Consider the following 55,541-nt stretch of genomic DNA (forward strand, 5'->3'; position numbering starts at 1 on the left):
CTTTTTACACTTTTTTTGAAAATTTTTATCAAGCTTTTAGGTCGATTAACTTAGTGACCTTTCCGTCAACTTTTTATATCTTATCATAGTTTATCTATTCTGTCTACTCCTTTGGCTAGTTTTTTGAGGTTTTTTCTATGTTAAACGGCACTTATCCTCAATCAACATGTCTCCATAGTCTATGACAAAGATTTTTGATATAATAAAGACTAATGGTTATATACTATAAGAAAGGATTTTCCCATGAAGTTAATTTCTTGGAACATTGACTCCCTCAATGCAGCCCTGACCAGTGACTCAGCTCGTGCTCTACTTTCGCGCACTGTTCTTGATACCTTGGTTAATCAGGAAGCAGACGTTATTGCCATTCAGGAGACAAAGCTTTCTGCTAAGGGGCCAACAAAAAAACACCTTGAACTCCTAGCTGGTTATTTCCCCGACCACCATATTGTCTGGCGGTCTTCTCAAGAACCTGCTCGTAAAGGCTATGCGGGTACTATGTTCCTCTATCGTAAAACACTTAACCCAATCATCACTTATCCCAAAATTGATGCTCCCTCAACCATGGATGATGAGGGCCGAATCATCACTCTTGAATTTGAAGACTTTTTCATCACTCAAGTTTACACACCAAATGCTGGCGATGGTCTAAAACGTCTCGCAGAGCGACAGGTTTGGGATGCCAAATACGCAGAATACCTTGCTGACCTAGACCGGCAAAAGCCTGTCTTAGCAACTGGTGATTTTAATGTTGCCCATCATGAAATTGACCTTGCTAACCCAAGTAGTAACCGTCGTTCCCCTGGCTTTACTGACGAAGAACGACTGGGTTTTACCAATCTTTTGGCCAAAGGCTTCACTGATACTTTCCGCCACCTACACGGGAATATTCCTGACCAATACACTTGGTGGGCTCAACGAAGCAAGACTAGTAAGATTAACAACACAGGGTGGAGAATTGATTACTGGCTTGTCAGCAATCGAATTGCAGAACAAGTTACCCAGTCAAACATGATCTCATCCGGAGACCGGCAAGATCACACTCCCATTCTTTTAGAAATTACTCTTGATTAAAAACCTAGGTTAAACCTAGGTTTTATTTTAATGTCAAATTGCTATAAGGTGTACGATAGCCAACTTGGAGAATCTGATCACCATCGGCTAATATCGGACGTTTAATCAACATGCCGTCCTCAGCTAAATGAGCTAACAACTCTTCCTGTGACAAAGAGTCAAATCTATCTTTCAAACCTAATTGACGGTAAGAATTACCACTCGTATTAAATAGTTTTTTTACTGGAAAATCTTGATTGGCCAACCAGGCTTGTAATTGACTGACTTGCGGTGGATTAGCTTTAATATCAATGGCTACAAATGCCACCCCCAGTTCTTCTAATTCTTTTTTAGCCGACCGACAGGTCGAACATTTAGGATATTCATAAAATGTTAACATTTCACCGTCTACCTCTTTTTGATTTTTTAACTTTTTTACCATCAGCAAGTGGGGCCAACTGGTAGCCTGAAGCATAATACTCTAATGTCGTCAACTGATCAACCACTAGATAGGATTGGGAAAATAGGCCTAGCCCCTGTTTTTGCTTGGTAAAACGTTCCTTAAGTTGATTGGCATAAGATCGTTTGGTCGCCCTATCCAAGTTCTGTCCTAGCTTAGGCAGACCTGAGAGCTTAAAATTCCCTCCCACATCTCGAATAGGTACCATTGAACAGGCAGTTTTGAAATATTCTACCCTCGTTTGTCGATCTACCAATACCGATAAGGAAGAAAATAAACGAAATTCAACAAAACGTTCAGTCATCAATCAACCTCACTATCTAAACCATGGTAACTATGATACAATTCCTGTCGGTTAAGACCATAGGTTTTGGCAATTTTTTTGATGGCATGATTGGTTTTTTCACCTTGAGCAATCAGTTCTTCTACCAACTCTAGAGGATCAATCACCTCAGTTGACGGTCGAGAGGATTGAGCGCCCGCAACGAGAAGGAGACATTCTCCTTTAACTGGGTTAGATTCTAGATGGGCGATAATCTCTTCACAATAACCGCGTTGGTATTCCTCATAAAGTTTTGTCAATTCCCTAACTAAAACTACCTGCCGATTTCCATAGACTTCCTTGATATTGGTTAACGTATCCACAAGCCTATAAGGGGACTCGTAATAAATTTGTGTTTCCGGATAGTCTTTCTTGCTTTCAAAAAAAGCACGCTGCTGACCTTTTTTACGAGGTAAAAAACCATAAAAAACATGAGGTTGCGGCAACAGTCCACTCGCAATCAAACCAGTCAAACCTGCCGATGGTCCCGGCAAAGCAATAACGGGAATGTCCTTCTCGATAGCTGCCAATACCAAATCATGTCCTGGATCAGAAATGCTCGGCATTCCCGCATCGGATACTTGAGCGATTGATTGACCAGCTTCCAGAAGAGCCAACAGACCTGGGATTTTTTCACGAGCATTATGTTCATGGAAGCTCACTTGGCGACCTGGAATAGAAAAATGTTTTAATAGTTGGCCCGTATTACGCGTATCCTCCGCGCAGATAACATCAACTGCTTTCAACACCTCAAGAGCCCGCAGGCTGATATCTTGGAGATTACCAATGGGAGTTGGAACCAGGTAGAGCTTACCCGATTTTTCTTCTCCCTTAAAACTCTTTTGAATTTTCACTATGCTTTTCTTTCTATTTGTTCATCACAGAAGAGGCATTCTCCTAGATCACGGCGTTGACCGTAAAGGTCGATACAAACATGAAAACCATCTTCATAGGTTTTTCGTAGGGTATTTTGCACCTCTTCACTGGTCTGATGACGCCCCTTAGCAAGCTGGTTTAAACGCTCACGTAATTTACTATTTTCTAAATGGAGGCGAGCATTTTCCTCTGCTAAAGCCTGAGCTTGCTTTTTCATGGCCTCTACATCAGCTAATGTTAACATCAGATTTTGGGAAACCCCATCAAAAATACCGAATAATTCTTTTTTTACCATATTTTCCTCAACTGATTATCATATATTCCAAGGCACTTTGGAAACTAACATGGCTACGCCACATGCCATAAGCGACATGCAACTTGGTCAAATAATCTCTGGCCTGCTTTTCTTTTTTTCTTTTGGCTAACAAAACGGTCAAAAGGGCTAACCCCTGTTCCTGCTCTGTTTTTTCTAAGCAAAGGTTAGCCAGACGGGCAGATTCTAGAAAGGCCTGTTCTGGCTGGGTCATTAGCTTATCAACGAAATTTTCCCATCCGCGAATTTGGTCCAATAATCTCGTATTCTTGGCCATGCTCATCGCCTCATCTATCGTTTTTGCCAAATGAGACACCGCCTCGGCCTGATTCTTTAATAAGCCCTGACCAAGTAGTAACTCCATCAAATAGGTCTCATTCTTCATGAAAGAAACCAGTTGACAACGACTCCTGATTGTAGGCAAAACCTTGCTGCTATCACTGGTTAGGAGGAAAATCGTCAAATCTGCCGGCGGCTCTTCAATGACCTTCAAGAGACGGTTACTCGCATTAGGGTGCATCTTTTCAGCATCACAAATGATAAAGACTTGACGATTACTTTCAAAACCTGACTGGGAAGATTCACGTAAAGCATCACGAATCAGTTCCGTTTTCAAAACCTGACCTGTCGGGCGAATCACATGGACATCAGAAAAGTCCCCGGCCTGAATCAGACGACAGGAGCGACAATCTCCACAAGGAAGCCCCTGCTCCAGCTTTAAGCAAAAGCGACTTTGGGCTAAAAAGAGAGCCAATTCAAAACTACCAAAATAACCATCAAAAAGATAAGCGTGACTCAAACGTCCTGACGACAACACCTGACAAAAATCACTGTATATCTTTGCTTGTACCTGTTCCAAATCCATCATGATAGGTCCTGTAAAAGTTGTTTAAGCTGACTTTCCGCCTCGGCCACTACCTGACTTAAGTCTTGATTGGCATCAATCACAACAATCCGATCAGTATGTTGCTGGGCCAAAGCCTGATAACCCTGACGGACACGCTGGTGAAGTTCTAATGTTTCTAAATCCAGACGATTGACCTCACGCTGACCGCTTTCCTGAATACGAGCTAGACCAATTTCCGACGGGACGTCAAAATACAAGGTTTTATCCGGCTGATAGCCATCGGTCGCATAATCATTGAGCCAGCCAATTTCAGCAATATCTAAACCTCGGCCATAACCTTGATAAGCAACCGAACTGTCAATAAAACGATCCAACAAGACTAACTGGCCTTTTTCTAAAGCCGGCAGTATTTTTTCAACCATGTGTTGGCGACGAGCGGCGATATAAAGCAACAACTCAGTTTTAGCATCCATTGACGTATGATTGACATCCAGGATAATCTCTCGAATTTTTTCAGAAATCGCAATCCCGCCAGGCTCACGCGTCACTAAAACACCCTCTTCTCCTAATTGCTCCTTCAATTTCGGCAACAATGCCTCTAAAACCGAGGTTTTCCCTGCACCATCTGGCCCCTCTACAGATACCAACCTTCCCTTTACCATAGCCTCTCCTTGCTTTATCTAATACATCTATTTTATCAAATTTTTTCGAAAAAAACACTGATTTACCAATCAACAAAAAAGTCGGCAGTTTAAAACTGCCAACTTCTAGATTTGCTTCTTATAAGACTTTAACTTGGGTTTGGCTGATGCTGTCAACATGAACACCTTGCTCTTGCAAATGAGCTTGTAAATCATCGATATTCAGACCTCCCTCTAGCTGAACCTCAACCACAACCTTGTCATCATTTTCCTTATTAACAACGACACTACGAATGTTAACCTGATCATCGGCAAAAATTTTGACCACTTTTTCAAAAGCACCTGCCTCATCTTTCAAGAACAACCGAACGCGGATCCCTTCTTCGCCATAGCCTGAAACCTTTAGGAAAGTTCTGAAAACATCGCGGTCAGTGATAATACCTGACATAACTCCATTTTCTGCTACCGGAAGAACACCAATCTTGTTGGTCATCATCACATAAATAGCATCTTCTAGATTGGCATAAGGCGAAATCGTAATAACATCCTTTATCATAACTTCCCTAACCTTGGTCTTATTGAGTAAATAATTCATCTCATAAATGGATAGACTGGTTGCCTTAGAAGGAGTCGCTTCTGCCATGGTTCCTGCCGTTACCAAGCCAATCAAGCGGTCATTTTCAATGACCGGCAAGCGGCGTAACCCTTGTTCTTTCATCAAATCAGCAGCATGGGCAACACTTGTATCTGGTGAAATATACACTACTTTTTTTGTCATAAAATCTTTAACTGCCATCAGCAAACCTCCATCTCTTCTTTTCTAATCTTATTATACCATAAATGGAAAGCGATTTCCTTGTTTTTAAAAAATCTCCGACTATTTAGTCAGAGATTCTAGGATTAGCCACCAAGATAGGCCTTACGGACCTCATCAGAAGCCAAAAGCTCTTGACCAGTTCCTGATAATACCACCTTACCTGTTTCCAATACATAACCGCGGTTAGCAATGGACAGAGCTTTATTGGCATTCTGCTCAATCAAAAGAACTGTCGTTCCTTGACGTTGAATATCCTGAATAATGTCAAAGATTTCCTGGATGAAAATCGGCGCCAAACCCATAGATGGCTCGTCCAAGAGGAGTAACTTAGGTTGGCTCATGAGGGCACGCCCCATGGCCAACATCTGCTGCTCACCACCAGAAAGGGTTGCTGCATCTTGATTTTTCCGCTCTTCCAAGCGTGGGAAACGCGCAAAAATCTTTTTCAGATTGGCCTGGTTTTCTTCGCGGTTATTTTTCAAGAAGGCACCCATCTCCAGATTTTCCAAAACGGTCAAGCCTGAAAAGACATGGCGACCTTCTGGAACCTGTGACAAGCCATCAGCCACGATTTTACGAGCAGGAACTTTTTGGATTTCATTGCCCAAGAAAGTAATTGTCCCGCTAGTTGGACGAACCAGACCTGAAATGGTCCGCAGGATAGAGGTTTTACCCGCTCCATTGGCACCAATCAGGGTCACCACTTCCCCCTCGTTAACTTCAAAACTCACATTTTTGACAGCCTCGATAACACCGTAGCTGACTGACAAGTTATCAACTTTTAACATAGACATTAGGCGTCACCTCCTAGGTAGGCTTCAATTACTCGTTTATTGTTTTTGATTTCTTCTGGTGTGCCATGGGCAATCAAACGACCATACTCCAACACATAAATCCGCTCAGTAACTTCCATGACCAGACTCATATCATGTTCAATCAAGATAATGGTAATACCGAATTCTTCCTTAATCTTACGAATCAAGCCTGTCAATTCAGCCGTTTCCTGTGGGTTCATTCCAGCAGCCGGCTCATCAAGGAAAAGAATCTTTGGATTTGTTGCCAAGGCACGGACAATCTCCAAACGACGTTGTTGACCGTAAGGCAGGTTTTTAGCCAAAGTATCCGCATCCTTATCTAATTCAAAGATGGCTAATAGCTCCAAGGCCTTAGCCTTCAATTCTTCTTCGTTGGTATAAAATTTTGGTAAGCGTAGAAAGGAAGCTAATAGATTTGATTTACGCGTATTGCCCATGCCCACCAAAACATTTTCTAAAACCGTCATATTCTTAAAAAGACGGATATTTTGGAAGGTCCGCGACAACCCTAGCGAAGCAATGGCATAAGGTGTCTTCCCATTAAGAACTGTTCCTGCCAGGCTAACCGTTCCTTCACTTGGCTCATAAACCCCTGTTAGCAGATTAAATAGGGTCGTTTTCCCTGCACCGTTTGGCCCAATCAAACCAACCAGTTCCCCTTGGTTCAATTCCATGGTGACATCACCAACAGCAGTCAAGCCACCGAAATTTTTTGTCAGATTTTTTACTTCAAGAAGTGCCATTAGTTTTTGCCCTCCTTACCTTTTGCGAAAAATTTAGATAGCATGAGTTCTTTTGTTCCCAAGAGCCCTCCTGGACGGAAGACCATCACTAAAATCAAGGCTAGCGAATAAATAATCATGCGTAGGTCTGAGAAATTTTGTAGAAACATGTTCAAAACACCCAAGACTACCGCAGCAACAACTGTACCAGTTACCGAACCAAGACCACCTAAAACCGCAACGATGAGATAATCAATCGAACGCAGAATCGTAAAGTCTTTTGGGACAGCAGTTCCGAGATAACCAACGTAGAGTGAGCCAGCCACACTAGCCATAATGGCTGCAATCACAAAGGTTAAAACCTTAGCTTTGGTGGTGTTAACTCCCATGGATTCTGCAGCAATTTCATCCTCACGTACAGCAATAACTTCACGTCCCATTGGGCTACGCAGGTAGTTTAACACCAAAATAACAATCAAAACAACAAAGAAGAAAACAATTGGCCAAGTAGTGTATTGTAAAATCCCTGTCAAACCTGCGGCTCCATTGGTCAAGTTACCGCCATTGATGATTACCATACGGATGACCTCAGATACACCCAAAGTAGCAATGGCCAAGTAGTCCCCTTTCAAGCGTAGGGTGGGAATGCCGACAACTAAGGCAACCAAAGCTGCAATTACGGCACCGACCAACATTGAAAGGTAGAAGCCGGCATAAGTTGGCAAGCTTTTTGTCATGATGGCTGTCGCATAAGCACCAACCGCCATAAATCCTGCCTGTCCCAAAGGAAATTGACCTGAGAAACCAAGAATCAAGTTGGTTCCCAAAGCCATAATCATGCTAATGCCAATTCCCATCAAAATTTGGACGTAATAAATGCCTAATAAACCTGATGAAATCAACAGAGATAGGACAACAAAGATTGACGCGATAAAGGCAAACCAGATAGCATTTACTTTTAGATTTTTCATGCTTACACCTTCTCCTTCACGTTTTTACCGAGAATTCCTGCTGGTCTAACCAGAAGAATAACAATCAAGATGATATAGACAACCGCGTCACGGAAACTTGAGAGACCGATTGAGACAGAGAATGTTTCCAAAAGACCAATGATGAAACCTCCGAGAGCGGCACCTGGGATGATACCAATACCACCCAAAACGGCTGCGACAAAGGCCTTAATCCCTGGTGTCATCCCCATCAAAGGATCAATCGAATTGTAGTACAAACCGATTAGCACACCCGCTGCACCTGCCAGGGCAGAACCCAGTGCAAACGTGAAACTAATGGTTGAGTTCACGTTGATTCCCATCAGCTGAGCCGCATCGCTATCAACTGAAACCGCGCGCATGGCTTTCCCCATCTTGGTTTTCTTAACGATAAATTGTAGGGCCACCATCAAGGTTACCGATACAGCCAAAATGGTCAATTGAACATTAGTAATGCTAATTGGACCCAAAGTATACTTGACCGTCTCTAGAGCTTGCGGAAAGGCACGCGTGTTGGCACCAACCAAATAGACCATGCCATATTCCAACAGGAAGGACACACCGATAGCCGTAATCAAGGCTGCAATCCGTGTCGAATTGCGGAGCGGACGATAGGCTAAAAATTCAATCAAGACACCTAAGGCAGCTGTCAAAACCATTGTCAACAAAAGGGCGACAAAGAAATTCATCTGAAATGTAGAGATCAAATAATAGCCAATAAAGGCACCCATCATGTAAAGGTCACCGTGGGCAAAGTTGATCAACTTGATGATACCATAAACCATGGTATAGCCTAGGGCGATGAGGGCATAGACACTCCCCAAAATCAACCCATTGACAAGTTGCTGAAGCATAAAGTCACCAAACTTTCTATCAATAATAATGAATAAGTGGAAGAAAGATTTCTTCCACTTATGATATTTTAATTCAGACTAACTAAATAGTCAAGCCAATTATTTCACTTCAACTGGAGTTGCTGAATCTTCCTTACCATCTTTCAAGCTAACAACAAGAGCTGATTTCTCTGGGTTATGGTTAGCATCAACAGTAAATTTACCAGTCACACCTTCGAAGTCCTTCAAGCTAGCAAGGTTAGTTGCTACATCTTTAGATGTTTTTGCTCCCTTAGCAGCTTCTGCAACCATGTAAACTGAGTCATAAGCAAGGGCTGCAAACATGTTTGGCTCTTCACCGTATTTAGCCTTGTACGCCTTAACGAAGTCTGCAGACTTAGATGTCAAGCTAGTTGATGTTGAATAACCTGATACGTAGTAAACATTGTTAGTGTTTGCTGCACCTGCCGTTTCAACGAATTGTGGGTCGTTGAATCCGTCAGGACCAAGGATTGGTTTATCAATCCCCATTTCACGCGCTTGTTTTGTCAGCAAACCAGTTTCAGTATAGTAACCTGGCACTACAAGAGCATCAAAGTCCTTATCTTTTACCTTAGTCAGAGCTGCTTGGAAGTCTTTGTCCCCAGAAGCAAAGGTTTCTTCCGCAACAACTTCACCCTTGTAAGTTTTCTTGAATTGCTCTGCTACTGCCTTAGCATAGTCGCTAGCATTATCGTAGAAAAGAACAACTTTCTTAGCTTTCAAATTATCTGTCGCATACTGTGACAAGATTGCTCCTTGGAAGCTATCAACAAAGGTTGCACGGAAAACGTAGTCTTGAACCTTACCAGAGTTGTCTAAGGTCAAGCTATCCAAAGTACCAGAAGGCGTTACCAATGGTACTGCTGCTTGTTGAGCCATATTGACCACAGCTGCCGTATTCGATGATGTTGCCGGTCCGATTGTTGCCACAACCTTATCTTGGGTTGTCAAACTAGTTGCCACGTTGGCTGCCTCAGTCGTATCTGATTTATTGTCTTTTGATACCACTTCCAATTTTTTACCATCAACACCGCCAGCAGCGTTAATAGTTTCAACAGCCAAATCAGCACCATTTTTCTCAGCGTTACCATAGGCAGCAACTGCTCCTGATAGCTCAAAGTTATAACCGATTTTTACCGTTTCGCCAACTTCATTACCCGTTGAGCCAGCTGAACCGCCTGGAGCTGCTCCACAAGCTGCCAAGACAGCTGTACTAACAAAAGCAAGAGTTGCTAACGCAAACTTTTTCTTCATATTTTTCTCCTTAGGAATTTTCTTAATTGCTATGTTTTATATAATACTGAATTGTCTAATAATTGTCAACCCTTTTTTCAAATTTTTTAGAATTTTTAGCAAAAACGCTTTCAATTGCTTAAATTGCCTACAAAATTGCTATCAATTTCCTCTAAATATGACTCTTGGACGTGTTTGACAAATTTAAGTTGTTGAAGCTGCTGCCCAATATCAGACACGCGCTCCTGATTCAGATAAAGGAGGACATATTTCATTTTTTTAGAATGATAAATTAAATCTCCATAGGTTTCCAATTTTTTCGCATCCCTATTGTAGTAAAGGTAAATAATAAGCCCTTGTCGTTTTTGCTTTTGGAACATTTTTTTCTCCTATTCAATAAAATAAGGATGAAAAGACCGGCCACTAGCGGACTACCCTTTTCATCCCTTACCTCTATTTTATTGTAGCACATTATTGGCCATAATTTCATCAATGAAACCATATTCTAAGGTTTCTTGAGCAGATAGCCAACGGTCACGCTCGGCATCTTGATGAATTTTTTCAACGGGTTGGCCTGAGTTTTCTGCCAAGATACGTTCAAGGTTTTCCCGTGTTTTCAAGAGATGCTCTGCTGCAATGGCCATATCAGTCTGCTGGGTTCCGCCACCTGTACCACCCATTGGCTGGTGAATCATGTATTCGGCATTTGGCAACATGAAACGTTTACCCTTGGTACCACTAGATGCGATAATAGTTCCCATAGAGGCTGCCATCCCCATGACAATGGTTTGAACATCTGACTTGATAAAGTTCATCGTATCAACAATAGCAAGACCTGCTGAAACAGATCCTCCTGGCGTATTAACATACAAATAAATGTCCTTGGTATTATCCTGGGCATCTAAAAATAGCAGCTGGGCAATAACTGAGTTGGCCATATTGTCCTCAACAGGACCGGTCAACATGATAATGCGGTCTTTCAACAGACGTGAATAAATATCATAAGAACGTTCGCCACGACTGGTTTGTTCAATAACTACTGGAATCATTCTGGAATTCTCCTTTTCTTAGCTTAAATGATAATCCTATTATAGCCTTTTAGTCAAAAAAGGTCAAAGATTTACTAGCAAGTGACAAAAAGGAAAGACTGAAACCACCGTTTCAGCTCTCCTTTATCTTTATTTAGTGCCAAATAGGCGGTCACCGGCATCGCCTAAACCTGGGACAATGTAGCCTTGATCATTAAGTTTCTCATCAAGTGCAGCGGTATAAATGTCAATATCTGGATGAGCTGCTTGTAGTTTTTCAACCCCTTCTGGTGCTGCCACCAAGCAGACAAATTTAATATTGGTTGCGCCGCGTTTTTTCAAAGAATCCACAGCTAAAATCGCTGACCCTCCCGTTGCTAACATGGGGTCAACCAGGAAAATTTGACGTTGGTCAATATCTTCTGGCAACTTAACCAAATATTCAACTGGCTCAAAGGTTTCCTCGTCACGGTACATACCGATATGACCAACCTTGGCTGCTGGCACTAGGCTAAGTAAACCATCAACCATACCGATACCAGCCCGCAAGATGGGAACGATAGCCAGTTTTTTCCCAGCTAGCTGCTTTTGCACGGTCTTGGTAATTGGTGTCTCAATTTCCACATCTTCCAGTGGTAAATCACGAGAGACCTCGTAGCCCATCAACATGGCAATTTCATTGACTAGTTCACGAAAATCCTTAGTTGATGTTGTTGTCCGACGAAGAATCGACAATTTATGCTGAATCAATGGATGTGAAATCACTTGAAAGTTTCCCATAATAACCACCTTTTTTATTTTTTTCTATTATAGCAGATTCTGATTAAAAAATCCCCTCCCAGGTCATGCTTTTGTCAAATAAAAAACTGACCAACCCAATGAGGTTGACCAGCCATTTTCATTAATTAATTTTCATTTTTTGTCGAAGATTCTCAGCTTTTTTGCCAATCATCTTATCCAAAAGACGGGTCTTCAAGGCCAAATAACCATAAACTGCCACTCCCAAACTACCCACCAAAACAACATAAAGGAGACTTGACCAGCGACTTGCCGGTGGGAAAAATAGGTACAGAGCAATGGTAACTGGGGCAATGACCAGGAACATCCCCAAGGTTAATAACTGAATCAAGCTAATCTGTTTCATGACCAATTGACGATTAAAAGAGGTGACGTTTTGGATACGGTAGTAACTCAGTACAATCGGCACCAATAAACCTACCGCCGTTGACCAGATGGGGCCATAGGCATGGAATAGGTAAATAAAAGGCAACTGTAAAGCGATTTTGACCAGTAAACCATAAACAAAATACATGATAGACCGACGCGTTTCAAAAAAGGCTTGCAAGATAGGAGACAGCACTGTATAAAGGGATAAAATGACCGTTTGTAACAGGGAAGCAACAAACAGACCCAAGGACAGTGCATCTGATTGCCCGTAAAAAACAGTATAGAGAGGTTCTGCCAAAACAATCGCCCCAATGATGGCCGGGAAAATAAATAACATAAGAATCACGATGTTATTGATAACCAACCCGGCTGTCTCTTTGCGATTTTTCTTAATAAAACTTTCCGTCAGAAGGGGAATGGAGGTGGCGCTGATAGAACTAGCCACGGCAACAATAATCATGGTTAATTTCCCAGGATTTGAAGCAAAGTAGGCAAATTGGACCTTCAAGTCCTCGTTCGAATAATCTGTAAAATAGGACATGGCATTGATATAGGTTACCTGATCAATCAATCGAAAGATTTGAATGGCTGATCCCATCACAATAAATGGAATGGCTTCCTTTATCGTTTCCCAAAGCAAGTCCTTTGTTGAAACAGTCAGATGAGTCGGCTGAGCTGTAAACAGAGGAGTCAGCAAGTGCTCCCGCCAGAGGAAATAAAAGAGAACAGCAAAACTGGCCAACATGCCGATAAAGGCTGCAAAAGTAGATTGGGTTACCGCTTCAACATAATCCCCTGAGCCCATTTTCATGATAAAAAAAGCAGTTAATAGCATCCAAATAACCCGAATCAGCTGCTCGGCTACTTGGCTGACCGCACTAGGATACAATTTATTAAAGCCTTGAAAAAACCCTCGTAAGACGCTCATGGCAGGGAAGACCAAAACTGCTAAGGTGAGACTCCGCATTACCGGAATCAATTCCTGACCACTACCGCTCATCTCCGAAAATAAAGGAGCCAGACCGTACATCAAGGTCGCAAAGATTAACCCCAAAATCAGCATGAACTGTAACACCTTACGCACCAGATAAAAACTCAAATCCATTTGGTCTAAGGTGTTATACTTGGCAATCTGCTTAGCAACCGCAATCGGTATTCCGACCGTAGAAATCAGTAAAAAGAGAGCGTAAATTTCATAGCCCATTCCAAAAAGGGCATTGGCTTGAGGAGCATACTGGCCCATCCAAGCATACCAAGGAATGATATAAAGCGCTCCCAATAAGCGACTAATAAAATTGCCGGCCGTTAGCCAGGCTGTCCCTTGCACCAGCTGTTCTTGCTGCGTTAATGGTTGTTTTTCCTTGCTCATAACTCATTCTTTCAAAGTGTTCTAGAATTTTATTATAAACTTTTCCTTGTGACTTGTAAAATAAGAACTTTAAGTTTAAAATAGACTGTATGATAACTTTAAAACGATTATTAGATATCCTTAAAGAAGACAATAATTTCCGTGAAATCATGTCCGACGATGGCTACTTTTGGGATTGGAAGCAAGATTTTAGTTTCCAGCGTCTCAGCTATGATAGTCGACAGGTTGACGAGCAAACCCTCTTTTTTATCAAAGGTTTAAATTTTAAAAAAGAATTTCTGGAACAAGCTGTGCTAGCTGGCCTACCCTTTTACGTGGCCGAACAAGACTATGAGGTGGGGATTCCGGCAATCCTGGTCAATGATGTCAAACGGGCTCTCAGCTTGATTGCCATGGCCTTTTACCATCACCCACAAAAAAAACTAAAACTGCTAGCCTTTACAGGAACCAAGGGAAAAACAACAGCTGCCTATCTGGCTTTCTCTATCCTATCTCAACAACATCAAGTGGCTATGCTTTCAACCATGAACACCACACTAGATGGGAAGACTTTTTTTAAATCCAGTCTCAGCACCCCTGAAAGCTTGGACCTATTCGCCATGATGGCCCAGGCCGTAGACAATGGCATGACTCATCTCATCATGGAAGTCTCTAGTCAAGCCTATCTGGTCAATCGGGTCTACGGTCTCACCTTTGATGTTGGTGTTTTTCTCAATATCAGTCCTGACCATATCGGGCCAATTGAACATCCAACGTTTGAAGACTATTTCTACCACAAACGCCTCCTCCTTGACCATAGTAAGGCCGTCATTATCAATAGTCAAATGAATCATTTCGACCTATTAAAGGAACAGGTAAAAGATATTCCCCATGATTTCTACGGTAACAATAGCGATAACCGTATCCAAAATAGCCAGGCCTTCTCCTTTGACGTCACAGGAAAACTAGCTGGAACATATGACTGTCAACTGCTAGGGGATTTCAACCAGGAAAATGCTCTAGCTGCCGGTCTTGCTTGTTTACGTCTTGGGGCTTCACTGGCCGATATCCAAACAGGGATTGCCAAAACAAGGGTCCCAGGTCGAATGGAAGTTCTAACTCAAAAAAATGGGGCTAAAGTCTTTGTGGATTATGCCCATAACCAAGATAGTTTGGAGAAACTAATTGGTGTTGTTCAAAAGCACCAAACAGGGCAACTAATCCTCGTTTTAGGGGCACCAGGTAATAAGGGGGAAAGTCGACGAGCTGATTTTGGCCAGGTGATCAATGCCTATCCCGATCTCAAAGTTATCTTGACAGAGGACGATCCTAATTTTGAAGATCCCGCAGCTATCTGTCAGGAAATCGCCAACCACATCAACCGACAAGTGACGATCATGATCAAGCGCGAAGAAGCTATCCAAACCGCTTTAAGCCTAACAAAACAAGCTGAGGATGCCGTGATTATCGCCGGCAAGGGGGCTGACGCCTTTCAAATTGTCCAAGGGCAACGAACTGACTATGCTGGCGATGTCCTAATTGCTCAAAAATACCTTTAACCCCCCCGAGTGAGAAAGCCTACCTCTATAGGTTTTTCTCGCTCTTTTTTGATGAAGAAAATCCAAACTTCCTCAACAAGCCAATCTTGTCAAGTCTAATAATCAATAATGATTCCAATATGTTTCAAAATGCCAGTCTTGGCTTTTTTTAAGTTAAATTTATGCTATAATGAGAACAAAAGGAGGTTGGAAACGATGTCACAGATTGAGGCGAAACAGATCCGCCTGGCTTATCACGGCAAGACAATCCTTAACAATCTGTCAACCAGCATACCAGATCAAAAAATCACTTGCCTGATCGGCCCTAATGGTTGCGGTAAATCAACCTTACTTAAGTCACTTGCCCGAATCATCCCCATTGACTCTGGTGACATTTTTCTTGACGGACAGCCTATTTCAGCTCTCCCGACTAAGACTATCGCCCAGCACCTAACCCTTTTACCACAAATTTTAGAGGCAGTTCCGGGCACTTCTGTCTATGAGCTAGTATCTTATGGGCGTTTCCCTCATCAAAGATATTTGGGGGGCTTGAGCAAACAGGATCGCGATAAAATTCACTGGGCTATGGAAATGACCGAAGTCACCTCGCTCGCCAATTCCCCTCTAGAACGCCTGTCCGGAGGGCAACGTCAACGTGTTTGGTTAGCTATGGCCCTCGCTCAAGATACTCAAACCATTTTTCTTGATGAGCCGACCACTTACTTGGACCTTAATCACCAATTGGAAATTCTAGAACTGCTTCAACAATTGAACAAAGAGCAGCAAAAAACCATTGTCATGGTCCTACATGATCTCAATCAGGTGTCACGGTTCGCTGATCATGTTATCAGCATGAAAGAAGGCCAAATCTACCAAGAAGGAAGTAGCCAGCAGGTGCTATCTCATCCTGTCTTACAACATGTCTTTAACATAGATGCTCATTTGGTTCCAGACCCTGTGACACAAAAACCTCTTATTTTAGGCTATCAATTATTAAAATCATAAGGAGACACCCATGAAAAAAAGATTTTTCATCCTATTCCTATGCTTGGCTAGTATTTTCTTAGTTGCTTGTGGAAAGAGCAAGTCGACAAGCTCGACTCAAAGCCGTCAACTGCCTCAAATTGAGGGATTTAGCTATTATGGCGATATTCCCCAAGCTCCTAAACGAGTGGCTAGTATGAGTGCCAGCTATACTGGCTATCTACTCCAACTAGGCTTAACTATCGTTGCTGCAACTTCCTACGACAAGGATAATCCTATTTTAGAAAAAGAACTAATCCAAGCCAAACAAGTAATGCCAACTGACTTGGAAGCCCTAGCAGCAACCAAACCAGACCTCATCATCGCTGGTTCTACTGAAGAAAACCTAGAACAATTGGCAACAATTGCCCCTGTTATTGCTGTTGAATATGGCAAACATGATTATCTCCAAGTTTTGACCGATTTTGGTAAAGTCTTTAAAAAAGAAAAAGAAGCAAAAAACTGGCTAGATGCTTGGCAGGATAAGGTACAAGCTAGCAAAGCAAAGCTAGAGCAAGCCTTGGGTTCCGACAAAACCTTTACAGTTATGGGCTTAACAGAAAAAGAAATCTATTTATTTGGCAATAACTGGGGCCGTGGTGGAGAAATTATTTACCAAGCTCTTGGGTTCCAAGCCCCTAAAAAAGTTCAAGATGAGGTCTTTCCAAAGGGTTACCTATCTATTTCAAAAGAAGTTCTCCCTGATTATGTTGGTGACTACGCCATTGTCGCAACAGATAAGAAGACAACTACCTCATCCCTCTACGAGAGTGATATTTGGCAAAGTTTGCCAGCTGTCCAAAACAAGCGTGTGCTCAATGTCCAAGCAGAGGCTTTCTACTTTAATGATCCTAAAGCCTTAGATTATCAGTTAAAGATTTTAGAAGATGCTCTACTTGCAACCACTAAATAGGAAATTTTCTATGTCTAAAACAGAACCTTACCTTCAAACAAAGCCGAAATATTTTTGGCTTGTTTTTTTCATCAGCCTTATCGGCCTACTAGCTGGGACCTATGCTAGTTTACGCTTTGGCGCCATCACTTATTCCCATCACGATCTATTAAGCACCCTAGCCAGACCTGAGCTTGAAAGTGACCTACAGAATGTCATCATCGACACTCGATTACCCCGTTTACTCGCAGCAGGTCTTGTGGGCGCTGGGCTCTCTTGTGCTGGAGCCATGATGCAAGGCATTACTAAAAATAATATTGCCGACCCCGGGCTATTGGGCATCAATGCCGGGGCCAGCCTGGCTCTGGTAATCGGCTACAGTTTCGCCAAAGAACTACACTACCTTCTCATCTTGTTCCTCTGCCTTGTGGGGGCTAGTTTTGCCGCCAGCTTAGTCTTTGCCTTTACTTACCACAACAAGACCAGTAACCCCCAGTTGGCCCTTATCCTTTCCGGAGCAATGGTCACCACCCTTTTTTCTGCCATAGGTCAAGCCATTACCATCACCAACAAGTTATCGACCACCATCATCGGGTGGCAATCTGGAGGCCTCATTGGAACCAACTGGACAATGCTACACGTTATCGCACCTTTCATTTTAATTGGTTTGGCTATCGCCCAACTCATGAGTCATCAATTAACCATCCTCAGTCTGGATAGCACCATCAGCATTGCTTTAGGTCAAAATACCCAAAAAACACGATTGTTATTGCTAGGAATCGTCCTCATTTTGTCTGCTTCAAGCATTGCCTTGGTAGGAAACCTAGCCTTTATTGGCCTATTAATCCCACATCTCGTCAGGTTGGTGGTTGCCAATAATTACCGCTACCTTCTCCCTCTGAGCATGCTTCTCGGAGCTGGTTTCATGGTTTGGATTGACCTAGGTGGGCGACTCATTAATTCTCCTTATGAAACCTCCCTCAATGCAATGGTCAGCCTCCTCGGCCTACCTTGTTTCTTATTTTTAGTGAGGAGGGGACAGACCTATGACCAACACTAAAAAATTCCTTTACCTCATCATCAGTCTCTTACTAGGAGCTCTTCTGTCTTTCGTTTTAGGTAGTTATCAGGCCAACATTTTTGAACTTTTGACTCATTTTGATCAGGCACAACTTATCTTACTGACCATCCGACTTCCTCGCTTATTAGCCTGTTTGTTGGGTGGTGGCTCATTGGCTTTGTCTGGCCTACTCTTACAAACCCTTACCCAAAATCCCCTGGCTGATTCCGGAATTTTAGGCATTAATACGGGAGCCGGATTCGTTCTATCCTTCTTTTTGGCAACAGGTTACCTTAGCCAAGGTATCCACACTGGTCTACTCCCTTTAGTGGCTATGTTAGGGGGATTTCTGACCGTTTTAATCGTCTATCTCCTAGCCTATAAGAAAAATCATAGCATTAATCCCAATCGTTTGATTATCTCAGGAGTCGGACTTTCTACCATGATGGCTAGTCTAACCGTGACTCTGGTTGGCCATATTGACCGCTATAAGGTTGACTACATCAGTCGCTGGCTCAGTGGACAAATCAATGGGGATAATTGGGCTATTTTGACCATTACCAGCCCACTGCTTATCCTCCTCTGGCTCCTGGCCTACAGTCAATACACCTCACTCAATATTATGACCCTCAACGAACACACTGCTACTGCCTTGGGACTCAATCTAAAAAAAGAACGACTCATCATTCTTTTTTTAGCAACAGCTCTTTCTGCCATTAGTGTTATTCTAGTGGGTAATATTACCTTTGTCGGCCTTATTGCTGGACATAGTGTGCGAAAACTGTTTGGCAATAATCACCTCATCAGTATCCCCGCTGCCCTCATCATGGGCATGCTCATTCTCCTCTTGTCTGATAGCATCGGACGAATTTTTCTGGTTGGCTTGGGCATTCCAACAGGGCTTCTCGTGGCCATGATTGGCGCTCCCTATTTCCTCAGCTTGATGCTGAAAATAAAATAAAAAATGAGTAGGGCCACTACTCATTTTTTGATGATTAAGCATTAAAACTTTCGGTTAATTGTGGCACAACCTGTTTCTTACGAGAAACAGCCCCTGCTAGGAAGGCGTGATTGTTTTCCAGTTTGAAGTTGAAGGCCGCTTCAACCTTGTCCATATTGCTACCGAGAGCTAGGATTTCTGAGTTTGAGTTAACAATATCAGTAATCATGAGGACAAAATCTGAATAGCCATTGGCTTGGTTGGCTGCTAAGATAGCTGTTTCAATTTCTGCTTGGCGTTCCAAGACCTCAGCAATATCAACGGTATTGACCTGAGCAACACGGACTGGATGACCATTAAGCTCAAAGGTCTTAGCGTCAATGTCAATCAACTCTGCTGCTGACTTGCTGGCCAAATTGGTTCCTGCCTTCAACATGGCCAAACCATAGGTTTCCAAATCAACTTCTGCCAATTCTGCCAAGTCCTTAGCAACCTGATGGTCACTGTCGGCTGTTGTTGGAGATTTCAGCAGGAGCGTGTCAGAGATCAAACCAGACAAGAGTAGGCCGGCGATTTCTTTTGGCAGAGCGACAGCATTTTCCTTAAAGAGGCGATAAACAATCGAACTTGCTGACCCTACCGGCTCTAAACGCATGTAGAGGGGATTTGCTGTTTCAAAATTAGCCACACGGTGGTGGTCAATCACGTTGATAACTTCAACTTCCTTGATATCAGCAATGGATTGTTGGGACTCATTGTGGTCCGTCAAGATAACTTGCTCGGCACCTTCTGCCTTGGCTGATGTGATCAGACGTGGTGCCTTCACACCAAAATAGTCTAAGACAAAGGCGGTTTCTTCATTCGGTGTCCCTAGAGCAACCACTTCTGTATCCAAACCTAATTGTTGGTACAAGTAAGCTGCTGCATAAGACGATGCGATGGCATCTGTGTCAGGATTTTGATGACCAAAGACTAAAATTGACATCGATAATTACCTCATTATTTTCTAAATAGTTGCCCTTATTATACCAAAAATCCTAGCAAGTCGCAAAAGACTAGCCATGAACTCGTTTCATATAGTCTGTGTAGCTTTCCGTCCGCATCAATTCCTTGGCATTTTGTACCCGCTCAGCTGTCGGTGGCTTGACACCTGCCAAGGGATAAGGAATGCCCAGCTCCCGCCACTTGAATTCCCCCATGGTATGGTAGGGGAGGATTTCAAAACGGTCAACATTTTTCAAGGTCTTGACAAAGTCGCCTAGCTCAATCAAATCCTCATCAATATCTGTCAAGCCTGGCACCAAGACATGACGAATCCAGACTGGAACATTTTTCTTAGATAGGTAATTGGCACAAGCAATGATATTTTTATTGCTCTGACTGGTGACAAATTTATGCCGTTCATCATTGATTTCCTTAATGTCCAGCAAGACCAAATCGGTCACGGCCAGCAACTTGTCAAAAATCTCGTGGTAGGCTGGGGTGTCACGAAATGGCAAGGCACAAGTATCCAGAGTGCAGTGGATACCTAATTTTTTAGCCTCGGTAAAGAGGGCGGTGACAAAATCAATCTGCAAGAGAGCCTCGCCGCCAGATACCGTAATGCCACCTTCCTTGCCCCAAAAATGACGGTAACCCAAGGCCTCCTTGAGCACATCTTCAACGGTGCGTTCGCGTGACTGATTGGTCTCCATTTCCCATGTGTCCGGGTTATGGCAATATTGGCAACGCATCTTACAGCCCTGCATGAACACAATAAACCGGATGCCCGGCCCATCTACCGTTCCAAAACTTTCTGTGGAATGGACCATCCCAGTCACTTGTTTATAATCAATCTCAGCCATCTGACCACCTCTGTTGAAAACGCTTTATAGTTTTATTATACTCCTTTTCGCCCTAAAAAACCAGTAAAATAAAAGAAAAACCCATGAGCTAGTCATGAATTTTTCTCTTTTTAATTGACTTGGTCTACAACTTCCAGTGGCGTCACCGTCACTTTCAACTTGACCACACGGCCATTTTTGACCTTGTCATTGATAAAATCAAAACGTTTGTTCTGGCTCTCCACCTGATAACTTTCCTTATCGGTTTGAGTAGGAATGGTGCCAATCCCTGCCAGATAGTAGCCAGCAATTGTGTCAACATCATCATTTTCCAAATCAGTTGTAAAATAATCATTAAATTCATTTAGGGTCATGGTGCCTAAGACAATATAGGTTCCATCTGCAATTTCTCTGACAGATTCTGCCACCTTGTCAGTTTCATCATCAATCTCGCCGACAATTTCTTCCAACAAATCTTCCAAGGTGACTAAACCAGCCACCCCACCATATTCATCCAGCAAAATGGCCATTTGATTTTGCGTATTCCGCAAGGAGGTTAGCAAATCATCAACAAAGATCGTTTCGGGCACAAAAAGGGGCTCTTGCAAAATACGACGAAGATTAAGCTGGTCAAAACCATCCGTAAAAGCTGCACTGAGAATCTTCTTGGTATGGATTAAACCAATGACCTTGTCCTTATCCCCATCATAGACAGGAATCCGCGAAAAATTTTCCTTCATGATGGCCTTCATCACTTCAGCCTTATCATCATTGATATCAATCATGAAAGCATCGGTCCGTGGCACCATCACTTCACGCGCCATCATCTCATCTAGCGAAAAAATCCCCTGCAACATGCCAATCTCTTCCGCATCCAAGGTAGCCTCGCTATTGGTCAAGAGGTATTCAATTTCATCTCGGGTCATTTGCTCATTAGCATCATCAAAAGTCATGGGGGTTAAACGACTCAAGAGATTGGTCGATGCGGATAACAACCAGACGAAGGGACTGACCAACTTGCCCAAGAGAATAATGACAGGGGCCGAGTAAATGGCAAGATTTTCCTTGAGGTTCATCGCAATCCGTTTGGGATAAAGCTCCCCAATCACGATGGAAATATAGGTCAAAAAGACCAGAGAAATCAAGTCGCCTACAGTCTTGGCCGTTGCAGACTGACCAAACCAGCTGGCAATCTCCGTTCCCAAAGAATCCGCAAAACTCGCCCCCGACAGGAGGGTAATGACAGTAATGCCAACCTGAATCGTTGACAGGAAATTATTGGGATTTTCCAATACCTTTAACAGGCGAACATATCTTTTATCGCCCTCTGCTGCTTTTTGCTCTACCCGCGAACGGTTGAGTGATACCATGGCCATCTCGCTAGCCGAGAAAAAGGCATTGAACAAGGTCAATAGCAACAAGAGTAAAAACTGTAACAACAAGGACTGACTACTAGGGTCTTCCATAACATTTCTCCATTTTCATTCAATAATAGTCTATTATAGCATAATATCAGCCAAGTACTCAAGGGTTTCTTCTGCTCCTTGTTAGACTAGTCGCTGCCTTTAGCTAGTTTTTCCACCATAACCAAAAAAGGAGGGCAATTAATTTGATTAAGGGCCTGGTAACTCATAACTGAAAAATCCTCCTGAGGCAACTGACTCAGGAAATCCAGTACCCTATTCTTTTCCTCCAAACCACCTTCGTGACCATAATAAACCATCACGGACAGACGACCTCCGGCTACCAACCGGAGTAAAATCTGTTCTAGGGCTGCAAGCGTTGTTTCAGGTCTGGTGATGACAGATTTATCTGCCCTTGGTAAATAGCCAAGATTAAAAATAGCTGCATTAATCGGCTCTTTAACATAATCAGCAACCCTTTCATGGCTATCATGAATCAACTTAACTTGAGTAAATTGTTGCCCCAAACGCTTTTGCGTCATGGCCAGGGCCTGTTCCTGTATATCAAAAGCATACACTCGCCCTGCTCTCTGGGCTAAAAATAAGGTATCAAATCCCTGCCCCATGGTCGCATCAACAGCGACACTCTTGGGGGTCAAAATTTCAGCCAAAAAATCATGGGCCTGTTCCAAGGGTTTTCTCATCGCATGTCCTTCCTAACCGAAGTACCATAAAAAGCTAGAACTGGTCTAGCTTAGCTTTGTTTACCAGTAAATCTTAACTGAAAACGAATGTAGTCATAATAGGGAAAGGTGATATTTAAGAGGGCATAGCCGACCAAAAAACCAGCCAAGACATCACTAGGATAGTGAACGCCCAAATAGATTCGTGATAAACCAAGAAGGAGAATCACTAAAGCCAACAGCAACAACAAAGCTTTTTTCTTACCTGATTCTGGCATACGTTGGCAAACAATAATGATGGCTGTCCCAATAATCAACATGGGCCCCAAAGAATGCCCACTAGGAAAAGAATAGCCCGCTGCTTCCACCAAGTGATTTAAGCTAGGACGAGGACGTTGATAGACCGCCTTTAAGCCTAAAATGGCAAGGCTAGCCAAAGCACCATTGGTAAGTAATAAACCCGCCTCAGACTTCCACCCTTTCAACCACAGACAAAGGGCACCAAGCAAAACTAGGGCAAGCTGACTACTAGTATTGCCGAGGAGGGTTATGGTTTTGAAAAAATGCGTCATCCCTTGTGGTAAACTGCCACGGATAGTAGCCTGTAGCCCGCGATCAAAGGGGGCAAGGGTCTCCGGATAAAATTTCACCAGATAGCCTAAGCAGACAAAGATGACCAGGGCAAAACTCCCCCTAAGCCAATAAATTGTTCTATTTTTCATACTTATACCTTACTAAGACTGGTTTTAATAAGCCATACATCAGCCCAAACACAAGGGAAAAAATGATTCCTTGTAGCAGGTTGAAAGGCAAGACCATCTGGAAAAGATAAATGTCTCTGCCAATGTATTGATTGATATCAAAATTTGCAAATTTTGCATACAAAGGAATGGCGTAGACTAGATTTAAGCCTAACATGGCCATCGTCAGCAAGCCCGTTCCCAGTAAGCTGGCCCACACATAGGCCAACCGACTGCCACGCCCTTTCCAGACCAGGGCAAAAACCGTGACAAACAAGGCCAAAGCCAAAACGTTCATGGGTAAACCAATTAAATCGTTGACCCCACGATTGTTAAGCACGAATTTCAATAAGGTTCTCAGCAATAAAATCACGTAGGCGACCTTCAAATCCAAAAGATACATGCCAAGCAAAATTGGCAAGATACTCAATTCTATTTTCAGAAAATCTGCCCCGGGAATCAAAGGGAACGAAAAGAGCATTAAACAAAACGATAAGGCTGACAAAATAGCCACTAAAACGATTTTCCTCGTCTTAACCATATAAAAATCCTCCAATTTTTTCAAATTGGAGAAGCATCAAAGAGCATACAAAAAACCCTTTGTCTTCTCCCATCCAGACTTTACTGTCGGTTGTGGAATCTCACCACATCAGCTTACGCTCACGGACTTCTAAGTCATGCTTAGTCACCGCCGGTCGGGAATCTCACCCTGCCCTGAAGACTCTTTTAGTATATCATAAACTCTTTATTTTCACAAAAAGACTGACTCCAACCCTACTTGAGTTTGTCACTCTCATAGGTATGGCTTAATTCTAATTGAGGGAAATCTTGTTGACGCAAGGCCTCATAGACAATCATACAAACTGCATTTGACACATTTAAACTACGAACATGCTGATCATTCATGGGAATCCGCAGAGCTTTGTCCTCGTGCAGGCGCATGAAATCTTCTGGCAGGCCGGTGTCTTCACGACCAAAGATAAAAAAGTGTTCCTGCCCATCATGATAAGCTGCCTCAGAATAAATACGCTCAGCAAACTTGGTAATCACGTGTAGCTGACCTGAGCATTGCTCAAGAAAGTCTTCTAAGCTATCATAGAAATAAATGGTTAATTTATCCCAGTAATCCAGACCTGCCCGCTTCATCTTTTTATCATCAATTGGAAAGCCCATGGGACGAATAATGTGAAGCGGGCTATTTGTCGCCGCACAAGTCCGGGCGATATTTCCCGTATTAGCAGGAATCTGTGGTTGGAACAAGACAATGTGATTTAAACCACGGACCTGATCTGCTTGAGCATGGCTAAGTTCTTCCAGATTCATCATTTCTCCTAACTGCTAAAAAAATAACCATGCCACCCGGAATAAATCAGCAGGCAACATGGTTGATGGGCTCATTAACTTAAATCATAACAGGCTTGAGTTAAATCAATGAGGAAGTAAACCTATTATAACATTCTAAAACAAGATGTCAATAGCTTTGGGAAAAATAATTGCTCCTGGCCAGGCCACCCTTGAAAACGTTTTTCAATGATAAAAAAGTGCATTTTCACGGAAAAAAGAGTATGATATATAATGATAAAAAGGAGAATATCTCATGAAAATTATTGTCGTCGGAGGTGGCAAGGTCGGCTCTGCCCTCTGCCAATCCTTAGTGGAAGAAAGCCACGATGTCATTCTAATTGAAGAAAAAGAAACAGTCCTACAACAACTGACTAAATTTCTTGATATCATGGGCATTGTTGGGAACGGGGCTAATTATAAAATTTTAGAAGAAGCGGGTGTCTCCAGCTGCGACATCTTTATCGCCCTAACTGAAAAAGATGAAGTCAACATGATTGCTGCAGTTCTGGCCAAAAAAATGGGGGCTAAAGAGACCATTGTTCGTATGCGCAATCCTGAATACTCAAACTCCTACTTCAAGGATAAAAATTTCCTCGGTTTTTCTGCTGTCATCAATCCTGAATTGCTGGCCGCCCAGTACATTGCCAATAGCGTGGAGTTTCCTAATGCCCAGTCAGTAGAACACTTCGCCAATGGGCGAGTGATGCTGATGGAGTTTCACATTACCCTCCAAAGCCAGCTCTGCCATATGACCCTCAGCCAGTTTCGAAAGAAATTTAACCGTCTAGTCATTTGCGCCATCAAGCGTGGGGACGAAGTCATTATTCCTCATGGTGAAGCCACCATTCAAGTAGATGATCACATCTTTGTCACTGGTAACCGAGTGGAGATGATTCTCTTCCATAACTATGTTAAAAATAAATACATCAAAAATCTCATGCTAATTGGGGCAGGGAAGATTACCTACTATCTCCTCCACATCTTGAAAAATACCAATATCAAGGTCAAGGTACTTGAGATTAGCGAAGCGCGTGCCAGCTGGTTGAGCCAGGAATTCCCTGACCTCCACATCGTCCACGGAGACGGAACAACCAAGGAAATCCTTCTAGAAGAAAATGTCCAAAACTATGACGCTGTGGCTACCCTAACTGGTGTTGATGAAGAAAACATCATCACCTCCATGTTCTTGGAAACCCTAGGCGTGGAAAAAAATATTACCAAGGTCAATCGCACCACTCTCCTAGAAATCATTGAAAACCAACTGTCTTCCAGTATCGTGGTGCCTAAGCGAATTGCCGTTGATAGCATCATGCACTTTATTCGGGGTCGGGTCAACGCCGAAGGGTCAAAACTAGACGCCATGCATCACCTAGCCAACGAACGCATTGAAACCCTCCAGTTTGAAATCAAGGAAGGAAGTATGCTAGCCGGTGAACAACTGGCGCAGATTGGCCTCAAAGACAAGGTACTGATTGCTGCTATCATTCGTCGAGGGCAGACAATCTTCCCAACTGGGGATGATGCCTTAGAAATTGGTGACAAGGTCGTGGTGATTACCTTGCTCAAAAATATCTACAGCATCAAAGATTTATTAGAGAGGTAGGGCAAACTTATGAATCGTCGTATGGTCGGCTACCTAATGGCCAAGCTCTTCTTTATTGAAGCGGGACTATTAACCGTTCCACTGATTACCGCTCTAATTTACCAAGAACCACTCAAAAATACCTCAGCCATCCTCCTCACCATGGGGCTTCTTCTGCTCCTAGGAGGACTTGGTCTAGTCTTGAAACCTAACAACCATCGAATCTACACCAAAGAAGGACTCATCATTGTCTCACTCTGTTGGCTCCTTTGGTCTTTTTTCGGAGGTCTTCCCTTTTTCTTTTCAGGGCAAATCCCCAACCTCATTGATGCCTTTTTCGAAACCACCTCAGGTTTCACTTCAACGGGTGCGACAATCTTAGATACTACCAAAGTCCTATCCCCCTCTCTTCTTCTCTGGCGTAGCTTTACCCAGCTCATTGGTGGAATGGGAGTTTTGGTTTTTGCACTCGCCATCATGGATAATCCACAAAATAACCATTTGGAAGTGATGCGTGCGGAAATGGCCGGACCAGTTTTTGGCAAAGTCGTTTCCAAACTAAAAAATACTGCTCAGATTCTCTACCTCATCTACCTGGCCATGTTTATTATCTTGGCCTTAATTCTGTGGCTAGCAGGCTTGTCCTTCTATGACAGCTTGGTCACAGCCATGGGAGTGGCGGGCACAGGAGGATTTGCTGGCTATGAAAATAACATTGCTTATTATAACAATTCCCTCATAACAGTTATTGTTTCTGTGGGAATGTTAGTTTTTGGGGTCAATTTCAACCTCTACTACCTTATCCTACTAGGAAAAGTCAGAAGTGTTTTCAAGAATGAAGAATTGAAATTATATGGACTCATTACTCTGATTGCTGTAGTAGCGATTAGTATTAACATTAACGGCCTCTATCCTAGCCTCAAAGACACTTTAGAGAAGGTCTTCTTTCAAGTGTCTTCCGTTCTCACCTCCACAGGTTTTGGCCATCCGGACATTCAACCCTGGCCCCTCTTTTCACAAACCCTCCTCCTCTTACTCATGTTTTGCGGAGGCATGGCAGGGTCAACCGCAGGTGGTTTTAAAATAATGCGGGTATTAACCCTGTTAAAACTAGCCAAAAACCAAGTTCTCTCGACCCTCTATCCCAACCGGGTCCTGACCTTAAATGTCAATGGTACCCCTCTAGACAACAAGACCCAACAGAGCATCCTCAAATACCTAGTGCTCTATCTCATGGTCCTAAGTGGGCTAATCCTCCTTCTCAGTCTTGACAATGATAACTTCTTAATTGTGGCTAGCGCTTCCTTATCAGCCCTCAATAATGTCGGTCCTATCCTAGGAACCAATGATAACTTCAATCTCTTTAGTCCACTATCAAAGATTATCCTTTCTTTTGTGATGATTGCCGGTAGGTTAGAATTATACCCACTTATTCTCTTCTTCCTACCAAAAACCTGGTCCAAAACCTAGGCTAATTGAAGGTCCGGTCTATTGTCAAAAATGGGGCCAAACAAGACGGATAACTTGTGAAAAATCCTAGTAAATACTTGAATTTTTAGTAATTTCTCTTTATAATTGAGAGAGGTACTATTATCTAAAAAAGGAATTAAAACTATTTATGACATCATCAAAAAATGAATTACTTTATTTCGTTTTGACTATTCTATTCATTGTTTTTGCTGCCTTCATTTACTTTACATTTGGTAGAAAAACAGCTAGCGTCCAACCAAGCAATCTGACTGCCCAAGTAGTTGCCCGTCAAGAAGCGGAAAAAAAATTGCAAACTGCTAAAGCTTCTGTAACCAATGCAGAAGTCAACCCTAATGACAGTAGCCTGGCCTTGGCCCAAGAAGCTGTTGAGCAAATCGAAGACGATAGCAAAAAAAATGAACTCCGGGCACGTCTAGACGCTGTAGCCGCTGAAATCACTAACCAAACAGCTGCCACTACAGCTGTCGAAACTGCCGAAGCTAGTCTTTCCACAGAGGATATTAAGGCTGCCCAAGAAGCGCTCAACCAAGTCGGCAACGAAGCGAAAAAGACTGAGCTAATGAATCGTTTAACAGCCATTGCTTCTAGCTTGGGCTACACCCTCGATCCTAGCCCATCAAGCTCAACAAATTAAGGAAGACCCACCATGACTATCAAACGTAAAGAATTAATCTATATCGGACTGACCTTGGTCCTACTGGGTATTTTAGGATTTAGTTATCTTGCCTTAAATAAAAAATCCAGTTCCAGTCAGGTTCAATCAACCCCTACTGCCAAATTGTCAACACAGATTCCAAGCCAACTCGAACAATTATTGGCCGATTTAGAAAAGGATCCTAGTCGGGAAAAATTGGCTAAAGCACAAATTGAAGTGAATAAGTTAACCAACAATTCCCAAAAAGAAACCTTACAAAATCGCTTAAACAAGGTTAAGGCTAAACTCAATTTGGTTGATAGCACCGAAAAAGCCCTCATCAACGCTGAAAATTCACCAAGTGAAAAAACCATTAAAGCAGCTCAAGCAGCCATCAACCGCATTAGTATTCCAAGTAAGAAAGCAGAATTCCAAAAACGTCTTGATCGCGTTAAAAATCGACTGTCTAAGGAATCCTCGGAAGAAACGACAAGTTCTGACTCATCTAGCCAAGAACAGACCTCTGATGAGTCAAGTAACACCTCTTCAGAAGCTTCTAGTCGTGAAAGTGAATCCTCTTCTGCCTCAACACAAGCTGCAGAGGAGACCTCAGCCAATCTAGGAACAACGACAACTGACACACCAGTCTACCCAACCTATACACCACCTGCTGTCAGCCCTTCTATTGTTACACCTAGCACTCCAGTAAACAATGAAACTCCTGCTTCTAGCCTTGAATCACAAACAAGTGAATCAGTAGCAGATAACAGTACAGAAGTGGCACCTTCTGAAACCCCATCTGAAGACCCTAGCCCTGCCTCAGTAGAAGGAACAGAATAACCCTAACAAAAAAAGTAGCCCAGTTTACACTGAGCTGCTTTTTTATATTTCATACCCAAGTAAGACACCACCGTCTTCAGCATAGAAACTACAAAGTCCTGATGTTGGTAAATAGCTAACATCTGCCTGTGGGAATGTTTCACGAATTTTCTCACTTAATTGCTGAGCCAATTTTTCATTATTGGAATGGGCAATCAGCACTTTTCCACCCTGATAGCCCGCCTTAAGCATTTCCTCAACACCCGCCAAGATCGCCTTTTTCTGCCCACGTGCTTTCTGCAATAGCTCTAAACGGCCTTCATGACTGGCCTCACCCACCATACGGATATTTAGCAAGCCAACAACAGCACCAACCAATTTGCTTAAACGGCCATTTTTTACCAGATTATCCACCTTGGCCAAGATAAATAGCAGCTTAGTCCGTTCTTGATAGGTCCTTATCTTTTCCACAATTTCTTCAAAAGAGAGACCTTGGGCAATCAATCGATTAAGCTCCATGACCAACAAATCCACTTCTCCTCCTGCCGATAAGGAATCAATCAAGTGGATCTTGATATTAGGATTCTCCTCGCGTAGCATTTCCATACCCAAACGAGCACTATTGTGGCTACCAGATAGGGTTCCTGTTATAGTAACCACAAAAACCTGATCAGCCCCACGATAAGCCTGTAAAAAAGCTTCTGGACTAGGGCAACTTGATCCCGCAGCTGCTGAGGTTTGGTACATGGTTTCCATCATTTGTGGAATATCTAAACCTTCATCATCAACAAAAATATTATTACCAATCTGAATGGTTAAAGGAACCCGTTCAAATGTCGTATCAGGAGCTAGTTGATCCAACTGCTTAAAATCACAGCTAGAATCCGCAACAATTTTCCAAGTCATGCGTCATCTCTCACTTTTCTAAAAAATAAAATGCTTTCATTTTTATTATAACATCAATCTAGCCATTCTCCTAACAAAAACCATTTGAGAATCAAATAAAATCTTAAGCCAAGCCTTTATTTAAAATATAGGTCCTAATGGCCTGAGCTACCCCAGCTTCCTCATTCGTCCTTGTTAAATAGTTGGTGCTTGCTTTTACCTCTGCCGTGGCATTTCCCATAGCAACACCCAAACCAGCATAGGCTAACATTTCCAAGTCATTGTTACCATCACCGATAGCCATGATTTGGTCTGGAGTAAGGGCAAAGCGGTCAGCAAGTTCTGCTAGGGCACTGGCCTTATTGACCCCCTTGGGCATGGCTTCAAAAATATAGGATTGACTGCGTACCACAGAAAACTGCTGGGCTAGATTAGCTGCCTGCTCCTGTTGAAAACGGTCTAATAGCTCTTCATCTCCCATAAACATGGCTTGGAAAACCAAAAAATCTTCTGCCTCAACAGTCGCCAAATCCGTCGCAATAGCCTGAGTAAAGACCAGGCTGGCATCATAGGCCACAATCTCTGGCACATGGTCAGCCAAAACATAAAGATTTTCTTTTTCCACTAGGGTCAGGTAAATCCCCGGATAGGCTTGACAAAGCTCAACCAAATCGGCTATCTCAGCTAAACTAAGAGCATGATAGGCAGTTAAGGACCAGTCCTTGGTGCTATAAGTTGAGCAACCATTATTTAAGATGGCAAAATCACCAATAGTCAACTCCTTAAAATAGGGAATGACCCCTGATTTCATACGCCCCGTACAGATGGCCACCTTGACACCTGCCGCTGACACTTGTTCTAGGGCCGCTATATTTTCTTGAGGTAACTGCTTGTCATCTGTTAGGAGAGTACCATCCATGTCTGTTGCTATCAATTTAATCATACAATTTAACCTTTTACCTTTCTGTTCTCATTATATCATATCAACAACCAAGAGAAAAAAGCCAGCTGTCGCTGGCTCTTCTTTTAATCTTTTTGTTCCAAATCACGGAGCATTTGGTCAATCTTATTGCCATACTCAATAGATTGGTCTTTAACAAAAACCAAGTCTGGAATCTTATACATGGTTAGACGTTTGCCCAACTCACGCTTGATAGTGCCCGTCGCTTTTTCCAAACCCGTCTGAGCTTTTTGATTATCAGAGGCAAGATCACTCAAAATCGTATAGTAAACCTTGGCTACTGACAAATCTCCTAGCATCTGCACATCGGTCACGGTAACTCCTGACACACGAGGGTCACGCACTTTCTTTTGTAAAATATCATTGACCTCACGTTTGACTTCCATGCCAACGCGGTCCACACGAAATGAATTTGCCATGCTAACTCCTTTCTAGCAACTTAGTGAATTAGCGTTTGATTTCTTCCATGACATAGGCTTCAATGGTATCATCAACTTGCAAATCGTTGAAGTTTTCAATCATGAGACCACCCTCACGACCATTGGTGACTTCTTTGACATCATCCTTGTAATGTTTCAAGCTAATCAAGGCACCGTCATGAATCACAACCCCATCACGAATGACACGGACCTTAGAATCACGAGTCACCTTACCATTGATGACCATAAATCCAGCAATGGTACCGACCTTAGAAATCTTGAAGGTCTCACGAACAAGAGCTTCACCGATAACTTTTTCTTCAAATTCTGGGTCAAGCATACCCTTCATGGCATCTTCAACCTCTTCAATCACCTTGTAAATAATGCTATGCAAACGGATTTCGACATCGTCAGCATCAGCCTGTTGGCGAGCTTGTGGGGTAGGGCGGACGTTGAAACCAATCACAATGGCGTTACTTGCTTGAGCCAGCGTGATATCTGATTCATTGATGGCACCAACGGCGGAGTGAACAACGGTTACCTTAACCCCTTCCACATCTATCTTGAGCAAGGATGAAGCCAAGGCTTCAACAGAACCTTGCACGTCTGCCTTGATGATGACATTAACCGACTTAACTTCGCCTGCCTTGAGCGTATCAAAGAGATTTTCCAAGCTAACGCGTTGGGTTGCTTGGCGTTGTTTGAGCAGGGCACGCTTGGCCCGCTCTTCACCTGCTGCACGAGCAGCTTTTTCATCTTCATAAACGGCAAAATGATCTCCCGCCATCGGTGCTTCATTCAAGCCTGTGATAGAAACCGGTGCTGATGGGCCTGCTACCTTGACACGACGACCCAAATCATTGGTCATGGCACGGACACGACCGAAGGTATTACCGACAACAATTGGGTCTTGTACATTAAGGGTTCCTTGTTGAACCAGTAGGGTAGCTACCGCACCTTTTCCTTTATCCAAACGTGCCTCAATCACGGTACCAATGGCACGAACCGTTGGGTCTGCTTTGAGCTCCTGAATTTCAGCAACCAAAAGAACTGTATCCAAAAGTTCTTCAATGTTTTGACCAAATTTAGCAGAGATTTCCACAAATTCACAATCGCCACCCCAGGCGGTTGAAATAATACCATGTTCAGCCAGTTCGCCAATCACACGTTCAGGGTTGGCCCCTGGTTTATCAATCTTGTTGATGGCTACAATAATTGGCACATCTGCTGCCTTGGCATGGTTAATGGCTTCGATGGTTTGGGGCATGACACCGTCATCAGCTGCCACAATCAAAATCGTAATATCCGTCACGGAAGCCCCGCGGGCACGCATGCTGGTAAAGGCCGCATGTCCTGGGGTATCCAAGAAGGTAATCAACTTGCCATTTTCCTCAATCTGGTAGGCACCGATATGCTGAGTAATTCCTCCTGCCTCGCCTGTTGCCACACGAGAGTTACGAAGAGTATCAAGGAGGGTGGTTTTACCATGGTCAACGTGACCCATGATGGTCACAACTGGTGCCCGTTCGACCATGTTTTCAGGATTGAGGTAAGACTCATCAACAAAGAAACGCTCAATATCAGCCGTGTCAACCTCTACCTTGGCCTTGGCCTCAATACCATAATCCACCATCAAGAGTTCAATGGTATCACCGTCAAGAGACTGGTTTTGAGTAGCCATTACGCCCATCATAAAGAGCTTTTTGACAATCTCAGCTGGTTCACGTTTGATCCGTTTAGCAATCTCAGCTACCGTCATGCCCTCAGTGTACTCAAACTCCTTAGGCAATTCATGGAACTTGCGTTCCGTGACTGCTTTTGGTGCCTCATTGCGATTATTCTTACCTTTTTTCTTCTTATTGGGATTCCAATTACTGTTTCTTTGATTTCTCACTTGATTTTGACTATTCCAACTCTTCTTATTCTTGTTTTGTTTTGGCCCATCTTCATTTTCATGTGCAAAGTCACGAGACTTATCTGAACGGGCTTTCTTTCTGCGCGTATCCGTAGCTACAGGCGCTGGGTTAACTACTGCTGATGCTGGTTTAACTGGTTCAGACTTTTCAACAACTACTTCTGTCGCTGCTTTTGCCACTTTCTCGGCCTCTTTTTTGGCCTGACGAGCCTGTTCACGCTCTTTCTCCGCTCTTTGTTTAGCTGCTTGAGTTTCTCGGAAACGTGTTTCACTTTGACGAGCATATTCAGCATTTTGTTCAGCTTTTAGGGCTGCCGCACGCGCTTTAAAATCAATCCGTGGTCCCTGCTGGTTAGACTGGGCCTGACGCTGTTGTTGGCCATTAGCCTGGGCTGGACGATTAGCCTGACGACGGTCATTTGATCGGTCAGCCGCTGGACGGTTTGATTGCTGACGGGCTGGATTGCTTGCCTGTTTACGGTCCCGTCCCTGCTTGCGCCGTTCGGCCTCTGCCTTAGCACGCGCTTCACGTTCCGCCTTAAAATTGCGGCTTTTTGGCTTACTTGCTACAGGAGCAACCTTTTTTTCTTCCTTGACTACTGGCGTGCTTGATTTTGCCACATCCGCCTGTACTGGCTCTGCTTTTGCTGGAGCTGGCTTTGCTTCAGGCTTAGGGGTGCTGACAGCTGCCTTAGCCACTCCAAAACTCTCCACAATCCGTTTGGCGTCGCCTTCTTCAACCGAAGACGAATGACTTTTGACTGCCAAGCCCAGAGATTGAGCTCGTTCTACCACTTCTTTACTTGCCTTACCAATTTCCTTGGCAATTTCATATAATCGTTTCTTAGACAATTTTTGTCCTCCTATTCCTTAATCCATAAGAGTCCTCATTTTCTTAATAAATCCAGCATCAGTAATAGCCAAAACCTTTCTTGGCTTACCAATAGCTGTGCTTAATTCCAGTGTCGAAAACACTGCAAAGACTTCTACTTTATAATAGTTACTTTTATCTGTAACGGCCTTGGTTAAATTACTTCCAGCATCATCGGCCAAAAACACCAAACCTACCTGACCTGACTGAATCGCCTTGATAACCAACTCCTCACCTGAAATGACACGACCCGCACGTTGAGCCAAGCCTAACAGGTTTAATAATTTTTCCTTATTATTCAAGACCTAGTTCTCTTCGTTTTATCTTGTGATCCACATAAGCAATCAACTCATCATAAAAACTCTCTGGCACTTCCACTGAAAAACTACGGTTAAAAACCTGTCTTTTCTTGGCCAAAAGGGCCTCCTGATTGTCTAGCTTAATATAGGCACCACGGCCATTTTTCTTTCCTGTCGGGTCAATAAAAATCTCGCCCTCTTTGGTTTTAACAATGCGAAGCAAATCACGCTTGTCAATTATTTCCCCTGAAACAACAGATTTACGTAAAGGTATTTTTCTTACTTTTGCCATCAAACACCTGACCTTTTCTTACTCTGTCACATCAGTTTCCAGGAGTTCAGCGATCTGCTCATTAGAAGCAAGCTCTGATTCTGCCAGCTGGGGCATTTCCGCCTCCATGGCTTCATACTCTGAAGCTGACTTGATATCAATGCGGTAGCCTGTCAAATGAGCTGCTAAACGGACATTTTGCCCTTTGCGGCCAATAGCCAAAGACAATTTATTGTCAGGAACCACAACTGTCGCATGCTTGCTATTTTCTTCATCAAACAAGACATAGTCCACCTCAGCTGGGGCAATGGCATTATAGATAAATTCTGCCGGATCCTCCACCCATTGAATTACATCAATATTTTCTTCTACAGGCACCCAGAGTCCAGTCTTGGCATCTAGACGTTTGGGATGAAATTTACTGATTACTTTTTTAATGTTTGCCCCACCACGACCAACAATAGTACCAATGGCTTCAACATTAGGATTGTGACTGCGAACGGCCACCTTAGTCCGATCTCCCGCTTCACGCGAAACACTCATGATTTCAACTGTACCATCAAAAACTTCAGGAATCTCCTGCTCCATGATACGTTTGATAAACTCTGGATGACTACGACTCACAAAAACATTGACGCCACGAGGGTTGTTTTCCACCTTGTAAACATAAACCTCAATTCGGTCATGCGACTTGAATACTTCCCCCGGAATCTGGTCTTGTTTGGACAACTGGGCCTCAATGCTCCCCAGGTTAACATAAATGAAACGCTCGTCAAACCGTTCAACTGTTCCTGTCATGATCTCACGTTCATGCTGCTTGTACTCGTTGAAAGTTACCTCGCGCATCTGACGACGCATCCGTTCCATGATGGTTTGTTTAGCAGACTGGGCTGCTACACGGCCAAATTCTTTAACTGACTCTTCAAAACGAATTTTATCTCCCAACTCATAAACCGGATTAATGGCCAAGGCGTCAGTCAAACTAATTTCCAAACGGCTATCAAAAACCTCATCGACCACTTCACGGACCGTATAGACTTGAAAATCACCTGTTTTCTCATTAAATTCAACGACGGCACTTTCAGACTGGCCATAACGGCGACGGTAGGCTGATTTCAAAGATTCTGTCACGGCTTCAATGATGTCAGCCTTGTTAATGTGTTTTTCTTCTTCCAAAATACGGAAGGCTTCTAGCATTTCTTTGCTCATAAATGACGGTCTTACGACCTTCCTTTCTTAAAATTTAACTGCAAGACGAGCTTTCGCCACCATCTTGTAAGGGATAGTTACCGTTTTCTGACGAGTCTTGTCCATATAAGCTAGTTGGAGTTCCTCGCCATCAAAAGCCAAGAGGTCTCCTTCAAAAATCTTGACCTTGTCAATGGCCTGATAAAGACTGACATGGATATACTTGCCCACCGCAGCGGTCAAACTTTCCTTGGTTTTCAAGGGACGTTCCAAACCAGGGCTAGAAATTTCAAGGAAATATCGCTCTGGGAAGGGGTCAGGCTGGATGGTGTCCAGTAAAGGACTGATGATTTCTGTCAGCTCAGCCGTATCCTCGACCGTAATGCCTTCTGGCTTATCCACCAAAATGGACAGCACATAGTCGCCCCCCATTTTTTCATACTCAATATCCACCAACTCAAAAGGAGCTGGGATAACCGGCGACACCAAATCTGTCACCGTCTCAATAATCGTTGCGATAAGACATCCTCCTCTACAAGAAAATGAGACGAAGTTACAACCCCGTCTCCTTTCATCATCTTTAATCTTCTATCAGTATATCACTTTTTCAGGAGAATTGCAAAGCATAACCGCTAAAAAAGAAATGAAGTTCCTTGTTTTTAAGGCTAAAGCCTAAATCAAAGGCTGGACAAAGCACTTTCAGCCCCTGCTCTTGGCAAGAATAAGACACCTGTCCCAAAACCTTTCTCGTATAAATAGAGGTGATAAGCAAGCTCTCCTGGTCCGCAAAAATCTGCATGTCCTCTGGATAAACCAGCCACCAGTCATGATACCGATACCGCTTATTGCCCATCAAACTGCTCCCTGATAATGTAGATGGCCTCGTCTTTGAGAACAAAATTGGTCTGCCAACGAGGCAAAATCCGAATAGCATCCGCCTCTTGGTCATATATTAAAACCGCATTGAAGTCGGTATAATCAGGTTCAACCACCATGCAAGTCTTAGCCTCACTGTCACGATAGGCAGTGAAACAAGTCTCGACAAAAACTGACCTGCCATAAAAATCAATCTCTCTAAAATTCTTCTTGTCTAACATTATTGTTTCTCCATTTTTTTCTCGAGGTATAGCGGGTCAAACCTTTTCCTTGTTTGAGCCAGACTTTTTCATCCCCATCTTCAAAAGGACTTTTATGAAGACTAGCTTCAGGATAAATAATTAAGTTTTGCCCTTGCCAGCAACACCCCACCTGCCAACGAGGAGCAAAGATCAAGTCACCACTAGCAAGCTCAGTTAATAGAGCATAGACTTTCCAACCTTCTTGGTCAGTGAGTAACCACTCCCCAGTCTTATCAACACTAGCCACCGCTCGTAAACCATGCAACAATGTGACCCTTTGGGGAAAATCTTTTAAGGCATGATCGTCTGAGGAATCTACCATTGTCATCACCTCCCAGTTAAAAGATCTACCAACAAATCCTTTATGCAGCCATTCGCCTTCCAAAAAACCAAAGCCTAGGCTTTGGTCTCTTTTATTAAGGAGAGGAGGGGATTCGAACCCCCGAGCCCCGTGAAGGACTACACGCTTTCCAAGCGTGCGCACTCGGCCACTATGCGACCTCTCCATCAAGTGGGCCAAGGCCCACAACTGGTTTACTTAAATTGAGCTTCCACACGGTAAATGACCTGACCCTTACGAGAAAATTTCTGCTCGTACTCCGTCATGACATTACCCTCGTAGTCACTAGCATGCAGGTCTAACCAGACCTTTTTTAATATCATACCATATTGTGAGAAAGATGCCAAGCTATATTCAAACAAACCACGATTGTCTGTCTTAAAATGGATTTCTCCCTCAGCTGGCAAAATCTGTTCATAAGTTGCTAAAAAACTCCCGTAGGTCAAACGACGTTTTTCATGACGGGTTTTAGGCCAAGGGTCACTGAAATTAAGGTACATCAAGTCCACTTCCCCATCCGCAAAATAATTGGTCAAGCTTGACCCATCAACCAAGAGTAGCTTGATATTAGGCAGATTACTTGCCAAGACCTTGTCCAAGGCATAAGACAAGACTGAGCGTTGAATATCAATGCCAATATAATTAATCTGGGGATTTTGGGCCGCCATACCAGTAATAAAGGCGCCCTTACCACTCCCCACTTCGATATGAACAGGGTTGTCATTGCCAAAAACTTCCCGCCAACGTCCTTTGGCTTCCTCAGGATTGAGAATAACATACTGGGGATTGTTTTCTAAGTGCTCCTCAGCACCCTTACGTTTTCTAACTCGCATACTTACTTTCTAAATGTCTCCCGGAACTGACGTAAGTCATAGATTTCTTGATTCACATGTTCCATATCACGATTATCAAAACACTTGAGAATCTGTGACAAATAAGAAAACTGACCATACCAGTACAACTTACGCATCACTTTTTCATTGTGCTTATAGCCATAAAGACCTAGCCACTCTTCCCAGCGAACGCGCGGAATATAATGACTAAGGACCTGAGCCACATCATACATCCGATCCGTCAATCGGACCGAATCCCAATCAACCAGATAAATTAAACCACTAGTGGTGATGACCCAATTACTATGACGAACATCACCATGGACAATGGTAGCCAGCTCTGAACGAAATTCCGGCAAACTCCGTTTCAGCTCTTTAATCACCGCTTGCAGATAGGAATTTTCCTGAAGCTGTAAAGGAGCATTTTTCTCCCAGTCCACCAATAAATCATAGGGATTTTCAATCTTATAATTCAGTTGCAAGAGTTGATTGACTAGCGCCTTGGAGCGGTGCATACGGACTAAAATCTGCACAATTTGCTTGCTATTCATGTCCTGTTTCGTCAAAATACGACCATCTAGCCACTCTTGCGCACTCATCATGTCACCATTAGCCATTCGCTTAGCCCACAAAAGCTGGGGTGCAATCTGCTCACTGGCTAGGGCTGCCAAAATAGGGGTAGTATTCAACTTGACAAAAACGCGGTCACCATTGGGATAGGTTCCCATATAGGCCTTGCCACTATTTCCTCGTAAGGGCGTCAGTGCCAATTCTTGATCTGTACCTGCCATTAGCCCCTCCTTTTCTTTTTAAAACGATATCACTACACCTATTTTACTTGTTTTCTCTCACTTAGTCAATCCTGACCTCATGCGGTAAGGCAAATAAAACCAAAAGAGCAATAAATCCCCGACCAATAACAAGCCATTGAAGCCCATCAAACAAGTGAACACCAGCTCAATAAGAGCTAGAATAAGCAAACCACTTCTCAAAAAGAGCAAAAGGTTGGCTGCCCTCCCCTCTTGGTAGGGGTATAATTCAGGCAGATACTGGTAATCATAATGCCCCAATAGGGCAATCATTTGAAATACCCATAAATAGGTAAAAAGAAGGGCCAAACTTTCTGCAAGCAAGCGATTATCCAAACACCACAGACTCAAGAGGGATAAAAAGAGCAACCGAAGACTGATATCCAAATAGTCACCACTACGTAAAAAGGCTCGAGCATATAAGTTTAACCACAACCGTTCTGTTTGCTTGGGAATAGCCAACAAAAGGCCGTCCAAGTAAGCTCGCCGCTTCACTCGACTAGATAAACCCTTAACATCCGTAAAGAGAGAGAAGAATTTTAAAATACTTTGCTGGCGTCTCTTTTCATAAGCAATGGCTGCCTGCCAATTCAACTGCCCACTGGCATAAAACACTCTAGACTTCCACTGAATCATCAAGGCCTTAATCAACAGAAGAAAAAGCATTAAAAGAGCCTGTAAGGGTAAGGATAGGCCCAGAGCCCCAAGTAAGGGACTCAGGAGTAATAAAACTCCTGTCTGTAGACCTCCCCAAATCACTATGGCACGCACAATAGCTTGCTTGATAATAGCTTTCAATTCTACTTCCTTGACCAATAAAAATTGGCTATCAGCCGGCTCCAAGTAAGTTGCCACCCTTCCCGTCGCTAACATCATTATTAGTAAGACTAAAACAAAAGTAATAATCGGTAGAGGATTTGCTGGAAAATTGTTCAAAAGACGGCTATATTCCACCATAACAAAGCCGGTCAGCAATAAGAGGACCAAAACAAAATGATCATTTAAAACATAACGCAAATAAGCTAGGCAGGATTGAATGAATTGAAAACGCCGTTTCGCAAATAGTTCTCTCATAGGCTATCCTCTTGTGTCAGGCTCAAATAAATATCCGTCAGACTAGCCCCGTCTTGTCCAAAATTCGCTTGCAATTCCGCCAAAGTACCTTGAGTTAAGACCCGTCCTTGGTGTAAAATCACAAAACGGTCACACATTTTTTCTGCCGAATCTAGCACATGCGTACTCATTAAAATAGCTGTTCCTTCTGCTTTTTCCGCTAGCAACAAATCAGTTAAATCCTTAATAGCCAAGGGATCCAACCCCAAAAAAGGCTCATCAACAATTAAAAGACCCGGCTCAACCATCAGGGCACAGACAATCATCACCTTTTGTTTCATCCCCTTAGAAAAATCCACCGGAAACCAATCTAACTTATCTTGAAGCCTAAAAACCTTAAGCAGTTTCTCTGCTCTAAGCAAGGCCTGCTCAACGTTCAAATCATAAGCCATCGCCACTGTTTCCAAATGCTCTTTCAAGGTTAATTCCTCATAAAGACTCGGCGTTTCTGGAATATAGCCAATCTGACGACGATAATTAGCCCCATCTTCCTCTAAGGTCAAGCCTCCAAGGCTAATTCGACCTTGATAAGGACGTAATAGACCAATAATTTCATTAATTGTCGTGGATTTCCCCGCCCCATTTAGGCCAATTAACCCCACCAATTCACCACTAGCTACGTCAAAGCTCACCTCACGTAAAACAGGGATATTAATATAGCCGCCAGTGACATTTTCTAATCTTAGCATCTCATTCTCCTAGCAAGTGTTCTCTCTCTATTCTAACATATTCGCAGAGATTTTAACAAAAAAGCCGTGACTAGCACGGCCCTAAAGCTTAATCTTGATAATATCGCCAAACCCGAACAAGCATGGCAATCATAGGAAGGAAAAGAAACACTCGTAAAAAACTAAAAACAGACATTAGAGGTTCTTCCCAACTAGGCGCCCCCAGTAGAGCAAGTAGGAAGACCGCCCCTAGGAGCAAAAGGTTACAGAGAAGAACAAGGGCTAGATTTTTCAAAGAATCTTTCCCTGACACATTAAAACTATCTTTCCAATAACGACGATACAAGGCTAGCATAGGATTCTGTCTCCTTTCTCTTTTTTCAACTATATCATACAATCACCCTTTTCGCAACTTTAAAGCTGATACCACCTTTAAAAGTCGGATTTAGCCAATCTATGTTATACTATAAATATCAAAATAAGCGAGGTAAGCCCTATGGAAAATTGTATTTTTTGTCAAATCGTTGCCGGAACTATCCCTGCTGCAAAAGTTTATGAAGACGAACAAGTCGTCGCCTTCCTGGATATTACTCAAGTCACACCAGGACATACCCTGATTATCCCCAAACAACATGTCCGCAATTTATTGGACATGCCCGACACAACTGCTAGCACACTCTTTGCTAATGTGCCTAAAATCGCCCGTGCCCTAACAAAAGCAACCGGCGCCCAAGGCATTAACTTGGTCAATAATAATGAAGAAGCTGCTGGTCAAACCGTCTTCCACGCCCACCTTCACCTGCTCCCCCGCCTAGGACACCAAGACGGCCTGACAATTGATTTTACAACAAACGAGCCTAATTTCCCAGCACTTGCAGAACTTGCCCAAACCATTAGTCAGGAGGTTAGCCAATGAAAGTCAAACCCTTTATCCTCTCGAGCTTAGTTGGAGCTGCCCTCTACAAAACTTACGAAAATAGGCTAGTCCTTAAACATACACTGAAAGCAAAACGTGAACTCGTCAAGAAAAGCCAAGAAGACATCACCACTATTGGGCATAACCTAGAACTAGTGAAAGAGCAAACAGGCAACATCAACCAGATCAGCCAGGACCTCACCTACAAGTTCCGCGTTTTCAATACAGAGGCCCAAGCAACTATCCAAGAAATCAAACAAATTCTCAGTAAGTATCAAAAAGACTCCGCTCAAGACCAAGATCCTCAATCTTAATCTAAACAAATCCCTTCTCACTAGCCAAGAAGGGATTTTCTCATCAAAAAGACAAACCTCAACATGAGATTTGTCTGCTAGTCCTTATCATCAAGAGCTCTGTCCAACAATTACTCTGTTGGAAGTGGTTGTACAAAACTTTCAGCTACAGGGGTTTCCACCACTGGAGCAGGAGCAACATAAGAAGACTCTTGGGTTATTGCTGGCGCAGAATAACTTGGATAAGTTTCCTGAACAATTGGTAACTCACTACTTGGTGTTACCGCTGGAGCAACTGGCGTTTCTGTCGCCACAGGGGCCGCAGGGGTTTCGACAACAACTGAGGACGGCACTGTCATCACACTACTCGACACCTCCGGTACCGTGACCTCATCAGCCTCATTCTTACTTGACTTAGGCGCTTCTTCTTCCTCATCTGTTGAACCATTGATGGTAATATTACCACCGCCATATAGGGATTCGTACAAGACAGCTGTCGTTGTAATTGCCTTGGTCTTGGTTGGGTAACCCAACTCTTTTTTAATTCGGTTTTGAATCTCAAGCAAGTGCTGAGCCGTAACAATTTGATAAGAACCACCATCTTCCAAGGTCGCATCCTCGCCTCGCAATTGATAGGTCTTAATATTTTTCAAGGCATCCTGATAACCCAACAATTTCGGGATGGTTCGTGTCGAAATTTCTACATTGGTCTGCATGTTACTACTTACCGCTGATAGAATTTTCTTATAGTTACTAATACTGTCTAAGGCTAAAATTTTAGCCATAACCTTTTGAATAACTTCCCGCTGACGTTTTTGACGACCATAGTCACCATCAGGATCATCATACCGCATCCGTGCATAAACCAAGGCTTGATCACCATTGATTTTATGAGTTCCTACAGGAACTGTTGAGGTATAGGCTGGTTCTTGCTCATAAATTTGAATCGGAAAATCAAATTTGTTGGTTACGGTAATACCACCGACCGCATTAACCAAGTCTACCAAGCCCTGCATATTGATTTGCATGTAGTAGTCAATGGTGATATCCAGCAAATCTTGTACGGTCATAATCGCCATCTGGGCACCTCCAGCAGCGTAGGCAGCATTCAACTTAGCCTCAACCCCGGTCATGTCATTCTTCTTGGGACCAGATAATTTGATAAGGATATCACGCTCCAAGCTAGTCATGGTCGTCTTTTTCGTTTTCGGATTGACTGTCACTAAAATCATCGAATCACTATTGCCTTGCCAACGATCTGTCCTATCGGCACTACCTGTGTCAACCCCCATCAATAGAATGGAAAAGGGCTTCGTTTGTCGAATCGCTTGACTGACATTTTTGGAAGTTTGATAATTTTTAAAGGTTTTTGCGAATTCACTATTTGTAAAACTAGACAGGGTCTTGAAATAAATTCCCAAAGCAATCCCTGTCGTTGCCACAATCGCTAGCAGCATCACCGTAATTTTTTTTCCAATTTTCATCTTTAATTCCTAATTTATCATTTTACCCATCATATAAACATCAAGAAATTGACCATCACGCGCCTTAGCTCCACGTGGTCGAACCCCTTCAATGACAAAGCCAAATTTTTCATAAACATGAACTGCCCGCTGGTTTCGTTTTTGAACGGTTAATTCTAATCGCCGAATTACCCCGGATTTTTCTGCCCAGATAATAGCTTCCTCCATTAAAATCTGGCCAATTCCTTGGTTCCAATAATCCTTGCGGATACCGATAAAAATATCACCAATGTGTTTAATCCGCTCATGAAAATCGCTAGTAACATTCAAGACCCCAATCACCTCATCAGCCACCTTAGCCAAAAGGCAAACCTGGTTGATGGATTCCTGGCGCTGCCTGATAAAATCCGTCATCTGCTCAAGTGTCATCAGGATACCGGCCTCATCCAGGGTCATAAAATCACTCTCATACCCGATATGATTTAAAAGGGCTAGTAAAGCTGAGGCATCTGACGGCTGAGCCTCAGCAAAAATAACTTCTACTTCAGCCATTAGTCAACTCCTTAACTAGACTTTGCGCACTTGGACCATGGGCCTTAAACGATACCCGCCGTCCTTCCTCTAAGCGCTCAATCACAACCTCTACATAATCATTCGTAAATTGTTGCCCCAAAAGCTGCCCCCATTCAATAACGGTTACACCCGAACCAAACAAAAATTCATCTAAATCAATCGAATCCGGGTCATCTCCAATGCGATAGACATCCAGATGATAAAGAGGAAGACGTCCCTCATACTCACGTACAATCGTGTAGGTTGGACTTTTAATCATTTGAGTGACCCCCAGACCTTGACCAATCCCCTTGGTTAAGGTAGTTTTACCCGCTCCTAAATCTCCTGTCAGCACCAAAACCTGCCCTGCTGTCAGTTTTTCTCCAATTTTTCGACCTAGGGCAATGAGGTCTTCTTCCGTATAACTGTCAAACATAGAAACATTGTATCACATTTTCACACACTAAACCAGTTTTTACCCAGCTAAATCTCCTATTTCCACACAAAATGCCGTACAAAACGTACAGCATTTTACTTTTCTTACATTAACATAAAATTAATGATAAAGAGCAGGTCTAAAATCCAGATAATGGGTTGAATCTCCTTGACCCGTCCCTGAACCAATTTACCGATGGTATAAAAGAGAAAACCAAAAGCAATACCATTCGTAATACTATAACCAAATCCCATGAAAATTGAGGCAAAGAAGGCTGGAATCGCCTCACTCATATCATCCCAATCCACACTTTTTAAGTTAGAAATCATCATGACCCCAACCATAATCAAGACAGCAGCCGTTGCCTGAGTAGGAATAATAGATAAGAGAGGACTAAAGAAACTTGATACCAAGAAAAGACCCGCAACCACCAAGGCGGTTAGACCTGTGCGACCTCCCGCCGCAATTCCAGCAGCCGACTCCACATAGGTGGTAACATTAGATGTTCCAGCAATAGCTCCAGCCGTTGAGCCAAACACATCTGCATACATGGCCTTTTTCAATTTAGGATCAAGGTCACGAGCATTTTCACTGGTTGTATCAAAGATTTGTGTTTTTTGACTAGTGCCAATCAAGGTACCGATGGTGTCAAACATATCCGTCAAGGCAAAAGCAAAGACAGTCATGATAACCTCAACCGTACGACTAGAATCTGCAAAAAGAGTTCCCAGACCGGTAAAAGCCGCCCCAAAGACAGTTTTCAAATCACCAAAGGCTGTCACGATATTATTGGAAGCAAAATCAATCGTTGAAAGGCTAACAATGCCAAAAGCCAAGGCAACCAAAGTCGTTGCCAACATGGCAATCATCACACCGCCCCTAACATTACGAATCAATAAAACCGCTGTGATTACAATGGCAATTAACGAAACAATAACGCCGACATTATCAAAAGGAACTAAGGCCGGTACAGCAGATGAATTACCCAAAATCGTTGCTGCTGCCTTATCTGCTCCCTCACCTAGGACAGTATAGGTCTGAGGATTTAGGGTAAAACTGAGAAGCCCTGCATTTTTCAAACCAAGGTAGGTTAAGAAAATCCCAATTCCTCCGCCAATAGCATGTTTGAGATTTTCAGGAATTGAAACAATAATAGCATGACGCAGACGTGTCAAGGTCACCGCAATCGAGATACAGCCACAAAGAAAGACCATGGCCAAGGCTTCTTGCCAAGTATAGCCAAGGGAAAATACCACCGTATAAGTGAAGAAAGCATTCATTCCCATACCAGGTGCCTGGGCATAGGGAACATTGGCATAAAGTGCCATGATTAGCGTACCAACCACCGAACCAATAATAGTTGAAAGAAAAACCCCTTGTAGTGGCATACCTGTCTGGGCCAGCATTGAAGGATTCACGAAAAGAATATAAGACATGGCAAAGAAGGTTGTTATCCCAGCCATAACTTCCGTTCGAACATCAGTCCCGTGCTCTTTTAGCTTGAAAAATGTTTCCATTTTGATTATTAAAACTCCTTTTTTAGAACGATACCCATATTATATCAAATGATGATTGTGTTTTCAACAGTTATTGTTGTGTTTTCTTGCTTTTTTGTTCTAGAAAATATTTATATCGGTTTTTTTGTTCGTTTTTTACGCATTATAACAAAAAAACAAATCGTCTCCCACAGCTTGCGAAACGATTTGTACTAAATTTTAATCTTCTTGATCTAAAAAAATCAAGGTCATGATTTGCAAAAAGGTGAAGCCCAGAATAAATGGGATAGCTGCCCAGGAAACCACATCCACAATCTTTTGCAGAACCGTCATTGGTCTAATAAAAATATCCCATGAATTCAAACGAGCATAGCGACCAATATGGATGGCAAAACTTGATAGGACTGACAGATTGCCAATCAAGACATAGCGCAGCAACATATTTTTAACCGCAAAGGTACGGAAAATCAACTGCAAACTAACCACTCCCGATAATACCCCAAAGAGAATACTAGCCACAAATAACATAAACAAAATCATACTTGACCGTTGCCAAAGAGCATCGCCAGCAAAATACATATGAATGATATCTGTCAACATATAAAAGGTATTAGGGTAGAAAAAGAGCCACAGAACGGCCCAAATAGCTTTAAACAGTTTCCGCTTAGCACCATAAGCCAAATAAGCGAAATCCAAGGCTAACAAGGCTAAAAACATATTCCAAATCAGGTTGGGACCCTCTACACTATAATAGTAGATACTAACCGAAATAATCACGAAAAACAGATGTATACAGGCCCTTTTTATTTTCATTCACTCTATCCTCCTATTCAACAGGTTGTTTCATTATAACATAATTTAAGTGGAAAAAAGTTCCTAGAAACTTTTGTGAACAACTTGTTAACCCCTGACATTTCTTGGCTTAATTTGTCAGTTTTAGCAATCTTCTGTTACCCATTTGAGACATTGCATCCCCAGCAACAAGAGTTGGCTCAGCCTTGAAAAATGGCCTGACTATTTTCTTAACCTCGTTTTTCTGTTATAATGAAAACATGACTAAAAAAATTATTGCAATTGATTTAGATGGTACCTTACTCCATAGTGATGAAACCATCTCAGACTATACTGTTAAAACCCTCAGAAAAGTTGAAGCCTTGGGCCACATGGTTGTGATTGCTACAGGTCGTCCCTACCGCATGGCATGGGACTACTATCGGCAACTCGGTCTCAAAACACCTATGATCAACTTCAACGGTGCCCTGACCCACCTGCCTGAACAAAAATGGGAACAGGAACTAGATGTTCGTTTGGACCAAGATTATATCTGGCAGCTCCTAGACATGCAACAAGATATTCAAATGGATTTCTTGGCAGCTGAATACCGTCGGCAACTCTATATCAGTTTCAACCGCCGCGAAGCCATTGAGCCGAAACTTTTTGGCCTTTCAGAAATCAAGGATGAGATGGAGTTACTCCCCCACAAAATTACAGATGGGCCAAATGCGTTATTGATGAAAACCCAAGCACAAGATAAATACGCCTTGGCAGATGACATTAAAGATCGCTTCAACAATCAGATTGAGGTTGACTCTTGGGGGGGACCGCTCAATATCCTCGAATTTGCTCCTAAAGGGGTCAACAAGGCCTTTGCCCTAAACCATCTCCTCCAAGCTTGTGACTTAGATAAGAGCCAGCTGATTGCCTTTGGGGATGAACACAACGATACCGAAATGCTAGCCTTTGCCCAAACTGGCTACGCCATGAAAAATGCCAACCCAATCTTACTTGACTTTGCCGATGAGCAACTTCAATGGACTAATAATCAAGACGGGGTGGCTAGACAACTAGAAACGATGTTTCTTTCATAAATCTGACTAAAAGACTGGAAACCCTTTATTTCTAGTCTTTTTTCGTTTTTTCGCCAAGATTGTTCATTTTTTGGTAAATTTTCAGTTATTTTTGATAAATTTCTCCATTTTTTTAGCCCAACCCCCTTGACCTTTTCCTGAAAACGTTTTATAATTATCTATGTTCTTGAATTTCGTTTGAAATAATACCAATAATCGCCGTATTATTGTCAATGAAAAATAACTAAAAGGAGGAAAATCAAGAATGGGTATCGGTATTATTATTGCCAGCCACGGTAAATTTGCTGAAGGCATTCATCAATCAGGTTCCATGATTTTCGGCGAACAAGAAAAGGTTCAAGTCGTGACCTTTATGCCAAGTGAAGGACCAGATGACCTCTACGCACACTTTACCAACGCAATCGCTCAATTTGATGCTGATGATGAGATTCTTGTCCTTGCTGACCTTTGGAGTGGCTCGCCCTTCAACCAAGCAAGCCGTGTCATGGGAGAAAACCCTGACCGCAAATTCGCCATCATCACAGGTCTCAACTTGCCAATGCTGATTCAAGCCTACACAGAACGCATGATGGATGCCTCTGCTGGTGTTGAACAAGTTGCTGCCAACATTATTAAGGAAGCCAAGGATGGTATCAAGGCTCTGCCTGAAGAGCTCAATCCTGCTGAAGCAACTCCCGCAGCTGCACCAACTGCGGCACCACAAGGGGCTATCCCAGAAGGAACTGTCATCGGTGATGGCAAACTTAAAATCAACCTGGCTCGTATTGACACCCGTCTCTTGCACGGTCAAGTAGCAACAGGTTGGACGCCAGCATCAAAAGCTGACCGTATCATCGTTGCTTCTGACTCTGTTTCAAAAGACGACTTGCGTAAGCAGTTGATTAAGCAAGCCGCACCTGGTAATGTTAAGGCCAATGTTGTGCCAATCAAGAAATTGATTGAAGTGTCAAAAGACCCTCGTTTTGGTGGTACCCATGCCCTGATCCTCTTTGAAACACCACAAGATGCTCTTCGTGCAATTGAAGGTGGCGTAGAGATTAAAGAGTTAAACGTTGGTTCAATGGCCCACTCAACTGGTAAAACCATGGTCAACAACGTGCTGTCAATGGACAAGGACGATGTGGCTGTCTTTGAAAAATTGCGTGATTTAGGCGTTGCCTTCGATGTCCGTAAAGTACCAAATGACTCTAAAAAAGACCTCTTTGACTTGATTAACAAGGCAAACGTCAACTAATACACTTACTAAAACAAGAAAGGATTTATCATGGATATTTCATTTATTTCTGCGATTTTGGTTGTCGTGGTTGCTTTCCTTGCTGGTATGGAAGGTATCCTTGACCAATTCCAATTCCATCAACCAATCGTTGCTTGTACCCTTATCGGTCTTGTAACAGGTAACCTGACAGCTGGCGTTATCCTCGGCGGAACGCTCCAATTTGTAGCCCTTGGTTGGGCAAATATCGGTGCGGCAGTCGCTCCTGACGCTGCCCTTGCTTCTGTTGCAGCTGCCATCATCTTGATTAAGGGTGGTGACACCTCTCAACAAGCTATCGCGGTTGCCCAAGGTCTTGCCATTCCGCTTGCTGTTGCCGGCTTGTTCTTGACCATGTTGGTTCGTACAGCTTCTGTTGGTTTGGTTCACGGGGCTGATGCTGCGGCTGAACGTGGTGACTTTGCTGCACTTGAACGCTACCATTTGATTGCCCTTTCACTTCAAGGTCTTCGTATCGCTGTTCCAGCTGCCTTCCTGCTTGCTATCCCTTCTGAAAGTGTAAAAGCTGCCCTTGAATTAATGCCAGAATGGTTGAGTGGCGGTATGCAGGTCGGTGGTGGTATGGTTGTTGCCGTAGGTTTTGCCATGGTTATCAACATGATGGCTACCCGCGAAGTATGGCCTTTCTTTGCCCTTGGTTTCGCCCTTGCCGCAGTCAATGACCTTACCCTTATCGCCCTTGGTGCTATCGGGGTTGCCCTTGCCTTCATCTACCTTAACCTTTCTAAAAAAGGCGGTAACGCAGGTGGTAATGCTGGTTCACATGACCCAATCGGTGACATCCTAGAAGACTACTAAGAGGAGGCAAGACAATGACAGAAAAAATTCAACTTTCACTAAGTGATCGTAAAAAAGTTTGGTTCCGTTCACAACTCCTTCAAGCGTCTTGGAACTACGAACGCATGCAAAACTTGGGTTGGGCTTATGCTTTGGTCCCAGCCATCAAAAAACTTTATAGCAAGAAAGAAGACCAAGCTGCGGCACTCAAACGCCACATGGAATTCTTCAATACGCACCCATACGTTGCTGCTCCTATCTTTGGGGTAACACTAGCTCTTGAAGAAGACCGTGCTAACGGTGCAGACATTGATGACGCTGCTATCCAAGGGGTTAAAATCGGTATGATGGGGCCTCTTGCTGGTATCGGTGACCCAGTCTTCTGGTTTACTGTTCGTCCAATCATCGGTGCCCTTGGTGCCTCTCTAGCCATTGCTGGTAACGTCCTTGGTCCAATCATCTTCTTCGTGGCTTGGAATGCTATCCGTATGGCCTTCCTATGGTACACACAAGAATTTGGTTACAAATCAGGTAAAGAAATCACCAAAGATATGTCTGGCGGTATCCTCCAAGACATCACCAAAGGGGCTTCAATCCTTGGTATGTTCATCCTAGCCGTTCTAGCAGAGCGTTGGGTATCCATCAAATTTGCCTTTGATGTTTCTCGCGTGCCATTGGCTAAGGGAGCTTACATCGAGTGGGATAAACTACCAGCTGGCAGTGAGGGTATCAAAGAAGCCTTTGCTCAAGTCGGTGCTGGTCTTTCTCAAACCCCTGAAAAAGTGACAACCTTCCAACAAAACTTGGATGGCTTGATTCCTGGATTTATGAACGTTCTTCTCGTTTTCCTTTGCATGTGGTTACTGAAGAAAAAAGTATCTCCAATCACTATCATCGTCGGCTTGTTTGCGGTTGGTATCATCGCTCGTGTGCTTGGTATCATGTAAGACAAGTCTAAGACTAGAACTTCAGTTCTAGTCTTACTTTTTTGTCCCAGACACTTATGTTATAATAAAGAAAATAAGCAGAAAAGAGAACAAGCATGGCACAATCCTTAAACAAGACCATTACCCTTCAAACCACCGGTGTTTCCTATCTAGGCATCGGCAGCAAGGTGGGTAAATTTCTCGTCGGTGATCAGGCCATTGAATTTTACCCTGATACCAATGTCGAACAATACATTCAAATCCCTTGGACCTCTATCCAACAGATGGGGGCAAATGTTTCCGGCAAATCCATCAGCCGGCATTTTGAAATTCTGACCGACCAGGGTAAATTTTTATTCGCCTCAAAAGATTCCGGCAGAATCCTCAAAATCGCCCGCCAAGAGTTAGGCAATGACAAGGTGGTCAAACTACCAACCTTGCTCCAAACCATCGGTAAAAAATTATTTGGTAAAAGATAAATCTTACCTTTACTTTTAGCCCAAAGTTGAGTATAATAAAGGTAACGGATAAGTAGAAATTACCATCTTTTCAGAAAGTCTGCGGTTGTTGCGAGCAGGCAAGAGGGGATTTTGAAATTCTACCGTCAACCATTAGCAAAACAATAATTAAGTGCACAAGATTTGTGAAGTTGGATGGAACCACGCCCTTGGCGTTCCAACATCAGCTTATCTTGTGCTTTTTTCATTAAGGAGGAAGATATGTTAGATCTCAAACGTATTCGCAATGATTTTGCCACAGTGGCAGAAAAACTGGCTAACCGTGGCGTTAGCCAAGACAGCCTTGACCAATTGGCCGACCTTGACCAAAAACGTCGTGCCCTACTGGTGCAAACGGAAGAGTTCAAGGCTCAACGCAATCTCGCGTCTGCGGCCATTGCCCAAGCCAAACGCAACAAGGAAAATGCAGATGAGCAAATCGCAGCCATGCAAGAGCTTTCTGCTAAAATTAAGGAAATTGATGCGGACCTGCTTGAGCTAGATGAACAAGTGACTGCGATTATCACGGTCTTACCCAACACTCCCCACGATAGTGTCCCAGAAGGTCAGGACGAAGAAGACAATGTCGAAGTCCGTCGTTGGGGAACACCACGCGAGTTTGACTTTGAACCCAAGCCTCACTGGGACTTGGGCGAAGACCTCAATATCTTGGACTGGGAACGTGGTGCCAAGGTTACTGGGGCGCGTTTCCTCTTCTATAAAAACCTTGGCGCACGCCTAGAACGTGCCCTCTACAACTTCATGTTGGATGAACACATCGCTGAAGGTTACCAAGAAATCATCCCACCTTATATGGTCAACCACGACTCTATGTTCGGGACAGGCCAATATCCAAAATTCAAAGAAGACACCTTTGAACTGACAGATACCAATTTTGTCTTGATTCCAACCGCTGAAGTGCCCTTGACTAACTTCTACCGTAATGAAATCATTGATGGCAAAGACCTGCCAATCTACTTCACTGCCATGAGCCCATCTTTCCGCTCTGAAGCTGGTTCTGCTGGTCGTGACACCCGCGGTTTGATTCGCCTACACCAATTCCACAAGGTTGAAATGGTGAAATTTGCCAAGCCTGAAGAATCTTATGAAGAGTTGGAAAAAATGACAGCTAACGCTGAAAGTATCCTGCAAAAATTAGGCCTGCCTTACCGTGTGCTTGCCCTTTGTACCGGTGACATGGGCTTCTCAGCAGCCAAAACCTATGACTTGGAAGTTTGGATTCCAGCCCAAAACACCTATCGTGAAATTTCTAGTTGCTCAAATACAGAAGATTTCCAAGCTCGTCGTGCTCAAATCCGCTACCGTGATGAAGCCGACGGCAAGGTAAAATTGCTCCATACCCTCAATGGTTCAGGTCTTGCCGTTGGGCGTACAGTGGCTGCCATCCTTGAAAACTACCAAAACGAAGATGGCTCTGTTACCATTCCAGAAGTACTACGTCCTTATATGGGTGGCCTTGACGTCATCAGCCCTCAATAATCAGCTATTATCTCCTAGAAAGCTTTTTCTGGGAGATTTTTTTATTTTATCATTGACAAAGACGAATGAAAACAAGTATAATGATTAATATCAATCATATTTTTTAGGAGATGAGCATGCAACTTTTGGAAGAACGTATTCAAACCGCTGGGCAGGTTTTGGGAGAAAATATCCTCAAGGTTGATTCTTTTTTAACCCATCAGGTCGATACTAACTTGATGAAAGAAATTGGCCAGACCTTTGCTCAAACATTCAAGGAAGCTGGTATCACTAAAGTGGTGACCATTGAGGCCTCCGGTATCGCCCCTGCCCTCTACACGGCAGAAGCCTTGGAAGTTCCCATGATTTTTGCTAAAAAATCAAAAAATATCACCATGACCGAAGGGATTTTGACCGCTCAGGTTTATTCCTTTACTAAGCAGGTCACCAGCCAAGTGTCGATTGCTGAAAAATTTCTCAGCTCTGATGACAAGATCCTAATCGTTGATGATTTTCTAGCCAATGGCCAAGCTGCCAAGGGCTTGATTGAGATCATTGAACAAGCCGGGGCAAAGGTTGAGGCCGTTGGCATTGTCATTGAAAAATCCTTCCAAGATGGCCGACAAGTTTTGGAAGAAGCTGGTCATCAAGTTCTATCCCTAGCTCGCATTGACCGTTTCCAAGATGGACAAGTGGTTTTTCGGCAGGCTGACCTTTAACACCATAAGAAAAAAACGGCAACAGCCGTTTTTTAATTGAGATTGACCAAGGCTTTTTGGAAGCCCCATAAATTTGCTTGCAGTTGCAACTGCAAATCAGCTGTATTAGCCACTTCTTCCGTCACGTCAAAGACCACATTACCTGTTAGCGTGCTTTGTGGATTGAGTTCCTGCCAGAAAAATTTGGCATCATTATTGGCATAGATACCTGCTGATGTGTCAGCCGAATACTCCACATCTCCCTGTAAGAGTTTGAAGAAACTATCCGACACCGTCACCGCTTTCTTCCCCTTATTGGTTACGGTTACATTTAGCGTCAAATAAACCCCATTGGCAGTCTTGCCAAACTCACCACCAAAGTTACTTTCAATCGATCTGCTATTGACCACAAAGTCAAGGTCGCCAACAGTGACCGTTTGACCGATACCATAACTTGGCTCAGCAGAGGTTTCTGCTTGGGTTGATGACTCTGGTGTTGCAGTGCCTTGCTCAGACGCCACCGTTTGACTGGCAGTTTGATTGCTAGTACCACTTGGTTGAGTTGTTTTTGCTGCATTTTTACCAAATAGCATACCCAAAAGACCCAAGAGCAAGAAACCCAAGAAGATTTTCCCTAGACAACCACCTAATTTTTTCATGACTTTTCTCCCTTCAATAAAAAAAATTCCTAAAACTATTATATATATATTGTCAAGCTATTTTACTCCATTTAGGCAAAAAAAATCACGCTTAAAGCGTGATTTTTCTTGTCTCTCTATTCATTAAATGACACGTGCACATGGTCCATGTGGTTTTGTGTTGCACTGCCACGATCTGGCATTGGATTCCAAGTATTAGCAGGGCCATAAATATTATTAACCGGAGCATAGAATTGTTGTTGCCAGATAACATAGGAAATATCATTATTGGCCATGTTATCAATAGCATATTGGGCAACTTGGTTTCCTTGAGCCACACTGTCAACCATGACATCAACAGCCAAACCTTTACCATGGTCTTGAGGATCTCCAGGACGGTAACCTCCGATATTGCTAATACCGAAGGTATTACCAACCTCTGATTGGAAAGCTGCTGCCTTTGGTTGCATTCCTGTACTATCATAAGTCAGAGTTTGAGTTGGTGCCGGAGTTTCTGAAACTGTCTCTTGCGCCACTTCTGATGTCGCTGGTGTTTCTGAGACTGCTTCTTGCGCTACTTCTGATGATGCCGGAGTTTCTGAAATTGCTTCTTGCGCTACTTCTGATGATGCCGGAGTTTCTGAAATTGTCTCTTGTGCTACTTCTGATGATGCCGGAGTTTCTGAAACTGCTTCTTGTGCTACTTCTGATGAGGCTGGTGTCTCTGAAACTGTCTCTTGTGCTACTTCTGATGAGGCTGGAGTTTCTGAAACTGCTTCTTGTGCTACTTCTGATGAGGCTGGAGTTTCTGAAACTGCTTCTTGTGCTACTTCTGATACTGCTGGAGTTTCTGAAACTGTCTCTTGCTTAGCTTCAACCACACGATTAATAGCTTCTGTTACAGTTTCTGTTGATTGACCATAGCTAGGTGTCTCTGTCGATGACACAATTGATTGGGTCAATTCTTCCACGCTTGCCACTGGTTTTACTTCTGGTGTGCTAGTCGCTTCCACAACCTGATTGATGGCCTCCTTCACAGGCTGATCTGTTTCACCGTAAGC

Annotated in this window: 64 protein-coding genes, 1 tRNA gene, 1 pseudogene and 1 riboswitch (1 of these 67 running past the window's edge); of the genes and pseudogenes, 19 read left to right on the forward strand and 47 right to left on the reverse strand. The window is 43.1% G+C overall.

Annotated features, from left to right (window positions below):
• Nucleotides 1-243 precede the first annotated feature (243 nt).
• Nucleotides 244-1,074 (forward strand): exodeoxyribonuclease III, encoded by an 831-nt coding sequence (locus tag FRX57_RS06650; protein WP_146567912.1) that lies wholly within the window; start codon nt 244-246, stop codon nt 1,072-1,074.
• A gap of 22 nt (nt 1,075-1,096) precedes the next feature.
• Here FRX57_RS06650 and FRX57_RS06655 read toward each other — a convergent pair whose 3' ends face one another.
• The 16 genes and pseudogenes from FRX57_RS06655 to FRX57_RS06730 all read right to left on the reverse strand — a co-directional run bounded on the left by FRX57_RS06655 (nt 1,097) and on the right by FRX57_RS06730 (nt 13,527).
• A complete protein-coding gene (locus tag FRX57_RS06655) occupies nt 1,097-1,453 on the reverse strand; it encodes an arsenate reductase family protein (protein ID WP_146567914.1) in 357 nt (118 codons plus the stop codon).
• 1 nt (nt 1,454) lies between these two features.
• On the reverse strand, nt 1,455-1,817 hold the full coding sequence (locus tag FRX57_RS06660) for a hypothetical protein (RefSeq protein ID WP_146567915.1): 363 nt from the start codon (nt 1,815-1,817) through the stop codon (nt 1,455-1,457).
• Nucleotides 1,817-2,689, reverse strand: a complete 873-nt coding sequence (gene rsmI, locus FRX57_RS06665; RefSeq protein ID WP_146567916.1) for a 16S rRNA (cytidine(1402)-2'-O)-methyltransferase — start codon at nt 2,687-2,689, stop codon at nt 1,817-1,819. The genes FRX57_RS06660 and rsmI overlap by 1 nt, the downstream gene beginning before the upstream one ends.
• Nucleotides 2,689-3,006 (reverse strand): initiation control protein YabA, encoded by a 318-nt coding sequence (locus FRX57_RS06670; protein WP_146567918.1) that lies wholly within the window; start codon nt 3,004-3,006, stop codon nt 2,689-2,691. Before FRX57_RS06670 ends, rsmI begins: the two co-directional genes overlap by 1 nt.
• Nucleotides 3,007-3,013: 7 nt before the next feature.
• Nucleotides 3,014-3,889, reverse strand: coding sequence for a DNA polymerase III subunit delta' (locus tag FRX57_RS06675; protein ID WP_146568051.1), 876 nt, complete (start codon nt 3,887-3,889; stop codon nt 3,014-3,016).
• Nucleotides 3,889-4,533, reverse strand: coding sequence for a dTMP kinase (tmk, locus tag FRX57_RS06680; protein WP_146567920.1), 645 nt, complete (start codon nt 4,531-4,533; stop codon nt 3,889-3,891). The genes FRX57_RS06675 and tmk overlap by 1 nt, the downstream gene beginning before the upstream one ends.
• Nucleotides 4,534-4,651: 118 nt before the next feature.
• The gene (locus FRX57_RS06685; protein ID WP_146567923.1) at nt 4,652-5,308 is read right to left on the reverse strand and encodes a CBS and ACT domain-containing protein; all 657 of its coding nucleotides are present in this window, start codon (nt 5,306-5,308) and stop codon (nt 4,652-4,654) included.
• Between the two features lie 104 nt (nt 5,309-5,412).
• Nucleotides 5,413-6,123: an ABC transporter ATP-binding protein gene (locus FRX57_RS06690; RefSeq protein WP_146567925.1), complete on the reverse strand. Its 711-nt coding sequence runs from the start codon at nt 6,121-6,123 to the stop codon at nt 5,413-5,415.
• Nucleotides 6,123-6,887: an ABC transporter ATP-binding protein gene (locus FRX57_RS06695; protein WP_146567926.1), complete on the reverse strand. Its 765-nt coding sequence runs from the start codon at nt 6,885-6,887 to the stop codon at nt 6,123-6,125. The genes FRX57_RS06690 and FRX57_RS06695 overlap by 1 nt, the downstream gene beginning before the upstream one ends.
• Nucleotides 6,887-7,837, reverse strand: coding sequence for a branched-chain amino acid ABC transporter permease (locus FRX57_RS06700; RefSeq protein ID WP_146567928.1), 951 nt, complete (start codon nt 7,835-7,837; stop codon nt 6,887-6,889). The genes FRX57_RS06695 and FRX57_RS06700 overlap by 1 nt, the downstream gene beginning before the upstream one ends.
• A gap of 2 nt (nt 7,838-7,839) precedes the next feature.
• Nucleotides 7,840-8,709, reverse strand: a complete 870-nt coding sequence (locus tag FRX57_RS06705; RefSeq protein WP_146567930.1) for a branched-chain amino acid ABC transporter permease — start codon at nt 8,707-8,709, stop codon at nt 7,840-7,842.
• A gap of 99 nt (nt 8,710-8,808) precedes the next feature.
• A complete protein-coding gene (locus FRX57_RS06710) occupies nt 8,809-9,984 on the reverse strand; it encodes an ABC transporter substrate-binding protein (protein ID WP_146567932.1) in 1,176 nt (391 codons plus the stop codon).
• A 110-nt stretch (nt 9,985-10,094) separates the two neighbouring features.
• Entirely contained in the window at nt 10,095-10,343 is a 249-nt protein-coding gene (locus FRX57_RS06715; RefSeq protein WP_146567934.1) for a DUF2129 domain-containing protein, read from the reverse strand.
• Nucleotides 10,344-10,421: 78 nt separating this feature from the next.
• A pseudogene (locus tag FRX57_RS06720) lies at nt 10,422-11,015 on the reverse strand (ATP-dependent Clp protease proteolytic subunit); the annotation flags it as partial.
• Between the two features lie 126 nt (nt 11,016-11,141).
• Nucleotides 11,142-11,771, reverse strand: coding sequence for a uracil phosphoribosyltransferase (upp, locus tag FRX57_RS06725; RefSeq protein WP_146567938.1), 630 nt, complete (start codon nt 11,769-11,771; stop codon nt 11,142-11,144).
• Between the two features lie 121 nt (nt 11,772-11,892).
• Nucleotides 11,893-13,527 carry a putative polysaccharide biosynthesis protein gene (locus FRX57_RS06730; RefSeq protein ID WP_146567940.1) on the reverse strand — a complete coding sequence of 545 codons (1,635 nt, stop codon included), beginning with the start codon at nt 13,525-13,527 and terminating at the stop codon, nt 11,893-11,895.
• Between the two features lie 89 nt (nt 13,528-13,616).
• On the opposite strand from FRX57_RS06730, the gene FRX57_RS06735 reads away from it, so the two are divergent.
• The 5 genes from FRX57_RS06735 to FRX57_RS06755 all read left to right on the forward strand — a co-directional run bounded on the left by FRX57_RS06735 (nt 13,617) and on the right by FRX57_RS06755 (nt 18,980).
• Nucleotides 13,617-15,065 carry a UDP-N-acetylmuramoyl-L-alanyl-D-glutamate--L-lysine ligase gene (locus FRX57_RS06735; RefSeq protein WP_146567943.1) on the forward strand — a complete coding sequence of 483 codons (1,449 nt, stop codon included), beginning with the start codon at nt 13,617-13,619 and terminating at the stop codon, nt 15,063-15,065.
• 195 nt (nt 15,066-15,260) lie between these two features.
• On the forward strand, nt 15,261-16,049 hold the full coding sequence (locus tag FRX57_RS06740; protein WP_146567945.1) for an ABC transporter ATP-binding protein: 789 nt from the start codon (nt 15,261-15,263) through the stop codon (nt 16,047-16,049).
• A gap of 10 nt (nt 16,050-16,059) precedes the next feature.
• Complete coding sequence (locus FRX57_RS06745) at nt 16,060-16,980, forward strand: iron-hydroxamate ABC transporter substrate-binding protein (protein ID WP_146567947.1); 921 nt, start codon at nt 16,060-16,062, stop codon at nt 16,978-16,980.
• A 10-nt stretch (nt 16,981-16,990) separates the two neighbouring features.
• Nucleotides 16,991-18,019 (forward strand): FecCD family ABC transporter permease, encoded by a 1,029-nt coding sequence (locus tag FRX57_RS06750; RefSeq protein ID WP_146567948.1) that lies wholly within the window; start codon nt 16,991-16,993, stop codon nt 18,017-18,019.
• Complete coding sequence (locus tag FRX57_RS06755; RefSeq protein ID WP_146567950.1) at nt 18,006-18,980, forward strand: FecCD family ABC transporter permease; 975 nt, start codon at nt 18,006-18,008, stop codon at nt 18,978-18,980. Before FRX57_RS06750 ends, FRX57_RS06755 begins: the two co-directional genes overlap by 14 nt.
• Nucleotides 18,981-19,014: 34 nt before the next feature.
• On the opposite strand, the gene FRX57_RS06760 is transcribed toward FRX57_RS06755, so the two are convergent.
• From FRX57_RS06760 to FRX57_RS06790, 7 genes are all read right to left on the reverse strand, one after another.
• Nucleotides 19,015-19,944, reverse strand: a complete 930-nt coding sequence (locus FRX57_RS06760; RefSeq protein ID WP_146567952.1) for a manganese-dependent inorganic pyrophosphatase — start codon at nt 19,942-19,944, stop codon at nt 19,015-19,017.
• Nucleotides 19,945-20,014: 70 nt separating this feature from the next.
• On the reverse strand, nt 20,015-20,803 hold the full coding sequence (gene pflA / locus FRX57_RS06765; protein ID WP_146567954.1) for a pyruvate formate-lyase-activating protein: 789 nt from the start codon (nt 20,801-20,803) through the stop codon (nt 20,015-20,017).
• 110 nt (nt 20,804-20,913) lie between these two features.
• The gene (locus tag FRX57_RS06770) at nt 20,914-22,248 is read right to left on the reverse strand and encodes a hemolysin family protein (RefSeq protein ID WP_146567956.1); all 1,335 of its coding nucleotides are present in this window, start codon (nt 22,246-22,248) and stop codon (nt 20,914-20,916) included.
• 86 nt (nt 22,249-22,334) lie between these two features.
• Nucleotides 22,335-22,889 carry a tRNA 5-(aminomethyl)-2-thiouridylate-methyltransferase MnmM gene (mnmM, locus tag FRX57_RS06775; protein WP_146567958.1) on the reverse strand — a complete coding sequence of 185 codons (555 nt, stop codon included), beginning with the start codon at nt 22,887-22,889 and terminating at the stop codon, nt 22,335-22,337.
• 50 nt (nt 22,890-22,939) lie between these two features.
• Nucleotides 22,940-23,590, reverse strand: a complete 651-nt coding sequence (locus tag FRX57_RS06780; RefSeq protein WP_146567960.1) for a phosphatase PAP2 family protein — start codon at nt 23,588-23,590, stop codon at nt 22,940-22,942.
• Nucleotides 23,580-24,149, reverse strand: a complete 570-nt coding sequence (locus tag FRX57_RS06785) for an ECF transporter S component (protein ID WP_146567962.1) — start codon at nt 24,147-24,149, stop codon at nt 23,580-23,582. Before FRX57_RS06785 ends, FRX57_RS06780 begins: the two co-directional genes overlap by 11 nt.
• 57 nt (nt 24,150-24,206) lie before the next feature.
• A riboswitch (FMN riboswitch) is annotated at nt 24,207-24,334 on the reverse strand.
• A 48-nt stretch (nt 24,335-24,382) separates the two neighbouring features.
• The gene (locus FRX57_RS06790; protein ID WP_146567964.1) at nt 24,383-24,931 is read right to left on the reverse strand and encodes a tRNA (cytidine(34)-2'-O)-methyltransferase; all 549 of its coding nucleotides are present in this window, start codon (nt 24,929-24,931) and stop codon (nt 24,383-24,385) included.
• Nucleotides 24,932-25,205: 274 nt separating this feature from the next.
• Between FRX57_RS06790 and trkA the strand changes: the two genes are divergently transcribed.
• The 4 genes from trkA to FRX57_RS06810 all read left to right on the forward strand — a co-directional run bounded on the left by trkA (nt 25,206) and on the right by FRX57_RS06810 (nt 29,499).
• On the forward strand, nt 25,206-26,555 hold the full coding sequence (gene trkA / locus FRX57_RS06795; RefSeq protein WP_146567966.1) for a Trk system potassium transporter TrkA: 1,350 nt from the start codon (nt 25,206-25,208) through the stop codon (nt 26,553-26,555).
• A 9-nt stretch (nt 26,556-26,564) separates the two neighbouring features.
• Nucleotides 26,565-28,004 (forward strand): TrkH family potassium uptake protein, encoded by a 1,440-nt coding sequence (locus FRX57_RS06800; RefSeq protein ID WP_146567968.1) that lies wholly within the window; start codon nt 26,565-26,567, stop codon nt 28,002-28,004.
• A gap of 148 nt (nt 28,005-28,152) precedes the next feature.
• Nucleotides 28,153-28,659, forward strand: coding sequence for a hypothetical protein (locus FRX57_RS06805; RefSeq protein ID WP_146567970.1), 507 nt, complete (start codon nt 28,153-28,155; stop codon nt 28,657-28,659).
• Between the two features lie 12 nt (nt 28,660-28,671).
• Nucleotides 28,672-29,499: a GA-like domain-containing protein gene (locus FRX57_RS06810; protein WP_146567972.1), complete on the forward strand. Its 828-nt coding sequence runs from the start codon at nt 28,672-28,674 to the stop codon at nt 29,497-29,499.
• Between the two features lie 42 nt (nt 29,500-29,541).
• Here the strand turns inward: FRX57_RS06810 and FRX57_RS06815 are convergent, their stop codons facing one another.
• The 17 genes from FRX57_RS06815 to FRX57_RS06895 all read right to left on the reverse strand — a co-directional run bounded on the left by FRX57_RS06815 (nt 29,542) and on the right by FRX57_RS06895 (nt 41,523).
• Nucleotides 29,542-30,384: a DegV family protein gene (locus FRX57_RS06815; protein ID WP_146567974.1), complete on the reverse strand. Its 843-nt coding sequence runs from the start codon at nt 30,382-30,384 to the stop codon at nt 29,542-29,544.
• Between the two features lie 103 nt (nt 30,385-30,487).
• Nucleotides 30,488-31,306 carry a Cof-type HAD-IIB family hydrolase gene (locus FRX57_RS06820; RefSeq protein ID WP_146567975.1) on the reverse strand — a complete coding sequence of 273 codons (819 nt, stop codon included), beginning with the start codon at nt 31,304-31,306 and terminating at the stop codon, nt 30,488-30,490.
• Nucleotides 31,307-31,389: 83 nt separating this feature from the next.
• Nucleotides 31,390-31,743, reverse strand: a complete 354-nt coding sequence (gene rbfA, locus FRX57_RS06825; RefSeq protein WP_146567977.1) for a 30S ribosome-binding factor RbfA — start codon at nt 31,741-31,743, stop codon at nt 31,390-31,392.
• Between the two features lie 28 nt (nt 31,744-31,771).
• A complete protein-coding gene (gene infB, locus FRX57_RS06830) occupies nt 31,772-34,510 on the reverse strand; it encodes a translation initiation factor IF-2 (RefSeq protein WP_146567980.1) in 2,739 nt (912 codons plus the stop codon).
• A gap of 18 nt (nt 34,511-34,528) precedes the next feature.
• The gene (locus FRX57_RS06835; protein ID WP_146567982.1) at nt 34,529-34,831 is read right to left on the reverse strand and encodes a YlxQ-related RNA-binding protein; all 303 of its coding nucleotides are present in this window, start codon (nt 34,829-34,831) and stop codon (nt 34,529-34,531) included.
• Nucleotides 34,824-35,120, reverse strand: coding sequence for an RNase P modulator RnpM (gene rnpM / locus FRX57_RS06840; RefSeq protein ID WP_146567985.1), 297 nt, complete (start codon nt 35,118-35,120; stop codon nt 34,824-34,826). Before rnpM ends, FRX57_RS06835 begins: the two co-directional genes overlap by 8 nt.
• An 18-nt stretch (nt 35,121-35,138) precedes the next feature.
• Complete coding sequence (gene nusA, locus FRX57_RS06845) at nt 35,139-36,308, reverse strand: transcription termination factor NusA (protein WP_146567987.1); 1,170 nt, start codon at nt 36,306-36,308, stop codon at nt 35,139-35,141.
• 27 nt (nt 36,309-36,335) lie between these two features.
• Nucleotides 36,336-36,806: a ribosome maturation factor RimP gene (rimP, locus tag FRX57_RS06850; RefSeq protein WP_146567989.1), complete on the reverse strand. Its 471-nt coding sequence runs from the start codon at nt 36,804-36,806 to the stop codon at nt 36,336-36,338.
• Between the two features lie 88 nt (nt 36,807-36,894).
• Nucleotides 36,895-37,140 (reverse strand): hypothetical protein, encoded by a 246-nt coding sequence (locus FRX57_RS06855; RefSeq protein ID WP_146567991.1) that lies wholly within the window; start codon nt 37,138-37,140, stop codon nt 36,895-36,897.
• Complete coding sequence (locus FRX57_RS06860; protein ID WP_146567992.1) at nt 37,130-37,384, reverse strand: hypothetical protein; 255 nt, start codon at nt 37,382-37,384, stop codon at nt 37,130-37,132. The genes FRX57_RS06855 and FRX57_RS06860 overlap by 11 nt, the downstream gene beginning before the upstream one ends.
• A complete protein-coding gene (locus FRX57_RS06865) occupies nt 37,362-37,727 on the reverse strand; it encodes a hypothetical protein (protein WP_146567994.1) in 366 nt (121 codons plus the stop codon). The genes FRX57_RS06860 and FRX57_RS06865 overlap by 23 nt, the downstream gene beginning before the upstream one ends.
• 97 nt (nt 37,728-37,824) lie before the next feature.
• Nucleotides 37,825-37,911 (reverse strand) — tRNA-Ser (locus FRX57_RS06870).
• 28 nt (nt 37,912-37,939) lie between these two features.
• Complete coding sequence (gene trmB / locus FRX57_RS06875) at nt 37,940-38,578, reverse strand: tRNA (guanosine(46)-N7)-methyltransferase TrmB (RefSeq protein ID WP_146567996.1); 639 nt, start codon at nt 38,576-38,578, stop codon at nt 37,940-37,942.
• A 2-nt stretch (nt 38,579-38,580) separates the two neighbouring features.
• Entirely contained in the window at nt 38,581-39,369 is a 789-nt protein-coding gene (gene ccrZ, locus FRX57_RS06880; RefSeq protein ID WP_146567998.1) for a cell cycle regulator CcrZ, read from the reverse strand.
• A 57-nt stretch (nt 39,370-39,426) separates the two neighbouring features.
• Entirely contained in the window at nt 39,427-40,461 is a 1,035-nt protein-coding gene (locus tag FRX57_RS06885) for an ABC transporter permease (protein WP_146568000.1), read from the reverse strand.
• Nucleotides 40,458-41,189, reverse strand: a complete 732-nt coding sequence (locus tag FRX57_RS06890) for an ABC transporter ATP-binding protein (RefSeq protein ID WP_146568002.1) — start codon at nt 41,187-41,189, stop codon at nt 40,458-40,460. Before FRX57_RS06890 ends, FRX57_RS06885 begins: the two co-directional genes overlap by 4 nt.
• Nucleotides 41,190-41,277: 88 nt before the next feature.
• Entirely contained in the window at nt 41,278-41,523 is a 246-nt protein-coding gene (locus FRX57_RS06895; RefSeq protein WP_146568004.1) for a hypothetical protein, read from the reverse strand.
• A gap of 141 nt (nt 41,524-41,664) precedes the next feature.
• On the opposite strand from FRX57_RS06895, the gene FRX57_RS06900 reads away from it, so the two are divergent.
• Entirely contained in the window at nt 41,665-42,084 is a 420-nt protein-coding gene (locus tag FRX57_RS06900; protein WP_146568006.1) for an HIT family protein, read from the forward strand.
• Nucleotides 42,081-42,398 carry a hypothetical protein gene (locus FRX57_RS06905; protein WP_146568008.1) on the forward strand — a complete coding sequence of 106 codons (318 nt, stop codon included), beginning with the start codon at nt 42,081-42,083 and terminating at the stop codon, nt 42,396-42,398. The genes FRX57_RS06900 and FRX57_RS06905 overlap by 4 nt, the downstream gene beginning before the upstream one ends.
• A 110-nt stretch (nt 42,399-42,508) precedes the next feature.
• On the opposite strand, the gene lytR is transcribed toward FRX57_RS06905, so the two are convergent.
• The 5 genes from lytR to FRX57_RS06930 all read right to left on the reverse strand — a co-directional run bounded on the left by lytR (nt 42,509) and on the right by FRX57_RS06930 (nt 47,137).
• Nucleotides 42,509-43,861, reverse strand: coding sequence for a glycopolymer--peptidoglycan transferase LytR (gene lytR, locus FRX57_RS06910; RefSeq protein ID WP_146568011.1), 1,353 nt, complete (start codon nt 43,859-43,861; stop codon nt 42,509-42,511).
• Nucleotides 43,862-43,870: 9 nt separating this feature from the next.
• A complete protein-coding gene (locus FRX57_RS06915; RefSeq protein WP_146568013.1) occupies nt 43,871-44,392 on the reverse strand; it encodes a GNAT family N-acetyltransferase in 522 nt (173 codons plus the stop codon).
• On the reverse strand, nt 44,385-44,828 hold the full coding sequence (gene tsaE / locus FRX57_RS06920; RefSeq protein WP_146568016.1) for a tRNA (adenosine(37)-N6)-threonylcarbamoyltransferase complex ATPase subunit type 1 TsaE: 444 nt from the start codon (nt 44,826-44,828) through the stop codon (nt 44,385-44,387). The genes FRX57_RS06915 and tsaE overlap by 8 nt, the downstream gene beginning before the upstream one ends.
• A gap of 104 nt (nt 44,829-44,932) precedes the next feature.
• A complete protein-coding gene (locus tag FRX57_RS06925) occupies nt 44,933-46,345 on the reverse strand; it encodes an NCS2 family permease (protein WP_146568018.1) in 1,413 nt (470 codons plus the stop codon).
• A 198-nt stretch (nt 46,346-46,543) separates the two neighbouring features.
• A complete protein-coding gene (locus FRX57_RS06930) occupies nt 46,544-47,137 on the reverse strand; it encodes a DUF1361 domain-containing protein (RefSeq protein ID WP_146568020.1) in 594 nt (197 codons plus the stop codon).
• Between the two features lie 239 nt (nt 47,138-47,376).
• Here FRX57_RS06930 and FRX57_RS06935 point away from each other — a divergent pair, with 239 nt between their 5' ends.
• The 7 genes from FRX57_RS06935 to FRX57_RS06965 all read left to right on the forward strand — a co-directional run bounded on the left by FRX57_RS06935 (nt 47,377) and on the right by FRX57_RS06965 (nt 53,863).
• Complete coding sequence (locus FRX57_RS06935; protein WP_146568022.1) at nt 47,377-48,192, forward strand: Cof-type HAD-IIB family hydrolase; 816 nt, start codon at nt 47,377-47,379, stop codon at nt 48,190-48,192.
• 244 nt (nt 48,193-48,436) lie between these two features.
• Nucleotides 48,437-49,426, forward strand: coding sequence for a PTS sugar transporter subunit IIB (locus tag FRX57_RS06940; RefSeq protein WP_146568024.1), 990 nt, complete (start codon nt 48,437-48,439; stop codon nt 49,424-49,426).
• 27 nt (nt 49,427-49,453) lie between these two features.
• A complete protein-coding gene (locus tag FRX57_RS06945; protein ID WP_146568026.1) occupies nt 49,454-50,263 on the forward strand; it encodes a PTS mannose/fructose/sorbose transporter subunit IIC in 810 nt (269 codons plus the stop codon).
• 14 nt (nt 50,264-50,277) lie between these two features.
• Entirely contained in the window at nt 50,278-51,189 is a 912-nt protein-coding gene (locus tag FRX57_RS06950) for a PTS system mannose/fructose/sorbose family transporter subunit IID (RefSeq protein WP_146568028.1), read from the forward strand.
• A gap of 95 nt (nt 51,190-51,284) precedes the next feature.
• Nucleotides 51,285-51,647: a DUF956 family protein gene (locus tag FRX57_RS06955; protein ID WP_146568030.1), complete on the forward strand. Its 363-nt coding sequence runs from the start codon at nt 51,285-51,287 to the stop codon at nt 51,645-51,647.
• 240 nt (nt 51,648-51,887) lie between these two features.
• Nucleotides 51,888-53,165 (forward strand): serine--tRNA ligase, encoded by a 1,278-nt coding sequence (gene serS / locus FRX57_RS06960; protein WP_146568032.1) that lies wholly within the window; start codon nt 51,888-51,890, stop codon nt 53,163-53,165.
• A gap of 116 nt (nt 53,166-53,281) precedes the next feature.
• Nucleotides 53,282-53,863, forward strand: coding sequence for a xanthine phosphoribosyltransferase (locus FRX57_RS06965; protein ID WP_146568034.1), 582 nt, complete (start codon nt 53,282-53,284; stop codon nt 53,861-53,863).
• A gap of 32 nt (nt 53,864-53,895) precedes the next feature.
• Here FRX57_RS06965 and FRX57_RS06970 read toward each other — a convergent pair whose 3' ends face one another.
• The gene (locus FRX57_RS06970; RefSeq protein WP_146568036.1) at nt 53,896-54,501 is read right to left on the reverse strand and encodes a DUF4352 domain-containing protein; all 606 of its coding nucleotides are present in this window, start codon (nt 54,499-54,501) and stop codon (nt 53,896-53,898) included.
• A gap of 116 nt (nt 54,502-54,617) precedes the next feature.
• A protein-coding gene (locus FRX57_RS06975; RefSeq protein ID WP_146568038.1) for a LysM peptidoglycan-binding domain-containing protein crosses the window boundary here: on the reverse strand, nt 54,618-55,541 show its 3' portion. The gene runs 516 nt beyond the window's last position; 924 of the gene's 1,440 nt are visible here — the last part of the coding sequence; the start codon falls outside the window, past its right edge; the stop codon is at nt 54,618-54,620.

This window comes from Streptococcus cuniculipharyngis, from assembly GCF_007859195.1.
Classification (GTDB): Bacteria; Bacillota; Bacilli; order Lactobacillales; family Streptococcaceae; genus Streptococcus; species Streptococcus cuniculipharyngis.

What these genes read in the sequence shown, in the direction of transcription:
- FRX57_RS06885 (WP_146568000.1), bottom strand. Translation starts at nt 40,461, where the DNA reads ATGAGAGAACTATTTGCGAAACGGCGTTTTCAATTCATTCAATCCTGC.
- FRX57_RS06800 (WP_146567968.1), top strand. Translation starts at nt 26,565, where the DNA reads ATGAATCGTCGTATGGTCGGCTACCTAATGGCCAAGCTCTTCTTTATT.
- FRX57_RS06930 (WP_146568020.1), bottom strand. Translation starts at nt 47,137, where the DNA reads ATGAAAATAAAAAGGGCCTGTATACATCTGTTTTTCGTGATTATTTCG.
- FRX57_RS06715 (WP_146567934.1), bottom strand. Translation starts at nt 10,343, where the DNA reads ATGTTCCAAAAGCAAAAACGACAAGGGCTTATTATTTACCTTTACTAC.
- FRX57_RS06785 (WP_146567962.1), bottom strand. Translation starts at nt 24,149, where the DNA reads ATGGTTAAGACGAGGAAAATCGTTTTAGTGGCTATTTTGTCAGCCTTA.
- FRX57_RS06695 (WP_146567926.1), bottom strand. Translation starts at nt 6,887, where the DNA reads ATGGCACTTCTTGAAGTAAAAAATCTGACAAAAAATTTCGGTGGCTTG.
- FRX57_RS06935 (WP_146568022.1), top strand. Translation starts at nt 47,377, where the DNA reads ATGACTAAAAAAATTATTGCAATTGATTTAGATGGTACCTTACTCCAT.
- FRX57_RS06735 (WP_146567943.1), top strand. Translation starts at nt 13,617, where the DNA reads ATGATAACTTTAAAACGATTATTAGATATCCTTAAAGAAGACAATAAT.
- FRX57_RS06705 (WP_146567930.1), bottom strand. Translation starts at nt 8,709, where the DNA reads ATGCTTCAGCAACTTGTCAATGGGTTGATTTTGGGGAGTGTCTATGCC.
- serS (WP_146568032.1), top strand. Translation starts at nt 51,888, where the DNA reads ATGTTAGATCTCAAACGTATTCGCAATGATTTTGCCACAGTGGCAGAA.
- FRX57_RS06685 (WP_146567923.1), bottom strand. Translation starts at nt 5,308, where the DNA reads ATGGCAGTTAAAGATTTTATGACAAAAAAAGTAGTGTATATTTCACCA.
- FRX57_RS06950 (WP_146568028.1), top strand. Translation starts at nt 50,278, where the DNA reads ATGACAGAAAAAATTCAACTTTCACTAAGTGATCGTAAAAAAGTTTGG.
- tmk (WP_146567920.1), bottom strand. Translation starts at nt 4,533, where the DNA reads ATGGTAAAGGGAAGGTTGGTATCTGTAGAGGGGCCAGATGGTGCAGGG.
- FRX57_RS06740 (WP_146567945.1), top strand. Translation starts at nt 15,261, where the DNA reads ATGTCACAGATTGAGGCGAAACAGATCCGCCTGGCTTATCACGGCAAG.
- FRX57_RS06890 (WP_146568002.1), bottom strand. Translation starts at nt 41,189, where the DNA reads ATGCTAAGATTAGAAAATGTCACTGGCGGCTATATTAATATCCCTGTT.
- FRX57_RS06690 (WP_146567925.1), bottom strand. Translation starts at nt 6,123, where the DNA reads ATGTCTATGTTAAAAGTTGATAACTTGTCAGTCAGCTACGGTGTTATC.
- FRX57_RS06675 (WP_146568051.1), bottom strand. Translation starts at nt 3,889, where the DNA reads ATGGATTTGGAACAGGTACAAGCAAAGATATACAGTGATTTTTGTCAG.
- rnpM (WP_146567985.1), bottom strand. Translation starts at nt 35,120, where the DNA reads ATGGCAAAAGTAAGAAAAATACCTTTACGTAAATCTGTTGTTTCAGGG.
- FRX57_RS06655 (WP_146567914.1), bottom strand. Translation starts at nt 1,453, where the DNA reads ATGTTAACATTTTATGAATATCCTAAATGTTCGACCTGTCGGTCGGCT.
- tsaE (WP_146568016.1), bottom strand. Translation starts at nt 44,828, where the DNA reads ATGTTTGACAGTTATACGGAAGAAGACCTCATTGCCCTAGGTCGAAAA.
- FRX57_RS06745 (WP_146567947.1), top strand. Translation starts at nt 16,060, where the DNA reads ATGAAAAAAAGATTTTTCATCCTATTCCTATGCTTGGCTAGTATTTTC.
- FRX57_RS06915 (WP_146568013.1), bottom strand. Translation starts at nt 44,392, where the DNA reads ATGGCTGAAGTAGAAGTTATTTTTGCTGAGGCTCAGCCGTCAGATGCC.
- FRX57_RS06710 (WP_146567932.1), bottom strand. Translation starts at nt 9,984, where the DNA reads ATGAAGAAAAAGTTTGCGTTAGCAACTCTTGCTTTTGTTAGTACAGCT.
- FRX57_RS06660 (WP_146567915.1), bottom strand. Translation starts at nt 1,817, where the DNA reads ATGACTGAACGTTTTGTTGAATTTCGTTTATTTTCTTCCTTATCGGTA.
- FRX57_RS06955 (WP_146568030.1), top strand. Translation starts at nt 51,285, where the DNA reads ATGGCACAATCCTTAAACAAGACCATTACCCTTCAAACCACCGGTGTT.
- FRX57_RS06770 (WP_146567956.1), bottom strand. Translation starts at nt 22,248, where the DNA reads ATGGAAGACCCTAGTAGTCAGTCCTTGTTGTTACAGTTTTTACTCTTG.
- FRX57_RS06780 (WP_146567960.1), bottom strand. Translation starts at nt 23,590, where the DNA reads ATGAAAAATAGAACAATTTATTGGCTTAGGGGGAGTTTTGCCCTGGTC.
- nusA (WP_146567987.1), bottom strand. Translation starts at nt 36,308, where the DNA reads ATGAGCAAAGAAATGCTAGAAGCCTTCCGTATTTTGGAAGAAGAAAAA.
- upp (WP_146567938.1), bottom strand. Translation starts at nt 11,771, where the DNA reads ATGGGAAACTTTCAAGTGATTTCACATCCATTGATTCAGCATAAATTG.
- mnmM (WP_146567958.1), bottom strand. Translation starts at nt 22,889, where the DNA reads ATGAGAAAACCCTTGGAACAGGCCCATGATTTTTTGGCTGAAATTTTG.
- FRX57_RS06815 (WP_146567974.1), bottom strand. Translation starts at nt 30,384, where the DNA reads ATGACTTGGAAAATTGTTGCGGATTCTAGCTGTGATTTTAAGCAGTTG.
- FRX57_RS06965 (WP_146568034.1), top strand. Translation starts at nt 53,282, where the DNA reads ATGCAACTTTTGGAAGAACGTATTCAAACCGCTGGGCAGGTTTTGGGA.
- FRX57_RS06865 (WP_146567994.1), bottom strand. Translation starts at nt 37,727, where the DNA reads ATGGTAGATTCCTCAGACGATCATGCCTTAAAAGATTTTCCCCAAAGG.
- FRX57_RS06755 (WP_146567950.1), top strand. Translation starts at nt 18,006, where the DNA reads ATGACCAACACTAAAAAATTCCTTTACCTCATCATCAGTCTCTTACTA.
- FRX57_RS06790 (WP_146567964.1), bottom strand. Translation starts at nt 24,931, where the DNA reads ATGAATCTGGAAGAACTTAGCCATGCTCAAGCAGATCAGGTCCGTGGT.
- ccrZ (WP_146567998.1), bottom strand. Translation starts at nt 39,369, where the DNA reads ATGGCAGGTACAGATCAAGAATTGGCACTGACGCCCTTACGAGGAAAT.
- FRX57_RS06700 (WP_146567928.1), bottom strand. Translation starts at nt 7,837, where the DNA reads ATGAAAAATCTAAAAGTAAATGCTATCTGGTTTGCCTTTATCGCGTCA.
- FRX57_RS06855 (WP_146567991.1), bottom strand. Translation starts at nt 37,140, where the DNA reads ATGGGCAATAAGCGGTATCGGTATCATGACTGGTGGCTGGTTTATCCA.
- FRX57_RS06940 (WP_146568024.1), top strand. Translation starts at nt 48,437, where the DNA reads ATGGGTATCGGTATTATTATTGCCAGCCACGGTAAATTTGCTGAAGGC.
- trmB (WP_146567996.1), bottom strand. Translation starts at nt 38,578, where the DNA reads ATGCGAGTTAGAAAACGTAAGGGTGCTGAGGAGCACTTAGAAAACAAT.
- lytR (WP_146568011.1), bottom strand. Translation starts at nt 43,861, where the DNA reads ATGAAAATTGGAAAAAAAATTACGGTGATGCTGCTAGCGATTGTGGCA.
- FRX57_RS06925 (WP_146568018.1), bottom strand. Translation starts at nt 46,345, where the DNA reads ATGGAAACATTTTTCAAGCTAAAAGAGCACGGGACTGATGTTCGAACG.
- FRX57_RS06760 (WP_146567952.1), bottom strand. Translation starts at nt 19,944, where the DNA reads ATGTCAATTTTAGTCTTTGGTCATCAAAATCCTGACACAGATGCCATC.
- FRX57_RS06970 (WP_146568036.1), bottom strand. Translation starts at nt 54,501, where the DNA reads ATGAAAAAATTAGGTGGTTGTCTAGGGAAAATCTTCTTGGGTTTCTTG.
- FRX57_RS06900 (WP_146568006.1), top strand. Translation starts at nt 41,665, where the DNA reads ATGGAAAATTGTATTTTTTGTCAAATCGTTGCCGGAACTATCCCTGCT.
- FRX57_RS06650 (WP_146567912.1), top strand. Translation starts at nt 244, where the DNA reads ATGAAGTTAATTTCTTGGAACATTGACTCCCTCAATGCAGCCCTGACC.
- FRX57_RS06895 (WP_146568004.1), bottom strand. Translation starts at nt 41,523, where the DNA reads ATGCTAGCCTTGTATCGTCGTTATTGGAAAGATAGTTTTAATGTGTCA.
- FRX57_RS06670 (WP_146567918.1), bottom strand. Translation starts at nt 3,006, where the DNA reads ATGGTAAAAAAAGAATTATTCGGTATTTTTGATGGGGTTTCCCAAAAT.
- FRX57_RS06810 (WP_146567972.1), top strand. Translation starts at nt 28,672, where the DNA reads ATGACTATCAAACGTAAAGAATTAATCTATATCGGACTGACCTTGGTC.
- rbfA (WP_146567977.1), bottom strand. Translation starts at nt 31,743, where the DNA reads ATGGCAAATTCATTTCGTGTGGACCGCGTTGGCATGGAAGTCAAACGT.
- FRX57_RS06860 (WP_146567992.1), bottom strand. Translation starts at nt 37,384, where the DNA reads ATGTTAGACAAGAAGAATTTTAGAGAGATTGATTTTTATGGCAGGTCA.
- trkA (WP_146567966.1), top strand. Translation starts at nt 25,206, where the DNA reads ATGAAAATTATTGTCGTCGGAGGTGGCAAGGTCGGCTCTGCCCTCTGC.
- FRX57_RS06750 (WP_146567948.1), top strand. Translation starts at nt 16,991, where the DNA reads ATGTCTAAAACAGAACCTTACCTTCAAACAAAGCCGAAATATTTTTGG.
- FRX57_RS06905 (WP_146568008.1), top strand. Translation starts at nt 42,081, where the DNA reads ATGAAAGTCAAACCCTTTATCCTCTCGAGCTTAGTTGGAGCTGCCCTC.
- FRX57_RS06820 (WP_146567975.1), bottom strand. Translation starts at nt 31,306, where the DNA reads ATGATTAAATTGATAGCAACAGACATGGATGGTACTCTCCTAACAGAT.
- FRX57_RS06805 (WP_146567970.1), top strand. Translation starts at nt 28,153, where the DNA reads ATGACATCATCAAAAAATGAATTACTTTATTTCGTTTTGACTATTCTA.
- FRX57_RS06730 (WP_146567940.1), bottom strand. Translation starts at nt 13,527, where the DNA reads ATGAGCAAGGAAAAACAACCATTAACGCAGCAAGAACAGCTGGTGCAA.
- pflA (WP_146567954.1), bottom strand. Translation starts at nt 20,803, where the DNA reads ATGGCTGAGATTGATTATAAACAAGTGACTGGGATGGTCCATTCCACA.